The organism is Rickettsia endosymbiont of Thecocarcelia acutangulata (genome assembly GCF_964263195.1).
GTDB classification, from domain to species: Bacteria; Pseudomonadota; Alphaproteobacteria; order Rickettsiales; family Rickettsiaceae; genus Rickettsia; species Rickettsia felis.
This window is the reverse complement of sequence record NZ_OZ181652.1, coordinates 173,014-230,684: the sequence shown is the minus strand read 5'-3', so window position 1 is coordinate 230,684 and position 57,671 is coordinate 173,014. Positions and strand designations below refer to the sequence as shown.

Genomic DNA, 57,671 nt, shown 5'->3' with positions numbered 1-57,671 from the left:
AGTAGTGTAGTCTTCACTTTTATAAATACTATCGACTATTAACCTACTAGAATTAAAACAAACTTTATGCATAAAAAGATTTATATAAGACTTATCTATTTCCACTATATATTTATGTCCTTCTTCATCTTCTACTATTACATCTGCTACGCCAGATTTTAAGATATCATCTTCTTTATTACTGCAACTTTCAAGTAATGCCGTTATCTTAACTGGACTATAACCCGCATCTTTAAGTATTGCCGAGATAAATCCTTCAACTATCTCGTAATCACCTTTATCCTTAAGCAAATATTTTATAGCATAATAAAAACTTATTAGGTTACTCATATTTTTCTGTCTAATTACATATTATTAAATTCCATTTTACGGTAACTCAAAGCTTCAGCAATATGAATTTTCAAGACCTTATCAACATTCTCAAGATCGGCAATCGTGCGTGCTACTCTAAGTATTCGGTTATAAGCACGCATTGATAAACGAAATTTATTTGCCGCTTCATTCAGTAAATCTCTGCCTTCATCTACAGGCATAGCGTAATCTATTAACAACTGCCCGTCTAATCTATTATTTGTTTTAATATTATAGCCCTCATATCTCTTTTCTTGAATCAAACGTACTTTCTCGACTCTTATAGCTATATCTTCAGATTTTTCCTCAGAATTATCTGTAATAAAGTCATAATTATAAATATTAATATTTGATACTTCTATATGCAAATCAAATCTATCCATAATAGGTCCTGAAACTTTCATTTGATAATCGCTAGCACATTTGGGGGCTTTCATACATTCTTTATAAGGTTCACTCAAATAACCGCATTTACAAGGATTCATAGCTGCTATTAACTGAAAATTCGCCGGATATTTTATATGAGCACTTGATCTTGAAATCAATATTTCACCATTTTCAATAGGTTGTCTTAAGTAATCAATAACATTATGTATAACGTTATGTGGGAATTCAGGTAATTCGTCTAAAAATAATACGCCGTTATGGGCAAGCGTAATTTCACCCGGCTTTACTTTTTTTCCCACACCCCCACCGACCATAGCAGCAAGCGAGCAGGAATGATGCGGAGTTCTGAACGGCCTTACTTTTGTAAGCTTACCGTCTGAAAATTTTCCAGCGATACTTGTAATCGTGCTGCATTCTAAAATTTCTTTTGTAGACATTTTAGGTAGTATACTGGGAAGACAGGCAGCAAACCTTGATTTACCGGTTCCGGGAGGACCGAACATTAAAAAGTTATGCCCTCCTGATGCTGCAATTTCTAAAGCTCGTTTAGCAATTTTTTGACCTTTTATATCTTTAAAATCGGGATAATTTATTGGCTCATCTTGCAATTTAGCTTCCGGAGGAGTTAAAACTTGTGAACCTTTAAAATGATTTACTAGTTCAATTAAATTACCTGCAACAAGTATATTATCATTACCCGATCAAGCAACTTCTGAACTATTTTTACTTGAACAAATAAGTCCTTTACCTCTAGCAGAAGCCCCAATCGCTGCAGGTAGAGCTCCGCTTACCGGTAAGATTGAACCGTCTAATGATAACTCTCCTATTATTAAATATTCCGCAATTTCAAGTTCAGGTAAAATATTCATTGCGGTAAGTATCGAATAGGCAATCGCAAGATCGAAATGGCTTCCCTCTTTTACTAAATCTGCCGGAGCTAAATTTATTAAAATTTTTTTAGTAGGTAGTGCAAGCCCTATAGAAGATAACGCTGCTTTAACTCGTTCTTTTGATTCAGCTATAGTTTTATCGGCAAGCCCTACTATAGTAAAAGCAGGGATACCCGGGGATATTTGTATCTGCACATCAACATCAATAATATCAATTCCATTAAACGTTAGACTTGCTATATGAATTATCATGAAATTTTTCTTCAAATGCTATTTTGTGAGATAAGGATTGTTGGAGGCTCAAATCGTCATTGCAAGAAGAATTACATAGTATAGTAATTCGACGAAGCAATCTCAGGAGATTTGATGAGATTGCAGCAAAGCTTCGCTCCTCGCAATGACGAAAAGTAACAACCACAAATCGAAAAAGCATACTATAGAACAAACTTAGTTAGGTCAAGATTAGTTATTATTTTTGATAATTGATTTTCTACGAATTTATCGTCGATAGTTATTTTTTTGCCTTTCATTTCGCTAGCTTCAAAGCTTATATCCTCAAGCAAATTCTCGAGTATAGTATGCAGCCTTCTAGCCCCTATATCTTCGACTTCTAAATTAACGGTGATCGCATAATCCGCTATCTTCTCAATAGCAGAAGCAGCAAATTCAAGATGCACGTCTTCAGTACCTATTAGTGCTGAATATTGCTTTATTAAACTAGTTTCAGGCTCAAGCAATATTTTAATCATATCATCTTTGGTGAGTGAATTTAATTCCACTCTAATCGGTAATCTTCCTTGTAACTCCGGTAATAAATCAGAAGGTTTAGCAATATGGAAAGCACCTGAAGCAATAAATAATATATGATCGGTTTTAACCGGTCCATATTTAGTATTAACCGTTGTTCCTTCTATCAAAGGTAGCAAATCTCTTTGCACTCCCTCTCTACTTATTTCGGCATTTTTTGCTCCGGAACTACTGGTCGAAGCTATTTTATCAATTTCGTCAATAAAAACTATCCCATCATTTTCAGCTAAATTTATAGCTTGCTGAATAATTTTTTCTTGGTCTATTAATTTTTCTGATTCCTCAGGTATAATAATAGCCATAGCATCTTTAACTAGCATTTTTTTTGTTTTAGTCTTACTGCTGCCAAGGGCTCGTCCAATCATATCGCCAAGGTTAAGAACGCCCATAGATGCTCCAGGCATGCCCGGTATTTCAAAACTTCCACCACCGACAGGTGTAGTATCAGCTACGCTAATTTCGATTTCCGTATCATCAAGCTCGCCGTTTAAAATTTTTTCTTTGAACTTTTCTCTAGTCTCACTACTAGAAGTTTTACCTACTAAACTATCTAATATTCTCTCTATCGCTTTTTCACGTGCATTAATATCTACTTCCGTTTTTGCTAAAGTTTTTTCAGTATTAACGGTTATTTCGACTAAATCACGAATTATTGATTCTACATCACGCCCTACATATCCGACTTCGGTAAATTTAGTTGCTTCAATTTTATAGAAAGGAGAATTAGTCAACTTTGCAAGGCGTCGTGCTATTTCCGTTTTCCCGACACCGGTTGAACCAATCATTAAAATATTTTTCGGTACTATTTCATTACGTAAATTACCTTCTACTCTTTTACGACGGCAGCGATTTCTAAGTGCAATAGCAACGGCTTTTTTGGCCTTTTCTTGACCTACGATAAATCTATTAAGTTCATTAACTATTTGAGAAGGGGTAAGCCCCATAGGGTCTTTTTTATAAGTAGTTTTAGTAGCTTTCATACAACTTTTTCCATTATAATATTATGATTAGAAAATACACACAAATCTGCAGCTATATTAATAGATTTTAAAGCAATTTCTTCAGCAGTTAAATTGTTCTCGTAAGACATTAAAGCACGAGCGGCAGATAGTGCAAATAAACCGCCTGATCCTATTGCCGCAACATTATTTTCAGGCTCTACGACATCACCGTTACCGGTTAAAATTAATATATGATTACGATCGGCAACAATCATCATTGCTTCCAAACGTCTCAAATATTTATCGCTACGCCAATCTTTTGCAAGCTCAACTGCACTTCTAAGTAGATTATGCTTATGTTGTTCTATCTTTACTTCAAGTTTTTCAAATAACGCAAGACCATCAGCCGTAGAACCAGCAAAACCTGCAATAATTTTATTATTTGCTATAGTCCGAAGTTTTCGTGCTGTAGATTTCAGTATGGTATTACCATGCGAGACTTGTCCATCTGCTGCTATAATTATTTCTTCGTTCTTTTTTAAACAAAGTATTGTTGTGCCGTGTAAGGCTAAATTATCTGACATATTTATTGATATTAAGTTGTTAATTAGGTACTATATTAGTATTGAATTACTCCTAAATAAAATGAAGAGTTATTCGGCACAGCTTCAAAAAGAGCTAGGAGTTCAAAGTCCTCGGAACGGAAGCCGTTACTTAATATAGTTCGTACCGCAGCTCTTGTAGAACATTGTCACCAATTTTTGAAGTTCTATCTTAGTATATACTCAAATGATTTCAAGAATTGAATTTGTTATCAAATGGTAAACGCACGCAGCTTATACTTAATAAGTGAGTACGTGAATCCATGAAGATAACAAAGAGCAATTCTTGAAATCAGCAGAGTATACTTGACTAATCAGGTTTAATTAATTATTGTCCCTTGAATTTTCAAGGCTTAAACTTAAATAATGAATATATACGCAATATACATTAACTCCACACAAAAAAATAATAATTTTATTGTTATTGAAGAAGGCTTTTCATGGATAGCTGCTCTTTTAAGTATATTTTGGGCATTATACCATAAAATGTGGTTAGTTGTTGCTATTGTCGTAATAGCGAATATAATCGTTACGGCGATTAATATCGAAGAGTTAAAGTTTATATTTAAGATAGCCTTAATATTAAGCTTCGGCTTTTTTGCTTCAGATATTAGAGAAAATTATTTAAAAAGAAATAATTACCGACTAGAAGATATAATAATTGCCAACTCTAGCATTGAAGCTGAATTGAAATTTTTGGAGCGTTCGATTGTCATGCCGTGACTTGATCACGGCATCCAGAAAAGAAATAAAAATACTAATATTATTAGTATTTTTAACTGGACCCCGTGGTCAAGCCACGGGGTGACACAGCGGATTTTACCGATCCATGCGGGAATGACATAAAGTGCGTTTTTCAAGTCACCTTTAACAGGAATAAAATGATGTATAACAAAGAAAATATTTTTGCAAAAATTATAGATAAAAATCTTCCGGCAGAAATAATTTATGAAGACGAACAAATTTTAGCATTTAAAGATATAGCACCTGTACATATTATCGTTATACCTAAAAACGAATATATAGATTATGCCGATTTTATCTCTAAAGCTCAAATAGACGAAATAAAACATTTTTTTGCTAAAATTTCTGATATAGCAAACGAAGCGGGTTTAGATAAAGACGGCTATCGTTTAATAACTAATAAAGGCAAAAAATCAGGACAAACTATTTTTCATTTCCATTTCCATATTATCGGCGGCGAAAAACTCATCGGATTAATAAATAAATGACTAAAAAATACAATATTGCAGTAATCGGAGCTACAGGAAATGTAGGGCGTGAAACTCTAAATATTCTAGCTGAACGTAATTTTCCCGTTAATAAAATTTATGCTATAGCTTCAGATAACTCTATCGGACGAGAAATAAGTTATGGAGAAAAAATACTGAAAATCAGTAATTTAACTAATTTAAATTTTGATGATATAGATATTGCTTTTTTTTGTGCCGGTTCAGAAGTTTCAAAAGAATTTGTACCTAAAGCTACTGCTAGTAGTTGTGTAGTTATCGACAAATCCTCACTTTTTAGAGTTGACAATCAAGTACCGTTAATTGTACCTGAGGTTAATTTATCAACACTTACAGAGTTTAATACTAAAAATATCATAGCTAACCCTAACTGTATAGTAATTCCGCTTGCAGTAGCATTAAAACCGCTAGATAATGAAATAAAGATTAAAAGAGTAGTGATATCTACTTATCAATCAGTATCAGGAGCAGGTAAAGCAGGAATGGACGAACTCTACGACCAAACAAAATCTAAATATGTTTTTGGAGAGAATGATCCTAAGAAATTTCCAAAACAGATTGCATTTAATCTTTTTCCTCATATAGGTGGTTTAAATAAAGACGGCTATACAAGTGAAGAAGCAAAAATTGCTTTTGAACTAAACAAAATTATGGGCAATCACTTTAAAGCTAGTGTTACTTCCGTGCGAGTACCAGTATTTATCGGTCATTCTATATCGGTTAACATAGAATTTAACGACAAAATGGACGCTAACATCGCTGAAGAAATATTACAAGACGCAGATGGAATTGTTACAATTTCTAATAATAATGATCTTGCTTATATCTCGCCCGTTGAAGTGGTAGGCGAAGATGCCGTATATGTCTCCCGCATTAGAAATGACGTAAGTAGAGATAACACGATAAATCTATGGATTACATGTGATAATTTACGTAAAGGAGCAGCTTTAAACAGCGTCCAAATTGCTGAAGAACTAATTAATAATTATTTATAATATAACTAATATGGATAATAACAATAATAATCTAAATAAAAAAAACCCGCTAGTAATAGCATTAGGCGAATGTAGAACAGCTTTTTGGATAGTCTTTTGGTTTGCTTTTGTAATCAACTTACTAATGTTAATTACTCCTCTTTACTCACTACAAGTTCTTGATAGAGTACTTGGAAGCGGTAATCTACAAACATTATTATTTTTATCAATAATAATCGCATATATCTATTTTGTTTACGGATTATTACAAATTGCTCGTTCTTTTACACTTATAAAGGTAGGAGAATGGCTTGATAGAACAGTAGCTCCCGTAATTTTTGCTTCTTCAATTTCTGCAGCCGCAACACGAGCAAATATGGGTTCTAGCCAATTATTACGTGATTTTCAAGCCGTCAAAACATTCCTAACAAGTACCGGAATTAATACTTTATTCGATGCCCCTTGGAGCCTTATCTATATTGCCGTTATTTTCTCAATTCATCCATATATCGGTCTTATTACCGTTTTTGGTGCAGTTATCATAGTTTCAACCGCTTTCTTTAACGCTGCCGCTACTAATAAAACGCTCGGTGAAGCTACCGAATTTTCGATAAAAGGTATGACACAAGCCGATATTGCGAACAGAAATGCTGAAGCAATTGAAGCAATGGGAATGATGAAAAATGTTACAAAAAATTGGCATAAATTTAACATATTAGCACTTGATAAACAATCAGTTGCTAGCTATCGTAACGGTGTTATTTCTAACTTTTCAAGGTTTATCCGTAACATAATGCAAATGGCTATTACCGGAGTCGGGGCTTACATTGTTGTAAAATCTCACAGTGCAGATATGACTCCCGGTAATATGATTATGAGTTCTATCATAGTCGGTAGAGCTCTTGCTCCTTTCGATAATGCTATTGAGTTATGGAAAAGTATGAGCGGTGCTATTAAATCATACAAAAACATTAATAATTTATTTAACACTTATTCTTCTAGAGATGAATCGATGCCAATTCCGAACGTTGATGGTCATCTTACTGTTGAAAATATTTATTATGCTCATCCTATACCGAAACATTTATCCCAACCTCCCGTACCGAAATATATCTTAAAAGGCGTTAGTTTTGCAGTACAGCCGGGCGAAGTTTTAGCAATTATCGGTCCTTCGGCTACAGGAAAATCAACTTTAGCTAAAATCATAGTCGGGGTATGGAAAGAATCATCAGGTTCCGTACGTTTAGATAGTGCTGAAATTTATCGTTGGAATAGAGAAGATTTCGGTAGACATGTTGGCTATCTTCCTCAAGGAATAGAACTTTTTAGCGGTAGTATTAAACAAAATATAGCTAGAATGGAAGAAGATGCCGATCCGCAAAAAGTTATTGAAGCAGCTAAAATAGCCGGAGCTCATGAAATGATATTAAGATTCCCTAACGGTTATGATTCTGATATCGGTCCTGCAGGCTCTAATCTATCAGGTGGTCAAAGACAACGTATTGGGCTTGCTAGAGCTTTTTACAGCAATCCAAAACTCATCATTTTAGATGAGCCTAATGCTAATTTAGATGAGGCAGGTGAAGTTGCCCTTGCAAGTGCCTTAAAACAAGCAAAACTTAAAGGAATAGCAGTTCTTGTAATTTCACATAGACCATCCGTATTATCCGTTGTTGATAAAATTCTAATATTACAGGATGGAGCAGTTGCAGTTTATGGAACGGAAGAAGAGATTCAAAAACACTTTAAAACTTTAAAAAGCGGCACAATTCATATTAATAATTAATAATGTCATATCATCACTGATTGGCATTGCCCGCGTGGCTTCCAAATCGTCATTGCGAGAAGCGAAGCGACGCGGCAATGACGAAAAACACCAATAATAATGATTAAATATTATGCAGGACTTAAAACACAATAAACCTCAAATTACTCCGGAACAATTGAAACAATTATTGTCCTTACGCGAAGATTCATTAAACCTTAAAGGTCAAAGTTCTAAACATAAAGCTTTAATAAATACTACATTAAAGAAAACCTCTCACGTTATAGAGTTCTTATTAGTAAAGCTTGACAGGTTTGTTAATTTTACTACCAAAAAAACAGATAAAGATCGTAATAACGTAGCACAAGCTGCAAGGTCACCTATACTTTTCGGTATTTATGTTATTATCTTTTTAGTATTAATAGGCGGATTATGGGCAGCTCTTGCCCCTCTTGATAGCGGTGCTGTAGCTGTCGGTATCGTAATGCCAAGCACAAATAAAAAAACGATTCAACATAATGAAGGTGGAATAATCAATGCTATTTACGTTAAGCAAGGTGACAAAGTCAAAGAAGGCGATAAGTTAATAGAGCTTGAAGAAACTAGAATAAAAAGCGAACATGAAAATATTCTTGGTCAGTACCGTAATTTTTTAGCAACTGAAAATCGTTTAATTGCCGAACGTGATAATTTAGAACAAATCGAATTCTCTGATTTTCTAATGCAGGATATAAATTTACCGGAAGTAGCTAAAATAATTCATACACAGGAAAATTTATTTAGATCTAGAAAAGAAGTATATAATTCAGAGAAAGATGCATTACATCAAAATATTGCTCAACTTGAGAAAAAAATTGAAGGTTTAGAAGCAAAAAAAGTTGCCGCTTCCAAAACTGCTGAAGTTTATCAAGACCGTTTAAAAGCTTTGAGAACGTTAAAAGAAAAAGGCTTTGTACAAAAAGCAGCCTTATTAGACCAAGAAGCAAAAGTTGCCGCTTCAAAAAGCGATGTTGCAACAACTGAAGCCGAAATAGCAGGGATACGCCATGCTATTACCGAAACTCAAATTAAAATTATAAATCAACAAAATAAATATACTGAACGGACTTTAACAGAGCTTCGTGAAGCTCAAGTACAAACAGCCTCTCTTAAAGAAAAATATAATTCCCTGACGGATTCACTTAATCGTGTAATAATAAGATCACCTGTTGACGGTATAGTTAATAATTTAAAATATCATACAATAGGCGGTGTTATAAGTCACGGACAACCTATTATGGAAATTTCACCAATTAATGATCCATTAATAATAGAAGCAAAGGTATCTCAAAAAAACATTGACTCAGTACATGAGGGACTAGTTGCAAAAATACGTTTCAGTGCATTTAAATCAAGAACGACTCCAACATTTACTGGTAAAGTAGTAAGCATATCGCCCGATATCGTACAAGATGAAAGACAGCATCCGGGACAACAACAAGATAATTATTATGTTGCAAGAGTTGAAATTGATATGGATGAATTTAACAAAGTTGCTAAAGTTAAAAATCTTGAGCTACATCCAGGTATGCAAGCTGAGGTACAAATCGTAACCGGTACTAGAACACTACTTAGATATTTACTTGATCCCGTTACTGATACTGCATTTAAAGCTTTCAGAGAAAAATAGATAATTTGAAAATTTTAGGTTAGATAACTTTACGGAACCTAAATATTTTGTAACAATATTTATTAAAAAATCTTAATCCTTTATTGACTTTTAACCAAAAAAGTATAGATTATTTCTTAATCTAATTATATATATAAGGTTATGTTAGGCTATGAAAAAGAACAAAGAAGTTTAAATAAAGAACAAAAACAAGCTGTCAGATTACTTTCTATAGGTACATTTCTAGAGTATTTTGACCTTATGTTATATGTGCATATGGCGGTGCTTTTAAATAATTTATTTTTTCCGGAATATGATCCTTTCACTTTTTCGCTGCTTACTGCTTTTTCTTTCTGCTCTACCTACTTGTTAAGACCTATAGGAGCATTAATATTCGGATATATAGGAGAGATCATTTTGGACGTAAGATTGTAGTTGTTTTAACTACTCTATTAATGGCTATTACTTGTGTGATTATAGGCAGTATGCCAACATATGCACAGATAGGTATAACAGCCTCTTGGGTTCTTACTATATGTCGTATAATTCAAGGTATGTCGGCAACTGCAGAAGCACGAGGTGCAGAGCTGTATTTAACCGAAAATTCATCTCCTCCTATACAATATCCATTAGTAGCAATTATAACCGTATTTTCTGCCGTAGGCACGACGGTAGCACTAGGTATTGCATCAATTTTTACTAATCAAAATATTTATCAACATGAATCAAATTGGCGTATAGCCTTTTTTGTTGGTGCAACTATTGCTTTTGTAGGTACTATTGCGAGGACTAGTTTAAAAGAAGCAGAGGCATTTTCAAATAAAAAAAATAAATTAAAACTAAGACTTCAAGAAAATAATATTACGCTTGAAGAAATTGACAAAGATATTCTAGATCAAAAAGTTCCAAACGCCACTTCTATTTGGTATTTCTTTATCCAATGTGCTAGACCTCCGTGTTTTTATTTCGTGTATATATATTGTGCTGATATATTAAAAAGAGAATGTGGTTTTACTCCGAATCAAATTATAAATCAAAATTTTTGGGTATCTATAATAGATTTACTCGGTATTATCGGTCTTGCATTTATTAGCTATAAAATCCATCCTTTAAAAATCTTAAAGGTAAAATTATATCTATTTTTTACCTCCCTCATTTTTTTCCTATAATGTTAAATTATAACCCTACTCCTTTATATATTTTTATTTTTCAATGTTTAGCTGCATTATTTGTATTTGATCACGTACCGGCAGCTCCTATATTTTATAAATATTTTCCGGTTTTTAAGAGATTTACATATACTAGTATGCTAAGTGCAATAGCAAAATTATTTACTTATATTATAACGTCATTTGGTTTAGTTTATATTACCAATTATCTAGGATATTGGGGATTATTTTTAATTTTCATTCCGGTAGGTATAACTTTCTTTATGGGAGTAACTTATTTTGAGAGAATGGAAAAGAATCGAAATTTATAATTTATTAAAAGTAGAATTTATATTAAACTTTAAATTATTTTTATAACATTCAGCATATATAAGCTCTGAAACTGAAGGTATTTCAAGTATTTCACTTAACACTAAAAAGCTTTTTAATGTCTCTTTAATTATTTTATGAGCTTTTTCAGGCGATTTTGCTTCTAAAGTTTGTAAATTATGTATTCTATCAAAAAGTTTTATAAGAGCAGTATCGTATCTTTTTTGTTTAATTAATAAAATAAGACTTTTTGCACTACTTATTTTTCCACAAGATTTAATTCTAGTTAGACCTTCTACATGCCTTGCTACTTCTTCATCAAAAATGTTACTAATCATTTCTTCAGTAAGTTCAGTATCTTCAATAGTGTCATGAAGTAATGCAGCTTGTAGCATTCTAAAAGTAAAGAGTTTAGGCACTTCTTTTGCTATAAATTCTGCTACCATAATTGTTACTGCGATTGGATGAGAATAATAAGGATCACCCGATTGACGCATTTGCTCACCATGATATTTACGAGCATAATAAATACCTTTTTTAACTTCTCTAATATCAACAGGTTGTTTTACTTGGGTATTTAAAAATAAAAGCCTTTCGATTAATTTATTTGAATATTTACAGTTTTTAAAATTTTTTTCCCAATATTCTATATCTTTCATAAAATCTCCCAATTACATATATATTATTTTATTGGTTTTTCTTATGATTATTTTTTATATTTTCTTTTTAAAATCCAATATTTAATAATTTTTCTATTTTTAATGCTAAAAAATAACTATATATTAAAAATAGTTTTTTACAAAGATTTATATGTCATCCTTAACTATTACCTATATTTTTCTCATTACAACAATCTTAATATCTTTATTTTGTCGTGATAAAAGACCTGCATATTTAGGCATAGGAATAACGGTTTTAGCTGCTTTATACCAAGGCATAATAAATATTATAGGATTTAGTACACTAATTGTTTTTGCCGCTATTACTTATATCTATTTTAATTTACAACTAAACAAACTATTAAAAACCTTATTATTTATATCTATTGCAGTTTGTTTTACCGCTTTTGCTTTCCATAAAGTTCTTAGGTTTTTTAATATAATCGCTATTAATAAAATACAATTATCGGAATCATCTATACCGTTTACCATGTATCTAAATTTTGATAAGGTAATGCCGGCTTTAATAATTTTCTCTCTAAGCGATTTATATATTTTAGAGAAACAAGAAAGTAGCGACACTATAAAATATACATTACTATCTTTATTACTATGTATAGCAATAATTATGGTTCTATCTTTATAAGCGGTTACGTCTTATTTGAACCTAAAATTCTAAGCATATTACCGATATGGGCAATTAATAATTTCTTTTTAGTATGTATGGCTGAGGAAGTATTCTTTCAAGGGTTTTTACAAAGAACATTCCAAAATCTTTTACCGAACCGGCAAATTTTAGCTGTTATTATAGCATCTTTAATATTTGGGGTCGCACATTTTCAAGGCGGAATAATATATATAGCCTTAAGTACTATATGCGGTTTTTTCTATGGTTATACATATTACAAGACCAATAAAATATTATGCTCTATGATAGTCCATTTTGGTCTAAATCTATGCCATTTATTGTTATTTACTTATCCTGCTCTTAAAACTTTATGAAATAAATGTAATTTTAATAGACAAAGTTATAGAGTTTTTTTATTTATAAATAGTAAACATAATAACTAAGTTTTATGAACAAAGACATCCCTACGGATTTATTACCTTCAGAATATGAGTTAGCAAGCTCTAGTAATGCTGCTTTGACTCTACTTTTAATGGGAGCAACTTTATTATTCTTGATAGGTTATTGCTGCTACTGTTGTTTTGATAATGAGCGAAAAGATATGGGGCTTGAATTAATCGGTGACCACCTCGAACATGATGAATAATATTTTTAAATTATTTCATGGTTCTTAATGTCATTCCTGCGTAGGCAATTATAGTGCTGGATTTTTACTTTATGTCATTCCTGCCTACGCGGGAAAGCATTGTTACGTAGACCGGTAAAACCTACTGTGTCACTACGTGGCTTGCTAACTAGGTCTATAAAAACAATAAAAAATACTAATAATTTTAGTATTTTTAACTGAATCCCGTGATCAAGCCACGGGATGACATAGGTGAAAATGATCCACGCAACAATACCTCCTCGCAATGACGATTTGGTATCCACACAGGCAATACCCAGCCTACAATTTACTTGGATCAAAGCTAAAATTAATCTCTTTCCAATGGTTAAAACGAGCAGGATCAAGATTTTCGATAGGGCTTGCTTGCCATACCGCTCTAATTGCATTATCCGCTAAAGCTTCACAAACACTAGCCGGAATATTAGGACAAATTCTTTCTTTAACCTTTGCCTGTTCAACATTACCTGCTTTATCTAGCGTAATACTAATAATGACTTTTACCTTATTATTACCTCTAACTCCTGCCGGTACATTACTCCAATGTCTCTCAATTTGTCTTTTTATCAAAGATGTTTCACTATCGGAAAGAGGCAGCCCGTCTGTATAAACACCTTTAGCTTCTTTTGCATTATCAACTTTTTTTGATCTTTGATGCTTATTGGATTTTACATTATTTCCTTCCGAAGATTGCTCTAAATTCTTCAGTAAAGAATCAAGCTCATCGGTTTTAGACTCTTTTTTCTTTACCTCTTTAGGTTTCTCTGCCGGTTTCTTTTCCTCTTCTTTAGGCTTTTCTTCCTTTACTTCTTCTTTCTTCTCAGGTAACGCTTCTTTTGCTTCTTCAGGCTTTGGTTCTTCTATAGGTTTTTTCTCTTCTATTTTAGGCTTTTCTTCTATGGTTTTAGCCTCAGGCTCTTTTGCTTTTTCTTCTTTAGGTAAATCTTGTTGCGGTTCTTCTTCTTTGGGCTTACTTTGCTCAGATTTTTTAGCATCCTTGTTTTCTATAGGAGCTTCTTTCTGTTTTGTTTGAGTGATAATATTTGATTTATCGCTAATCGGTAGCATTTCAAAGGTTATAGTTTGCTCTTCCGGTAATTTTTCAAAAAGTGACGGCATACCGAATAGAAAAAAGTACAAAAGAAAAGAGTGTAGAGCAATAGAACAGCTAAGGAAAACCATAAAATTATCCCTATTTTTTTGATCATTACTTTTCATTATTTTTAATATTTGAAATAAGAGCTACACGAGAAAAGCCAGCAGCATGAATTTCGGCAACTATCTCTACCACCTGCCCATAAGAAACATTCCTATCGCCTCTTACAAAAATTCTAGCATCCTTTTTTTCTTTAGTGATATTTGCAAGCTTGTCGGTTAAATATGTTCTCTCTATAGGAGTTTCAAGTAGAAAAATTTCGCCTTTATTATTGATAGTAACAACCAAAGGCTCATCCTGACCTGAGATCGGGCTTGAATTTGTCTCAGGTAAATCCACGTTTACTCCCGAAACAAGCATTGGAGACGTAATCATGAAAATAATTAATAGCACAAGCATCACGTCAACAAGCGGCGTAACGTTAATTTCGCTAACTACAGCTCTTTTACTTTTTCTATTACTTCCAGCAAGCTTTATAGCCATTACATTTTCTCCTGATCAATTGCCTTAGAAAGTATAGAATTTAACTCGCTACTAAAATCTTCAATCTTATTATTTATAAGAGTAATAAGGGAAATAAGATAGTTATAAAAAATTACTGCCGGAATAGCTGCAAACAAGCCTATTGCAGTTGCAAGTAACGCCTCAGCAATTCCGGGAGCTACTAAGGCAAGAGAAGTATTTTTTGAAGTAGCAATCGATTGGAAGCTGTGCATAATTCCCCAAACAGTGCCGAATAAACCTACGAAAGGAGCACTTGACCCAACGGTTGCCAGGAAGCTTAAATTCTTCTCAAGCTTTTCGACTTCCCTATTTTGAGCTAAGTACATTGCACCCGTTATACGCTCTTTATGGTTGTTTTTTAACGCATCGGAAAGCCCTTTAGTACTTAAACTCTTACACTCATCCATAGCCGAGACAAATATCAAAGCTAGCGGATTATTAACCGACCTTTTTATACTTTCATATAATTGTTCTAATACTCCACCAGACCAAAATACATTTTCAAAACTCTTCATTCTTCGCTGAACTTGTGCTAGCTTAAATATTTTATCCAAAATAATAGCCCACGACCAAATGGAAGCAATAAGCAGCATCAACATAACCGATTTACCGATAATGTCGGATGAACTTATTAAAGAAAAAATCGACAAATGATCTTGCGTAACAATTTCTAAGCTATCGCTAATATTATTAATATCCGTACTCATAATTTCCTTGATAAATGATAGACGAAGTTTAATTTGGAAAAAATCAAGGCATTTTGAAGCTTTTAACCGCAGCGTACATTATTTAGTACGTGAGGATTAAAAGTAAAAAATAACGTAGCCAATTTTTCAAATTAAACGAGTATATAAAATAATATATTCATATTTTACTTTTGTCATTAAGTTATGTGAAAAATTTTCGTCATTGAGAGGAAAAACTGTAAGTTTTGATGAAGCAATCTCAGGAGTTTGTTATTATTTCATGAGATTGCCACGACCACTTTGTGGTCTCGCAATGACGATATCTACCTTTGGTTAGCAAATATCTAAACCATTAATTTAATATCTCTTGACTTATCTCAATTTTTCATATAAAGTGCCGCTCTTAAATTTAATCTAGAGTTGCACATGAAATTAACCGAATATTTTAAAAAACTTGAATCTATAGCTTTTGGTCCATGGCTTAATAAATATAAACAATTATTTACCTTAAAAGAATTAAATACTGAGATGTTTGACATAATCATCCAAGCTCAAAAAAATAAAAAACATTATAATAAAGAATTAGTGATATTATCTAATGACGTTATTGAAAGAGAGATAGGAGAGGATATAAAGCAATCAGAAGTTGCTGTTATTTTTTCTTCAGATCATAGAGAAAATTTATATTCTATATTTACTTGGTTAACTAACTTTTAGTTAGAACAATATTCTAGATTTATATTAAATCTTCCCAAAGATTATAAGGATTATAAAGATTATTTTTTTCAAGAAGAACAACAAGGCGGATATTCAAAAATCAAAGCTTTTAATGATGTTCAAGATAAAAAATGGTTAGCAAGGAAATATTTCAATTTATCAAAGCATGAACCGGCAAGTAATTACTTATTGTTTCAAGAAAATACTGTAAAATTACAAAAATATTTAGAATATCCTTATGAATATAATACTGCAATTTATAAATCTGAATTTCTAGGCTCAGATAGCTATTCTAATTATTCTTGTGATAAGATATAAAAATTATATAATAAAATAATAATTTATTAAGGAGGCCAATATGCTAAAATCCGAAAATACACAAAAAATCCGATAAAGCTCCTAAAGTTATACGTGAAGACATTTTTTTTAGACCTTATGGCCTCCCATCTTATTCTATTCGCTATATGGATGACGGCACGACTATATATAGTGAATCTGAATCACTTTATTCTAATGATAAAGTTAAAGTTATAGGTCATGATGCCGGATATTTTCATAAATATTTTGCCGGATTTGGGTTTGAATAGATATTACTTTGTAAGGTAGTTTAGCTCTTCAATGTCATTCCCGCGTAGCTTTGTTGCGTGGATCGAAAAATCCGTTCGGTGTCACTACCGTGGCTTGACCAAGGGGTCCAATTAAAAATACTAAAATTATTAGTATTTTTAATTGGACCCCTTGGTCAAGCCTATAGTACCGGACATTTTTTTAAAAGATCCCGATGTCATCCCCGCGAAAGCGGGGATCCAGACTAAAAATCTTTAATTTTAAAGATTTTTTATTACATAGTTTTTGTAAAGTAAAGCTTTTAAAAAAGCTTTATTTTAGTGGATTCTCGCCGTTGCTGGAATGACATAGAACAAAAATTGTCCGGTACTATAGGTCAAGCCACAGGGTGACAATAAAAAAATCAATACATTTATTTCTAACTAAACATTCGCTATCATTTTAAATTAAAAAATCTATTGTCTTCTTAAACTCCTTTGTTATTATTTTAGAATAGACCTCTTGCATAACGTAGCTAATAAAGAGGAATCCCTCCGGAAACACGGAACGCAGAACCGCAGCGTACATTTAAGTACGTGAGGATGCGAGTCTAGGCTTGACGCACAAATTACCCTTAGAAACAAGTTATGCAAGAAATCTAATAGTTCTTAAGCCCAACTAATGCTAAACTATATTCATGAAAAATACAGAGCCTTCAATTGCTTTTAAGCTTAATATTGCTGAAGTTAATAACACCCCCAATATATTATCACAAACTAGTATAAGAAATTTTAGACAAACTACTCTTGGACTTGATGTAGAAACAATAGATAAAAACTTTTTATGTATACCTACTGTTGATGCCGCTATAGAAGTAATACACTATAATATTGGGACATTTAGATAGCGAAAAAGCTATAAGTAGCATGAAATCTAAAGAACTCAAGCATTCACTAATGCAGCGATTAATATATAATTATTCATATGAAAGCTACAGAAATCATGAATTGTTAAAAAAATATGAAATAAATAAAAATGCCGGCTTTTTTGAATATAAATTAGACAGTGAATACATGGACGGGATACCGGATAAAATCATTCCTATAACACCTGATACGCTAACTAAAATTCAAGTAATGTGTTCTGCTTTTCAATGCAGTATATTAAATAGACACGATGAAACTGCTAAAGAGATATTTAAATATATAATTACAGAAACAAATTTATATTTTAATAACTTTGCAGAAGAAACTGAACAATATATCAAATTTGCAGAATATATACTTCCTGTGCTAAAACTTATTGAACCGGAATCTCAGCTTAAAATTATCCAAGCACTAGTACCGTATATAAAATTCAGCTTGGATTTATCAGGTAAATTCTCTGATTTATTAATAGAGAATAAGAATTTTTGAAGAAGCAAAAGCGTTACTTGAAGAATCTATGTTTTCGTTCAATAATAATATTGAAAATCAGGTTTTAGTCCAGTGGTATTATAGAGCAGGTCGTGCTTATGAGGAAACCGGAAGCTATGATATGTCCACTAAATGTTATGAACAAGCCTTTGGGCTTCTACCCACACATCCGACAGCCCCCTATCATTTATGGGCTAATTATAGAATACAAGGCGAATTTGATAAAGCTAACGATTTAATACAAGATGTGCAGGTAGAATATATAAAACACATTCTAGAAATGTTAACTAATCCATATAAAATTTCTTATGAGAAGTTAGCTTTAATTTAAAAAAATACCTTAGTTCCTTTTTATTTATCAATATATGACGGCTGCGAATACATGGCTTTTTATAACAAAATTTCCAATAAACGAACAATTACAAAAAAACAGCAATCAATATTAACCGACAAACTAAAAGCAATTAGTGATGCCTCACTAACGTTCTCACTCGCTGTATGTAGTAAGCAATTTAAAACGGCTTCTGATATTTTCAATAAAATGCCTGAGCATCAAATAAATTTGTATGAAAAAGCTATCACAAAGGTTCGGAGTTACGTGGCCCCAAATTATATATTGCCTCAAAATAATACTCTGAAGCCCGATGAAAAAGCAGAACTTCTTAATGCTGTTAATACCTCTTTAATAGCAGATAATGAGACTAAATTAACTACTGAAAAGTCTGAAAAGATTTTCCAAAATGTTGAAGATGCTTTACAAAATGATGATGGTAATGAAAGCACTTTAGAAATCGGAATAGTTACCGCCCTATTAAATAATAATCAAACAAAAGTACAAGAATACGCAAATAAATTAAGCTTAGAAAAAAAAGAAGAAATTATTGCAAGCTATTCTCCTGATAAGAAGCAAATAGAAAGTTTAGAACAATTAGCCCATCAATATGATGCAAAAAAAATTCATCAATATTATCAACTAAAAAAGAAACACGAATTTTATTTAGCCATTCAAAAGATTACTCATTTTAATAATAATTCTTGGAATATTAAAGAAGAACAAATTAAAATTGATAATCAGGTAAGAGAAGGCACAGCTATATTACTCGGTAAATATAGAGGATTTGATTGTTACGGTACAATTTCTAAAAAAATCTATAATATTTTTGATGAAAGTAAAATTATGTCTTTTGTTTTTGCTTTAAAGAAAGGTATAACACATCATACACACGGAGTAAATGGCGTTAAACTTATTAAGAACAATGTTTTTGAAGCTAAGTGGGACTGTGATGATAGACTATTTACAAATATATTATATTTTAACAAACAAGGGTTATTATTAAAGTTTGATGAGTATGGTAACCATGCTGAAGTAAAAAAGTTTATTAGCGGTAATCATTTGGAGTTTTATAATGTGGAGTGATTAAATTTTCATCGTCATTGCGAGGAAATTACGTAAGTAATTGTACGTCCGTAATCTCAGGATATTTGACGAGATTGCCACGCAGCCTATGGCTGCTCGCAATGACGATAGGAGGAGCGGCTAAAGTAGCGATGCATGCCGGTCTTGGCGGAGCTTTTGCGGCTGCTAGCAGTAGTGATGTCGGTATAGGGATGTTGGCCGGCGGTATGGCTGAGACTTTAAGCGGTCTTACTTCTTCAGCTAATATAGCTCATGCGTTTTCAGGAACAGGTCCAAGCGGCACGGGTCTTAGCAACTGGATCGACACCGCAGTTGCATTCACCTCTGTGCTTGCCGGCGGCTCAGCACGCGACATCAGTACCGCTACTACTGTTTCTTCGTCAGTGGTGGAGTATAATGCTCAATTACATCAAGAACACCGAGATATAATATCTGCAGCAAATAGAAGCGACTCGGCAGAAGAGAAAGAAAAGCTTGAGAATGCTATGCTTGCGATAAGAGAAAGGCAAGTAGGAGTATTATCGACTGATAAAGATTACGCCGAAATAAATCGTAGAGTAAATCTTGGAAGAGAGGATATTGAGTCACAAGAGCATATCTGGAAAGTAGCGAAAGAATTAGGAAAAGAACAGAGGTTAGAGAGAAGCAGTTATGAGATATTAGAGGATAAAGCAGCAGAATATGATAAAGCCTATTTTAGAATGGAAGGAATAGGTAAACTTGGGGGTGGAACATATACTGCAGTACAAAGTACAATAGCTGGATATGCGATATCAGAAGTAGGCTTCCCTATGATAGGTGTTGGTATAGCTGGAGCCGGAGTGGCTTCTGGATATAATTTAGCAGCTGAGGGAAATAATCAATTATGGTGGGGAAGTACGCCGCATGTACCAACAAGAGGAGCAAGGGTGCTTGGTAGTTTAGATAGAGAGCAACCAACATTTTTTGAAGAGAAAGCACCTAGTTTAGCAATAAACATTAGCCAAGTAATAATGGCAAATATGTTAGGTAGATTCAGGCTATCCCATGAACAAGCAATAACAAAATATGCTGCAAATCTTAGATTAGTAGTGCAAAAAATAGTTCAAGGCGGAAAAGATTTAAGAAAACAAGCTGCGGAAATTAGCGGTTCAATTAAGCATAATGCTATAAATGGGTGGAATACGAGTACAAAATATGTAAGTGATAATGTCGAAAAAGTACAAAAAATTATAAACCTAGGCAAAGCGGCTGCGAAGACGAGTGAGGAAATAAGCGGTAATATTGCTCGTAAATATAAGAAATACGATACCGGTCTTGAGCAGGTACAAAATAAAATCAATGAAGCACAAAACACTATTGACAGTATAATTAATGATTATACAAAATTAAATAAAATTACTAAAAAATCGGTTGCAAACCAAAGTAATGCAATAAAATAGGTTAATGAAAATGCAGCAATGAGTCAAAGAGCCAAAAACTATGAAGATTCAGTGGCAGGAGCACGTAAAGGACAAGCACCTGCATTAGATATTTTACCCAAAGTGGTAAATTAAAAATTGTAAAGTTTGATGGAGTAGATCAATCTGTTCTTATAGACAGAAAATTAGCAATAGCAACAACAGATAAAACTAAAAATCAAGCTATAAGACAATCTCAAGCCTTGAGAGAACATAGCCTTAAAGGTATATGGGAAGCACCGAGTGAAGTTCAAGCTTCAAGAGCAAGAAAATTACTTCAAGAACTAGAAATTACAAACATCAAAGTGAGGGTTATCAATGAGCCAAGTATCAAATAAACATTTAATTAAAATTATAGTAGAAGTGGTGGTATCTTTAGAATTTTGTAGTGATGATATGATAAATCAGGATTATGCAGTTCAAATTATGGAAAGTATAGCCGCTGAATTACAGTTAATGAATAAGAAACAAAAAGAGGAGTTTATAAAAATAGTAGAAGAATTATCTCATAATTATATAAGTGAGAAAAAAGAATTTGTTAAACAATTATGTGAAAATTTAGGACTTATAGAAAATTAATTAAGACGTATAATTGATATACATTTGCCGCAGGAATCAGCAGCGGAGTAGCGGCAGGATTGAGCGACTTTGCCTCGAGTGTAGTAATAGGGTCGGCAAATAACGGCGGTAATCTTGTTAAGGGAATTAAGTCAGCGACAAGTAAGGAAGCATTAAAGTCGCTTGGTAAGAATATGCTAGCAGCCGGTGTTATTTCGCGGGTAATGGATAAGACAAAGTTCGGTGATATTGCAAAGAAAGTAAAGGAAATCGGGGTAGCAGGACGTAACCAAGCGATATTTGAGAGGGTGTTACTATGTACTGGAGTAAATACTGCAATAATGGAGAGCATTCAAAACCAGGAGGTAAAGTAAAATTTTGCTAATAAATATTTAGCTTCTTTCAAAAAGATATTGTAAATTGGTATTGTGGCTGAAAAATATGTTTTCCTCAGTTTGACGTAACCGATATATTTAGTTTATATGTCTAGCAATATAGAGATTTATCAATTCAAATTACGTCATCTATATTTAATGAACAATGCCTAAAACTTAAGATAATTTAATAGCAGAACTTAAATAATCATTACCGTATTTCTCAATATAATCATCATATTTACCTTTAAAATCAACAATATTTTTCCTATGGGAAATAGCAATAATTCTTGTTGCGATGGATTTTGCAAAATCACGATCGTGCGTTACTAATATTACCGTACCCTCAAAATCAATTAAAGCTTTTTTAAGGGCTTCTCTTGACTCTATATCAAGATGTTTGTCGGTTCATCGAGAACTAAAATATTACTTTTTTCTAGCATCATTTTAGCAAGTAATAACCTTGCACCCTCACCGCCGCTTAGGCTTAAAATATTTTTATTTACTTCATCACTACGAAATAATACTTGTCCAAGCGTATTTCTAATAGTATTTTCCGTTTCCTTTTCAGATTGCTTTTTTAGGCAATCAATAATACTAATATTTTCATTAAGTAGCTCATGATGGTCTTGAGCGAAATAAGATATTTGTTATTCATATCCCCACTCATAGCTACCTTGATCTGTTGATATTTTATTCATTAAGATTTTTAACAAAGTAGATTTACCGATACCGTTTGCACCGATAATAATAATTTTTTCTCCTCGTAATACACTAAAGCTCACTTTATTTAATATTTGCTTATTCTCAAAATCTTTAGTTATTTGATCGATTTTTAATACTAATTTTCCTGAATTTCTTAGTTGTTTAAATCTAAATAACGGACTAATTCTTGAAGATTTCTGTATATCCGGTAATTCTATTTTCTCTAGCTGCTTTTCTCTAGAGGCACTTTGCCTTGCTCTTGTTCCGGCTCTAAATTTATCAACCCAAGCCTGCATATTTTCTATTTTCTTTTCTAAGAAATTTCTCTCGCTTAATTTTTGAGCAGCTATTATCTGCTTTTCTTGAACAAAATTATCATAATTTCCTGTATATAGTTTTATCTCTCCATAATCTATGTCTAAAATATCCGTTGCGACATTATTTAAAAAAGCTAAATCATGCGATATAAAAATTAATATTCCTTTAAACGAGTTTTTTAAATAATTCTCAAGCCAATATATTGAAATAATATCTAAGTGATTTGTTGGTTCATCGAGTAGTAAAATATCCGGATTATTAAATAGACTTTGTGCAAGTAAAACACGAAGCTTATAACCTCCTGATAACGCAGAAAGCGGTTCGTAATGATATTTTTCGGCTATTCCAAGACCTACAAGTAAACTAGATGCAAAAATTTCAGCGGTATAACCATCATTATCGTATATTATTTGTTCAAGCTCACCAAGCTTATACCCATCTTCATCGCTACATTCTTGTCTATTTAATATCTCTTCTTTTTCCTGTAAAGCTTTCCATAGCTCCTTATTCCCTGCTATTACCGTATCTATAATTTTAGTATTTTCATAAAGAAATTGATCTTGTTTTAAACAACCTACTTTAGAGTTTTTAGGTATGTTAATATTGCCGAAAGCCGGCTCTTCTTCCTTAGTTAAAACTTTGAAAAAAGTTGTTTTACCTGCTCCGTTAGCACCTACTAAACCATATCTTTTATTATTTTTAATATGCAAATTTACATCGGTAAATAGTATTCTTGCACCATAACTCATGGCTAAATCGTTTATAATAATCATATTTTTAGATGTCGTGGTTAAATGGTGTTATTGCATAGACACCTAATCATCATTGTAAGCGACTGCAGGTCTTGTTACATGACTCGGAAAATACGTAAGATGTCATACCGTGGCTTGACCACGGTATCCAGAAAGACAACTAAAAATATCAATAATATTGATATTTTTAACTGGATCCCGTGAATAAATCACGGGATGACATCTGTTTTGCTGATCCATGCAACAAAATCGCAGTCGTAGTACTCGCGTGACAATCCAAAAAAATAATAAAAAATCTTATTTCTTCAACAACTCAAGAACTTTTGCAAAATCTACTATATATTCTTCTTCTTTTTCTAAATCTTTAAGTTTGAGGCTATTATTTGCTTGTTCTTCGTCACCTATGAAAATAATAAATTTAGCATTTTCATTAAGAACGCGTTGCATTCTTTTAGCTATTTTACCGGTAGGTTCTATGATAGTAATAATATTTTGTAAGCGTAATTTATCTACAATTTCTAAAGCATAACAAATATTATTTTCGCCTATAGGTAATACAAATACCGGCTTAACTTCAGATATATTATATTCCCGCATTAAAGCAATCCGCTCAATACCGGCAGCAAAACCGATAGCCGGTACATCATCGTTATTACCCATGATTTTAGCAAGCCCATCATAACGTCCGCCGGCCAAAATAGTAGATTGGCTCCCTAGCTTTTTCGTAGTAAATTCAAAAGCAGTATGGCAATAATAATCAAGCCCTCTAACCAAACGTGGGTTTATAGTATATTCTACGCCTAAAATATTTAGATACTTTAGTAATTCCTCAAAATATTCTTTAGACTCATCAGTGTAATATTCAGATAAAATCGGAGCTGCAGCTACTATTTTTTGATCAATTTCGCTTTTAGAATCAAGAATCCGCATTGGATTTTTAACCAGCCTTATTTTGCTTTCTTCCGATAATTGATCTTTAAAATCATTTAGATATTCTACCAGTTTTTGCTGATAAATGCTTCTTGATTCGCTGCATCCAAGAGAGTTAAGCTCTAAGATAGTATCCTGCTCTACTTCAAGGGCTTTAAGTATATCTACGGCTAACTTCAAAGTTTCAGCATCGGTAACAGCACCTTTAGCACCTATATATTCATAATTTAATTGGTGGAATTGTCTTTGACGCCCTGCTTGCGGTCTGTCATAACGAAAAACAGGACCGGTAGAGAAAAACTTTAACGGTAACTTATGTTGTAGTCCGTTTGAGATAAAGCTTCTTATAACACCCGCCGTGAACTCAGGTCGTAATGCTACGGAATCATTGCTCTTATCTAAAAAACTGTAGATTTCTTTACTGATTACGTCAGAGCTTTCACCCATCGAGCGGTTAAAAACCTTGGTATACTCAAGTATTGGGGTACTCATTTGCTTATAGCCGTACAATACTCCAACATCCCTTGCTTTGTTAATTATATAGTCGTGGACTTTATAATCATCCGGCAAAAGATCTTTCATTCCTCGGAGTGGTTGCAGCTTTTCAATCATTTGGTTAATTTCGTGGTTTTGTTGTACCTCTCTTATGTCATTCCCGCGGAAGCGGGAATCCAGAAAAAATAGTCTTAATAGTGACAAAATAAACCTAAAAAAACAAGTTTTTTGTCGGTTTTACTGGATTCCCGCTTTCACGGGAATGACATAAAACGATCCATGTAACAATGCCTTCAGTCGCCTAGTTCATGACAACTCGGATATCCTATAATAAACGAAAAGTAAGTAGACGACGCCAATTTTTCAAATTAAACGAGTATACCTAATTTTGCTCTTTTTTCATAAAGAACGATCTTACAATATATAAAACAAATATCGTAATAAACCAATATATTAATGCACGACCCGCCGTTAATAGATTAAATTCACCGTCATATATTTGAATAAATAGTAAATATGCACAAGCAATTAAAATAAATGGTACGATAATAAATACTAAAGGACATTTGAAAGGTCTTTGAGCATCAGGTAATCTTATCCTAAATAATACCACTATTATTGTAACGGTTATATAATCAATTAATGCTCCCATTGAAGTTAATTGAGTTAATAATTCCGTAGAGCAAAATCCTCCAAGGATAGCAGCTAAAGAAGCAAATATTATAATCGTAATATACGGGCTATCATATTTTGGGTGCAATTTTGCAAAACTTTTCGGTAGTAAACCGTCACGTGCAATAGCATAAAAAATACGAGAAGTACCGTAAATATTCATCATCAACACCGTCATCATACCACAAACCGCACCAGTTGCAACAATAGCAGAGCCAATCTTGCTATTATTGATAGTTAAAGCATAAGCAAGCGGTTGATCGTTATTTAACTGATCAAAAGGTGCAATACCGGTCACAAGCCCTGCCATTGTTACATAAACTATAGTAGTTAGAACAAGCGAGCCGATAATACCAATCATTATATCACGCTTTGGATTTTTACATTCCTCAGCTGCAGTTGCAATCGTTCCAAAACCTGTAAAAGCTAGGAATAAAATAGATGCACCTACTAAAACATTACTAAAACCGAAAGGCATAAAATTGCTCCAGTTAGTAGCATTGAAATGAGGAGCAGCAGCGAGTACAAATACAAATATTGCAGCCATTTTTATGAAAACTAAAATTGCATTTAGTCTCTTACTATCTTTAGTACCTAAATATAAAATAAAGCCGATAAATACCGAGATTAAAAATGCCGGTAAATTTATTATACCGCCGTTTGTCGGTACGGTAGTTAATTCTTTCGGTAAATTAACTCCGCCTGCCGCTAATATTCCTTGTACGTAACCCGACCAGCCTGCAGCTACTATTCCTGCAGCAACACCTAGCTCTAATATTATAACGCTACCGATCATCCAAGCAAATACTTCACCAAATGCAACATAGGAGTAAGTATAAATACTTCCGGAAGTTGGAAGCATTGCAGCAAGTTCGGTATAAACAAGTGCTACGAAAATACAGGTAATACCGGCAATTGCATAAGATACCATTACTGCAGGGCCTGAATATTTAGCAGCAATTATACCGGTAACGACGAATACGCCGGTACCAATCATTGCACCAAGACCCAGTAATATTAAATCGAATGCTCCAAGCGTCTTGCTAAGCCCACTTGAGCTACCTATCTCTTTTACTGATTCAAAACTTTTCTTCTTAAAAAAACTCATTAGTTTCTCCTGTTTTAGTGAGCGATATGTCATTCCCGCGTAGGCGGGAATCCAGAAAAATAACCTTAATATAGTACAACCATCACATCTTTAACAAAACAAGCATATAAAAACAAGTTTTTATATGCTTTACTGGATTCCCGCCTACGCGGGAATGACAATAATCTACCTTATATCCCTAGTAATCCATCCGCCGCCGAGTACTCTTTCGCCAGCATAAATAACGCATGCTTGCCCAGGGGCAACGGCTTTTTCTTCGGATAAAAATTTTACTTTCATTTTATCATCGTCGAGTTTGCTTATTTCGGCTAGACGAGGCGGTCTTGTCGAACGAATTTTAACTTCTACTTCTAGCTTTTCATTATCTTTAATCTCATCTGCAAGCCAGTTTATGTCTTTAATTATAAACTCCTGCACATGTAATGCAGACTCCGGTCCTACATATACTATATTGTCCTTAGGATCAATCTTTACTACATATAAAGGCTCGTTATAAGCTATACCAAGACCACGACGTTGCCCTATAGTATAATTAATTATACCGCTATGCTCTCCTAGCTCAAACCCGTTTACATGAATAATTTTGCCGCTTTCGCTTGCTCCCGGACGTATTTTATTTATTACACTCTTATAATTTCCATTAGGTACGAAGCAAATGTCTTGGCTATCGGGTTTATCTGCTACCTCAAGCCCAAATTTACTAGCAAGCCTACGTGTTTCATCCTTAGTAAGCCCTCCAAGAGGAAAACTTAAATATTCCAATTGCTCTTTAGTAGTAGTAAACAAAAAATAACTCTGATCTTTTGCCGGATCAAGTCCCGTATGTAACTCCGCCCCGTGATCACCGTTTATTTTTCGTACGTAATGACCGGTAGCAAGCTTGTCTGCTCCAAGCTCTTTAGCCGTTTTAATTAGATCCCTGAATTTCACCGATTTATTACATTGCACACATGGAAGCGGGGTTTCACCTTGTAAATAGCTATCAACAAAATTATCTATTACCGACTCTTTAAACTTACTCTCATAATCAAGTACGTAATGGGGAATACCTAGCTTATTTGCTACCATTTTAGCATCGTAAATATCCTGACCAGCACAACAAGCATTTTTTTCCCCTACTGCCATACCGTGATCATATAGCTGCAAGGTAATACCTATAACATTATGTCCCTGTTCATGCAACATTGCGGCAACCGCCGAACTATCAACCCCGCCTGACATTGCGACAACTATAGTAGACTGCTTATCCCCTAAATTAATCATACCAACCTTAAACAAACAGTAAATTATACTAAATTTATAATTAAATTACAACACTATCTTTTAATATATTAAAACGCTATAATCTGCGTTGTTTAATAATTATCAATTAGTCATGATCTACTGTCACCCCGTCCGTGGCGGGGCCACGGTATGACACCGAATGCGTTTTTCGATCCACACAACAAGACATGTAGCTTAAAAAATTAAAAATCATATGTTATTTAAAATATTATACAAAACGATTATTACATTAGCTCTAATTTATTTCGTACTGATTATCTTAGAATATGCACGCCAAGGTTTTATTAATGATTCATCATTACAAAAAGTAGATTTATCTATTCAGAATTCTATAAAAGAGCCTATTTATTTAGTTTCTTATGCCGACGGTCCGGAATATGTTTATCGTAATCAAAATGCTACTACTCACTATGCGATTAATAAAGGTATAGATTTCATATTTAACTATAAGAAAAAGCATATAAATCAAGCATTTATAGAAAAAAATCAAGAAATTTTTAATGAACCAGCAGGAGCGGGGTTATGGCTATGGAAACCTTATATTATACTTGAAACAATGAAAAATGCACCGGAAGGAGCTATTATAGTATATTTAGATTCGGCTTTTGTTATTAAAAAGCATATCGGTAATTTAACGAATCTTTTAGGCGATAATGATATCTTACTAGTACATGATCGCGATCGTAAAAACGGTAGTTTTGTTAAAGGCGAAACCTTTGCTTTAATGGATTGCTTGAGCGAAGAATGTAGAAATAACGATCACATTTGGAGTGCCGTTATTGTTGTGCGTAATACCGAGCTTTCTCGTTCTTTTATTGAAAAATGGCTAAAAAATTGTGAAGATATTAGAATTCTTTCAGGCAAAGATTATAATATTCATCCTAATTACGATGAATATAAATGGCATCATTCCGACCAATCGGTACTTAGCCTTATATATCACAAAAATCCACAATCGGTTAAGGTAATAGAATATGATGAAACGACACCTTTCTTATCTTGGTTTCACCGTAAATATTCAAATAGCTCACCGTTAAAGCCATGGTATAGCATATACGGTATAGAACCTATAATTAATTTTAATACTAACGGCAAAGTTCTACCTTCTACCGCTCTTATAAACACTCCACTGATTGTTAGACTTCGTAAATGGGTTATCGAACATCAATGATGAGCTTTGCCTGTGTGGCACTTGAAAAACGCTCCGTTGTCATACCGTGGTCAAGCGAACTAGGTGACAGCTATACTTCAAGAAATGAAGAGTTGGTATACGAAGCTCAATTTGGAAAAGAGCAAGGAGTCTGTAAGCCGAGGACCGCAGCGTATACTTAATACGTGAGGACTGGAGGACTTACAAGACGACGTAGCCAATTTTTCAAATTCAGCGAGTATATAGCTCTCTTACTTTAAAGAAGCTATAAGATAAGGTAAGTACTTTAATGTCTTGCATTTCAGGATCAAGCTCAAAATCTTTATCTATATAAAATGTAACCGGCATTAAGACTTTTTCACCGGCTTTTAATAATTGTTCTTCAAAACAAAAACAATGAATTTTTACGAAATATTTTCCTGCTTTATTTGGAGTAACATTATATACGGAAGTACCTATTATATCGTTATTGCTTAGATTTTTCGTTTCATAGAATACTAGAGTATTCTGCCCCGGAACAATTTGGACTCTTTGTTGCCTTGGAATAAACCGCCAAGGTAAATCTTTATCAACATTAGCATCAAACTCGATAATTATAGGTTTAGTGCCTTTTACCTTAGAATATACACTCACCGTTTCTTTTGCAGTAGTACCGCCATATCCCGTAACTTTACAAAATAAATTATAGATAGGTACGGAAGCAAAACTTAGTAATACCATACTAATTATTAATCCCAACAAGGAAAAGGCTAAATTTTTATTGGATTTTTTAGACATTATTTGATTTTATTTAAAAATACTCTAGAAAAAGTTTATTTTAGATCATATATGTGTTAGTATAAAGAAAAATAGTAAGGTTGGTATGACTAATAATATTAATGCATTAGCAATTTCTAGCGAATCAGGATTTTATAGCTACTTACAGAAAATCAATAAAATTCCTTCACTTACGCAAGAAGAAGAATTTTTATTAGCGAAATCCTATTTAGAAGAAAATGATTTACAAGCTGCACATAAATTAGTAACTAGCCATCTTAAGCTTGTTGCAAAAATTGCAAACGGCTATAGGACTTACGGTCTTCCTATTACCGAATTGGTTTCAGAAGGTAATATAGGTTTAATGCAGGCGGTAAAAAAATTCAATCCCGAACTTGGTTTCCGCCTATCAACATATGCGATGTGGTGGATTAAAGCAGCCATACAAGAATATATATTAAAATCTTGGTCATTAGTAAAGATGGGAACAACGGCTGCACAAAAAAAATTATTTTTTAGCCTTAATAAAATTAAGCATAAAATTACCAATTTATACTCAAGGGCTATTACTGCCGACGATTTCGTACAAATAGCAGATGAGTTAGGCGTTTCGGTTAATGAAGTTTCCGAGATGAATACTAGAATTTCAGGTCCTGATTTATCGTTAAATAACCCTATAAATAGCGACGATGCAGAATCAGGAGAATTAATAGAATTATTACCGGAAACACGCCCTACTCCCGAAACTATAGCTATTAATAAGCAAGACTCTACCGGTAAAAGGAAGTTACTATCAAATGCTATGAAGATTTTAAATGATAGAGAACTTCGTATTTTTACAGAGCGTAAATTAACGGATACTCCTAAAACTCTAGATATTCTAAGCAATGAGTATAATATTTCTAAGGAACGTATTAGACAAATAGAGAATACGGCTTTTGAAAAAATAAAAAAGTTTATCTTAAACCATAGTGGTCAAGTGGCTTAGCATTCTTACTCGTCATTGCAAACGGGTGTTGTTGCGTGGATACCCAAACCGTCATTGCGAGGAGAATTGCGTAGTAATTCGACGAAGCAATCTCAGGAGTATTATTTCATGAGATTGCCACGCTCCTTTTAGTCGCGGTGTTGTTGCATGGCTCGCAATGACAATAATGACAAAAAAATCAATTCAGCACTCCTGACCATTCAGGATCAGAAGCATCCGCCGGTGTTATAATTTCTCTTTCATTATGACCTGTTAGGTCAATTGCAAAAATTTTATTTTTCCCCGGAGCTTTAGCTCTCGACGGCCAACCTTTAGCAAACATAATAACTCGTCCATTAGGCGACCAACAAGGGCTTTCTACTAAATATCCGCTTGTTATTATTCTTTCACTATTCTCATCATCTTGGGGGCATGCTTTCATAATTCCGATATTAAAAGTTTTTCCTTCAGCTCCTCTAGTAATTTTAGTGAATGCTATATAGTCTCCTCTAGGCGACCAACTAGGAGCAGTGTAAGAACCTCCACCGAAACTAATACGTTGAACGTCACTTCCGTCCGAATTCATGATATATAATTGAGGCACACCGTTTCTATCAGAATTATACACAATTTTTTTACCGTCCGGTGAATAGCTAGGAGAGGTATTAATACCGAAGCCATCAGTTAATTTATGAAGCCGTTTAGTAGCAAGGTCAATTTCATAAATATGCGTCGAGCCGTTTTTAGCTATCGACATTACGGCTTTTCTACCGTCCGGTGAAAATCTAGGGGCAAAAGATATACCGGAAAAGTCACCTACTACGCTTTCTTTACCTGTTTTTAAATCCTTTTCATAAACAAGAGCTCTTCTTTTAGTTACGTATGAAACATAAAAAATCTTATCCGCTGAACGAGCAAATCTTGGGGTTAATACTAGTGACTTTCCATTGGTAAGGTATTTATTATTAGCCCCGTCATAATCCATCAAAGCAATTCTTTTTATTTTCGGTAAAGAAGTGCTTTCCGATACATACACTATTTTAGTATCAAAATAACCGGCATCACCGGTAATTTTTTCATAAATTTTATCGGCAATTTTATGTGCTGCTCTTCGCCATAAATTTTCCGGTACTTCAAGAATTTCGCCGGCAAGCTGTTTTTCAAGCAACGTATCCCATAATATAAAGCTAATTTTAAGCTTACCGCTTTCTAGTTTTTTAACTTCACCGTTTACTAAAAGGCTAGCATTAATTTGACGCCATGCAGCAAAAAGCGGTTTATATTCTATTCCTGTCTTCTCTTCTATAAAAGATGCAGAGGAAATAGGACGAAATAACCCCGAAAGCTTTAAATCATTAGAGATAACTTTCACCACATCGTGACCTACTACGTCATCAGCAGAACTATCGGCATTAAACTTATTAACTGCTATAGGCGTAGGATCAGCTCGCCCATGCTCAATATTTATTGTTTCAAGTGCATAACCTTTAAAGCTAAATAATAGTGATAGTATAAAATATATAATATTTCTCACTAAAAATACTCCTTATTTATAATTAACGTCATTGCGAGCGGGCATTGCCCACGTGGATCGGCTTTATCTGTCATTGCGAGGAAATTGCGTAGCAATTGACGAAGCAATCTCAGGAGTATTATTTCATGAGATTGTAACAATGCTTCGCTCCTCGCAATGACGATTTGGTGTCCACACAATGACATCTTGCAAAGTTATCCAAAAATCTTCATTAACTCTTCCCACTCTCTTTTAGTCATACCACTAGTTTCATGGGTAACTTTTTCGCCGTTTATCATTCTTTTAATTACATCCAAGCCTTTACGTGAAATATTTGCTCCCTGCAAACGATATTCCTCAAAAGCTTCGTAAGTAAAAGGAACCCAAGCTTTGACTATCTCAAGCATCTTTTCGGCATAAACTCTAATTTCATATTGTGCGTGAGGGGCGGCACGCAATCTTAAGAAATGAAGCAAATTATGTAAATTAATTTTCCAATACCATTCCGTATAATAATTTAAAGTTAAATTTATACGGGCAAGCTCTCTTGCTATCCCCGTAGTATTCTTATCTATAATATTACCCTCTTCATCGGCATTCATCAGCTCCTTATAATGCCCGTAACACTGCTTAGCATCTTCCTCTAAGATTGCAAGAACCTTTTCAGCCACTTCTTTTGGCAAACTATCACTTTCTCTACATTGTTTATTTACGGCAGATTGGGAAGCAATATTTGCCGGTTCTGGTAAATAAAATTCGTTGCCTAAAATAGAATATCTTGCCGAATATTCGTTAACACTAGCTGTTCTATGCCTAATCCATTGTCTTGCAATAAATATCGGTAGCTTAATGTGAAATTTGATGTCACACATCTCAAAAGGAGTGTTATGATAATGACGAAGCAAGTAGTTTATCAGCCCTTTATCTTGGTTTAGCTGCTTCGTACCCTTACCGTAAGAAACACGAGCCGCTTGTACTATAGCACTATCATCCCCCATATAGTCGATAACTCTAATAAAGCCGTGATCTAACACTTTTATAGGCTCGTATAAGATTTCTTCAAGTGCCGGAACTGTTACTCTTTTTGTGGTGTTGTGCATTCTATCCTCTGTATTCTTTAATTATCATAATAATGATTCCACATTTTTAATACTTTTATTCTTTTATTTTTTTCATCAACTTCATAAAATAATCTATGTTGTATATTAATTCTTCATGAATACATCCCTGAATGTACTCCTAAAAGCTTTTTATATGGAGGTGGAGTTTGAAAAGGATTTTGAGCTATTAACTCTAAAAACTGTAAGCAAATCTCTTTATGATTTGATTTTATAATTTTCTTAAAATCTTTTTTCGCATCATGCGTATAATATAATGTATACACTATAACTAATCTAATTTTGTACTACACTCAGAGTAAGGGGTATTTTTGCCTTTAAGTAAAGACTCACTTAATTTTTTATTTGACGATACTAGTAAAGTTTCTTGTATATCTTCCCAATCTTCTTCAGAAATTAATATAGCATTATTCCTTTTTCCTTTTATTAAAGTTGGTTGATGATATAGCGTAACTTCATCAATTAGCTTATTTATATATTTAGATTCTTCATTTGTAACTAAATGGTTCATATATTTTACCTTTTTATTTCACGACAAATAATTATATAAATTCTTACCGTTTCTTTTTAGCCATAATTTTGCCGGTTGGTATTCAGGATATATATCCTCAACTAACTCCCAAAAATTTTCGCTATGATTCATTTCTTTTAAATGTGCCATTTCATGAGCTACTAAATATTTCAATACTTCAAAGGGAGCAAAAACTACTCGCCAATTAAAAGCAAGATTCCCTTTGCTACAACAGCTTCCCCAGCGAGTAACATTTTCCATTATTCTAATATTGGAATAAGTCAAATTATGTTTTTTAGATATATTCTCTACTATTATTTTTATTTCTGCTAATAATGTCTTTTTAAGAAATACTTCTATACTAAGTTTTTTTAGTACCGTACTGCAATATACTTACTAACGTAGAATCATTTAGTTTTATCTGATTTTTAGACGAATCAATATGTATTATTTCATAAGATTTTCCCAAAATAGAAATCTTATCTTCATCCTTTGGTATCACAGTTACATTACGACGTAATTTTTGCCTAACCCAATATTCTTTACTTAACAGAAAATTATGACCTTTCTCTAGCTTTGCCTTAAGAGGCAATACAAGCTCTGCACCTTTAGGCGTAATTCGTATGGCTATATTTTTAGCTTTACCACTCCTCCTTACTATAACATTTTGAGGTTCACCGTATTTAGTAAGAGTAATAAAATCTTCCATTTAAAATTCTATATATTTACTCGGATCAACCGCTATTTTGTTTTTACGCATCGCAAAATATAACTTATGTTCTACATGTCCGATAACACTATTTTTAGTAATTTTATCACCTTTTTTAAGTAACAAATCGTCTAAACTCGCATATGCTACTTCTAAATCGTCTTTATCTAACTTAACTATTACTAAATTACCGAATTGTTTATTAAAACCTGAATATATTACCGTTCCTGCCTCTATCGATTTAACTTCGCTATATTCTTTAGCGGCAATATCTATCCCCTTACTTTTACCGGCTTTAAACTCGGTAATAATTACCCCGTTTAACGGTTTTACAAAGCTTGACTGCTCTATCTCTTCTTCATCTTCATTCCGAGATATAGGAATCTCATTATCATCATTATCATCATTATCATCTTCTATAATTTTTGCCTTTGGTTCTTCAAGTCTACCGCTAACTTTTTCTGATACGGAATCGTCTTCCATAGTTCTTTGAACTATCAACCCCTCATCGTGTTCTAATTCGGTAGAATTATTATTTGCAGTAACATCTCCTACTTTATACTCAATTGGAGCAGGCAGCTGTTCAACACAAGCAACTAAACAAAAACATATAACAATACTAAGTGCAACAGGATATTTCATATATTTAACAAAACTATTATTTACATTAGAAAACAAATCTTACATAGTATATAATTTTTATCATTATTTTCCATCAAAAAATTAACTATGAAAACTTATAATATTGTCATAGCTAGTGATCACTCAGGTTATGAGCTTAAGTCTGAAATTATCAATTATTTAGAGCAGAAATCTTTAAAGGTTTATGACTGCGGAACGAATAATACACAAACCGTAGATTATCCTGATTATGCTAAGAAAGTAGTAGATATTATTATTGAAAAATCGGCTCCTATCGGTATTTTAATTAGTGATACAGGAATTGGTATGTCTATAGCCGCTAATCGTAGCTCGGAAATAAGAGCTGCTTTGTGTAATGATATATTAACTGCCGAAAATGCTAAAGCTCATAATGATGCTAATATCTTGATACTCGGAGCAAAAACCGTAGATCACAAAATAGTATTTAATATTATAGATAAGTTTTTAACCACTAAATTTGAAGGCGGTAGACATAATGTTAGATTGTTAAAAATAAAATAGACTTCTTGCATAACTTGCTTCTAAGGGTAATTTGTGCGTCGAGCCTAGACTCGAATCCTCACGTATGTCTATATACGTTGCGGTTCGCAGTGAAGTGTCTCCTACAAATTCCTCCTTATTAGAGGTCGTTTGCAAGAAGTCTAATAAAAATATATTGACTTTACTCACATTATCTGACATTATTTCACATAGTACTCATGTAAAAATAGTGAAATGAATCTACAAGATTTTCGTATACATAAAAGACTAAATCTTAATCCTTCAGTAATTGAAGAAATTTATACAAAAATTTCTGAAATTGAAGGAGTAAAAAATAGTTGGTATATTACGGGACAAATCTTACCTCAAACACTAGATCGTCTTACACGTTCAGTAATTATCACTTCAACCGGCTCCTCCAATCGTATTGAAGGTAATAAACTTACTGATGAACAAGTAGAAAATCTATATAAAAATCTAAGTGTTAAAAAATTTAAGACTCGTGATGAGCAAGAAATAGTCGGATATTTAAAGTGTCTTGAATTTATCTTTAATAATTATGAAGAAATTAGTATTACGGAATCATTTATATTAAAGTTACATAGTGATATGTTGGTTCATAGTGAAAAAGACGCAAGACATAAAGGAAATTATAAATTTGGATCAAATCGTGTAGAAGCAAAAGATCATAATGGCAATGTAGTCGGTACGATATTTGATCCAACTCCACCTTATCTAGTAAAAAAAGAAATGCAGGAGTTAATAGATTGGTACAATTGGACGGTTGATAGTAAAACTAAGCACCCTTTAATCATTATTGCTAATTTTATTTTTGAGTATTTAGCAATTCACCCATTTCAGGACGGAAATGGTAGAACAAGCAGATTACTAACTAATTTATTGCTTTTAAAACATGGTTATTTGTTTGTTCAGATTATTTCTCATGAACACATTATTGAAGCAAATAAAATTGATTATTATATGGCACTTAATAAAACTCAAGCTACATGGAAGACAAAATCAGAAGATATTACCGCTTGGTTGATTTTTTTTCTAAATGTGGTTAAATCACAAAGTACTAGAGCATTACAAATAATTAAAAATGACAATATAGAGTATTTATTATCTGCAAAACAATTAATGATGTGGAATTGGATTAATACAAAAGAAATTAACGAATTTAGTCGTAAAGATGCTGTAAATGCACTTGGTTTTCCTGAGAGAACAGTTGAATCTATAATAAAAAAATTATCTAATTTAAAACGTTTAGAGCGTCTTGGACAAGGAAAAGCTACACGTTATAAGCTTATTAAGAGCAAATAGTGTGTAATAGCCTAAACATTGTTAATTCGCTTGCGGCTTTATCAAAAGTAACGGTATAATTACAACCGTTAAATATATTTAGCTTACCTATTAATATATCGGAAAAATCTGTTTTATAATTTTCATATTCTAAAACAGATAACCACAAGACTTGTTGATTCTCAAAACTAAATTCAACTGTACTAAATATTTCCTTTAATACCGAAATTATTTGCCCTTTTGAATATTTATAACCTCTTTCTAGCACCCAAACTAATTCACATATAACTATATTATTTATAAATATTGAATTTTCTTTACCGGAATATTTTTCTATTAATTCTATAGCCTTAATGCTTTGTACCTTATCGTCTCCGGTTAAGTAACAAATGAGAATATTTGTATCAATTCCTATCATAAGAACCTTTAATAATTTCATTCATTTCATCTATAGTTAGAGTATTTTTAGGTTTTGGTAAAATATGTTTCAAGTTTTTAACTGATTTATTTATAGGTATTACCATAAAAGAATTATCTTGCACTATTAGCTCTAACTTACTTCCTGTAGATAAATTTAATTTCTCTCTAATATAACTTGGAATTGTCATTTGCCCTCTATTAGTGAGAGATACAAGTTGTGCTTTCATAATGATCTAATTTAAATATTTTCAGTATAAATTAATAATAGCAGAAATAATTTAATAATGCAGCATTATAATTAATTCTTCCTAAAAAATATATATTTAACTTAATGAGACATTCCTATATATTTTGATAAACCAATATATGGCTTTGCTTAATATGAATCTTCAAGAGTTTAAACAAAAATATAATTATGATGTTGCAACGAAAATGATGCAGCAATATCTAGACATTAAATTTGCTCATTTAGATTGTTTACTACTATTTAGAATGGGTGATTTTTACGAGATGTTCTATGAGGATGCAATCTTAGCCAGCAATGTACTCGGTATTGCCTTAACAAAAAGAGGCAAAAACGGTGAAGAAGCAATTGCGATGTGCGGAGTACCTTATCATGCTCTTGAGAATTATTTAACTAAGTTAATTGAAGAAAATTATAAGGTTGCTATTTGTGACCAGCTTGAAACCCCTGAAGAGGCAAAAAATAGAGGCGGCTATAAAGCGGTAGTTACTAGAGACGTTACACGTATTATAACTCCAGGAACTATAATTGAAGAAAATTTAATTGCTTCAGCCGAACCTAATTATTTAGCAAGTCTCGCAATAACGAAAAATAAAGAAACGTCTAGCCTTTGTTATGTTGATCTTTCTACTTCCGAAATTTTTGTAGTTAATGTACCGGAAGCGGAAATTCTTAATGAGCTGGCTCGTTTAAAGCCTCGTGAAATTTTACTTAGCGAAAATCTAAGATCTTCGAGTCTTGCGGATAGTATTTTCAAACAATTAAATTTTCGTATTACCTATCAGGTTGATAGTTTTTTTGCGATTAATAAATGTGAAAAAATCATTTTAGACTTTTATAAAATGAAAGATATTAAAGGAATCGGTGAGATATCTAGCAGTCAAATTTGTGCTATAGGTAGCATTTTAGAATATTTATCATTAACGCAAAAACAAAATATTCCTCATTTACCAATCCCTAGAATTATCAATTTTCATAGCTATATGACTATTGATTTCGCAACTAGACGCAACCTTGAAATTGTAATAAACTCACAAGGGACCCTGAAAGGAAGTTTACTAAACACTCTCAATCATACGGTTACTAAACAAGGCGGACGTTTACTATATAATTTTCTTTCAAGTCCTTTAACCAACATTGCTAAAATAAATCATCGTTTAAATATTACCGAGTTCTTTTATTCCAACTTAGAAATAGTAAAAAGAATTAGAGAACTTCTAAAAAAAACTAGTGATATAGAACGCTGCCTAACACGTATTACAATGAACAGAAGTTCAGGTCGTGATTTACTTAGTATTAAATATACCTTGGAAGCTGCAACGATTATTAAAGGAGTATTTTTTGACGCTTACGGTTTTAATTTACCTGATTTTATCGAAAAAATTATTAAACCTCTATCAGGTGATGCAGAATTATATAATTTAATAGACGAGAGCATAAGAGAAGATGCACCGAATAATTTAAATGACGGAGGTATAATAAAATATGAATACCATCCGAAAGTAGCCCAATTACATGATTTAATTAATAACGGGAAATTACATATTGAAAAGCTAAAAGATCAATATCGTAAAGAAACGGGCATAGACAGTTTAAAAATATCTCATAATAATGTTATAGGGCTTTTTATCGATATTACCGCTAAAAATGTTAATAAAATCCTTGATCCCAAATTTATTCACCGTCAAACAACGGTTAATAATGTCCGTTACACTACTACTGAACTACAAAAGCTTGAAAGCGAGTTAGTCAACGCTAAAACCTTAGTAATAAGCTTGGAAAAAGAATTATATGCGGATATTTGTAACCAAGTAATCGAAAAAGCTTCCTATTTACGAATGCTTGCAAGCTCCTTAAGCGGACTTGACGTATTTTGTAATTTTGCTTACATCGCTGATGAATATGATTATGTTAAGCCTGAATTTACCGATGATTTAAGCTTTGATATCGTTAAAGGACGGCATCCTGTAGTAGAGAAAGCACTAAAGCGAGAAAGCAAAAGCTTTGTATATAATGATTGTCATTTATCGGAGTTTGAGCGTATTTGGTTAATTACCGGTCCTAATATGGCAGGTAAAAGTACTTTTTTACGTCAAAACGCCATTATTGCAATCATTGCTCAAATAGGTTCGTTTGTGCCTGCTAAAAGTGCCAAAATAGGAGTAGTCGACAAGATATTTAGCCGAATAGGTGCCGCTGATGACTTAATTAAGGGGCAATCAACCTTTATGGCAGAGATGCTTGAAACCTCGGCGATTCTTGCTCAATCTACAAAAAACTCACTAATAATACTTGATGAGGTAGGTAGAGGCACATCCACTTATGACGGTGTATCTATAGCGTGGTCGGTGCTTGAATATATCCATGACAAGCTAAAATGTCGTTGTTTGTTTGCAACGCACTATCATGAACTTACCGCTATGAGTAATTTTCTGCCGGCTTTACAAAATTATACTATTACGATTGAAGAGTTAGGTAAAGATATTCTGTTTTTGCACAATATTATATCAGGTGCTGCCGATAGATCTTACGGTATTCATGTTGCAGCTTTAGCAGGACTCCCTGCCAGCGTTATAAATAGAGCTGAGCAGATTCTACTTAAATTTGAGAAAACTTCTACCGGTAAAGGAAAAAATATCTTATCGACGGAATCAAATAATTTGAGTTTGTTTAATCTTGAGCCTAATAAAACTACTATAAGCAGCAAATTAGATGAACAATTTAGAACTATCGACCCTGATAAACTATCCCCTAAAGAAGCACTTGAATTGATTTATGAGTTAAAGAAGTTAGTTTGATGTGGGTTGTGGCTTCTTCGTCATTGCGAGCTGGTATTGTTATGTATATCAATTTTACCTCTGTCATCCCGTGGTCAAGCCACGGGATCCAGTTAAAAATACTAAAATTATTAGTATTTTTTATTGTTTTTGTGGACCTAGTTAGCAAGCCACGGAGTGACACAGTACAAAAATTGTATATTTGATAAAATAAACATATAAAAAATAAGTTTTTTATATGTTTTACTAGATTCCTGCTTTCGCAGGAATGACATTAGGAATCTCCCTTTCCAACCAATATTTACTACAGGCGAAAAAATTGGGGTTAGCAAAATTTTCTTTACCGTAAGTAATTTCTTGTCCGTTGCAATCTAAAATATTACCGCCGCCGGCTTTAATTAAAGCGTGACCTGCCGCTATGTCCCATTCCATAGTTTGACCGAATTTTGGATATATATCAGCTGCTCCTTCAGCAATTAAGCATAGTTTAATTGAACTACCTATTGCATTTATTTGACCAAATGAATATTTATTTAAAAATTCTTTAGTAGCTTTATTTGTATTATAAAAACCTATTACCGCATTAAGCTCTTCATGTTTAGGTTCATGATTAACAAATATTTCTTTAGAATTCTGTTCGATTTTTAACCGCCCCTGTACATCGGTATAATATAGCTTTGCTGTTTCAGGGTGATATATCAAGCCGATAGTTGGAAGACCGTTTTTAATAAGCCCTATATTTACCGTATATGTATTTTTACCGTTTACATAGCTCCGTGTCCCGTCAATAGGATCGATTAACCAAAAAGTATCACTGCTTAATATAGGTAGCGGCTGCTCTTCACATACTATAGCTATTTTGGGGGTTAAGACTTGTAGAGCTTGATAAATTACTTTACTAATTTCCTTATCAGCATTAGTAACTACTGATCCATCTGATTTAGTATCAGTCAATATTCTTGCCTTTTTTATATCTAGTGCAACCCTACCGGTATTAATAATTAAATCTTTTAAAGCATTAATTAAATCGTTATTCATAATTATTTATTTAACATCTTGCTAGCGGTATCATCTTCTAACCACTGACCGGTATTTAAAAACGTAGATTGCTGCAACTCAGCGATTTGATGATCAGGTGATCCCGGTAACATTTGCCACCCCAAATATTCAATTCCATAATATCCTATATCAACCATGCTTAAATAAGAGTCCATATTTTCTAAATCTTTTTTATTATTTGCAAAAATTACTATTTTTGTAGGTTGTTTTGGTATAATTTTTAAGAATTCTATAAGAGTTTTTACTCTATTTATATTACCGGTAAATATTATACCTAAATAAAAAATAGGGGCTCCAGCATCACTTGGATTAAATCTAAATACATCTTTATCATTAACTTTATTAGTAAAATTAATATTGAGTCCGTAAAGTAATGTATATAACCATCCTTCATAATTTTCAATTAAATTACATGGAGCAGTTATTTCTTGAAGACCTAAAACTGTTGCACCTTGCTGTTTCATCTTATTAATTAAATCTACCCATTTAGATTCAACAAGCATCATTTGACGCTGCACTATCAATTTTGCAATAGTTTTATTAACTGATGCGTTATCCGCTGCAAGACTATATAAATATTTAGTAAAATTTATATAAGAATTATCCCGGTATCGAAATAATTTGGATTTCGGTGTTATAATAGTATTATCTATATTTATAAGTACCAGCGTATCTGCATCTATCTTCGGTAATAAATTTTTCATTGTTACCGAATCTACAGAGTAAGTAGGAATAATTTGACCATAACTTACACACGAAATAACTAAGCAAAGTAAGCTCAATAAAACTTTATTGATTTTTATCATAAGGATTTTTATCTTTTATCTTGTTAGTTTTTAGAGGCGGATTATTTCTTTTTAATTTATTTATTTGAGGTATTAAATCACCAATGGTTTTAGTATAATATGCAGCATCTTTATTTTCCGGAGCATTTTTATTATTATAATGATAACCAATAAATAATATATTAGAACTATAACTATTAAGCTGAAATTCCATTGAGCTTAGCAATTCTACGCTACTACTAATCATTATAAAGCATTTCGGTATAAAATTCATTTGAACAAGGAAATTAAGCATCATTTCCGCTTCCGATATATTATTACTCGTCAATATACCCTTATAAAATACCGGATAAGTATTAGCAAAACTGTCTAAATTATTAAAAATAATATAATTATTGTTTGGAAAACTATTTGAAAAATCAATATTGAAATTTTTCTTTAAATAATCGGCAAACCATATTTCAAATTTAGGAATATTATTAAAATTACCGGTAAAGCCAGCATTTACTGCTATTATAGGAATTTTACTATTACTCATTTCATTTACAAAATTTGGAAAATCAGCTTCTTGTAATTCTTTCTTATAACTATCATTAGTTAAAATCAATTGATTTATATAAATAGCTTTTGGATTTTTATTAATATTAAGCAAAAGAGGAGTTAGGGTACGATAAATATCTTTATCAATTTGTTCAACGATAGGCACTAAAGACTTAAACAAAAATTCATCTAACACCGTTACTACTAATAAATCCTGAGGTAGATAATTTTTATTATAATTTTCTTTAAAATCTTGCTTTATTTTATCTAAGTTATCTACTTCTATAATTTCTGCTTTAACTAGGGAAGTAATAAATAATAATAAGATGAATAAAGATTTTTTGAATATCATCATAATTTTTAAAATTTTATTATTGTATAGGATAGACGAAGTTTAATTTGGAAAAGAGCAAGGAGTCTATAAGGCAAGGAACATAGCGTATATTTAATACGTGAGCACCGCAGAACTTATAAGACAACGTAGCCAATTTTTCAAATTAAACGAGTATATATTAGTGTTACCACATCATAGTGCTAATATCAATCCATATTAAACTATAATATGGTAAATATGTTTGGAAGTTTTTTTAGCTCGCTTGGCGGCGGCGTAGGAAATACATTTGGGGGAGGTATATTTTCAAGCGTAGGAAGATTTGCCGGTAAAATGCTTGGTGAGTATTTAGATCAATTAAATCACGAACCGATAGAATATGACAATATTAAAAATATTAAAGAAAGCTTTAAATATAATACAGCAAATTACGGCGAACCTATACAGCTAATTTTCGGTACTGCAAGAGTTAGCGGAAAAATAATTTGGGCAGACAACATAAAAGAAGTAGCAAATAGTACTCGTCATAAAGAATATTTTCCTTATTTTCATAACTTAAAGTCTGTTACTAATTTCACTGAATATAGCTATTTCTTTTCTTTTGCAGTTAGTATTTGTGAAGGAGAAATTACCGAGATTAATAGAGTATGGGCAGGCGATGAGGTAATAAATTTAGGTAAGTATAATTTTAGATTATATAAAGGATCAGAAACGCAATTACCCGATCCTTTAATTGAAAACTATCTAGGTAGCGGTAAAACTCCTGCTTTTAGATCGCTTAGTTACATAGTATTTGAAGAATTACCTTTAGAAGATTTCGGCAAATATTATTCCAAATTTCTCATTTGAGGTAACTAGAAAACCCAATATTTATCTGCCTAATAATTATGCAAAAGTTGAAAATTTAATCAGGAGCATTAATATGATTCCGGGATCAGGCGAATTTGTTTACGATACGGAAATACAATATAAAACTTTGGGCAGTTCTTACGGTGGCATTATAAGCCATGAAGCTATTAACTCCCATAATCATTATAATATTTCAGATAGCGTATTTAGCCTTAATCAGCTACAAAACACCTGTCCTAACATTAAATGGATAGCACCTGTAGTTTCTTGGTTCGGCGATAGCTTAGATATAAGTCATTGTAGCATAAAACCGGCTATAGAGTTTAATGATCCTCTAACCTCATATTCATGCACTTGGCAAGTTGGTCGTTATAATAGAGCAAATGCTAAAATTATCTCTAAAGATGAGCATGGCAATCCTCATTACGGCGGCACAGTTAATGACGCTAGTTTAGTGCGTTACTTAGCCGAGCTTAAAAGACGTAATTTAAAAATTATGTTTTATCCAATGTTTTTCATGGATTTATCAGGTAAACCGTGGCGTGGACATGTTACAGGTTCTGCAAATGCAGTAAGTAATTTTTTTCATAAAGCGGACGGTTATAATAACTTCATTCTTCACTATGCAAGACTTGTTAAAGATTACGTTGATGCCTTTATAATCGGCTCGGAGCTAATCGGCATAACTTCTATAAAAGATGCGGCAAATAATTTTTCGGCAGTGAATGAACTTATAAACCTTGCTCGTTTAGTAAAAGAAATAGTGGGAAGTAATGTACAAGTTACTTATGCTGCCGATTGGTCGGAATATCATCACACGTACGGCGGGTGGTATAATTTAGATCCGTTATTTGCCTCCCCTTATATCGATTTTGTAGGCATAGATGCTTATTTCCCTTTAACTAATTCTTTAAGCTCTCAGATAACGAAAGAAGAAATTATGAAAGGTTGCCACAGCGGTGAAGGATATGATTATTATTTAGACGGTAACGGTAATAAACAACCTCTATCTGCCGCTTATGCTTGGAAAAACGTAGAGTATTGGTGGGAAAATCATCATTATAACCCTGATGGAAATCGAACAGCTTGGCAGCCGAAAATGAAAAAAATATGGTTTACCGAATTTGGCTTTCCGTCGATAGATAAAGCTCCAAATCAGCCAAACGTGTTCTTTGATCCTAAATGCACTGACGGCGGTAGCCCTAAATATTCCTCATCAGGCACGGATTTCTCAGTGCAACGTACGGCTATTAAAGGATTTGTAGAATATTGGCAAACGCAAGAATATCTAGAAGAAATGTTTTTATGGACTTGGGATGCACGTCCCTACCCTGCATGGCCGCACAGTAATATTTGGAGCGATAATCATTTATGGGAAAAAGGACATTGGGTTAACGGCAAATTCGGATCTTGTAACCTTGCCGAGATAATCCTTGAGCTATCCGCTAGAAGCGGTGTTTACCTACAGAAAATCGATATTTCTACTATTGACGAAGTGGTAGACGGTTTTTTTTGAATAAAGTTTTATCTACCATAGATGTTATTAATTCTCTAAGAATATTTTACTTTTTTGACGTGATAGCAAGCGAATGTGAAAATATTAAATTTCTGAAGCGAGGAGCAGATAATTTAGAGCATCTAAGCAGTGAGAGCTTAATAAAAATTTCAGATAATAGTTATTTAAAGCAAACAGAAATACCTGAAGAAAATATTATTAGCAAGCTTAGTATTAATTTCATCGATAGGTTTAATAATTATACTAATTCCTATTGTTATATAAGTAATGAAACAGGTTCAAATAGTCCTACCCTTAACGTCAAAATCCCTATTATCTTATCGCTACCTGAAATAGAACGAATAGGAGTATTAATTTTAAAAAATGCTTCTATTGAAAGTAAGGTAATTAAATTTTTAATACCGGCAATCTTTCATGGGTTTAAGCCAGGGGATTTCTTAATATTTAATTATAACAAGCTTAAATACCAAATTAGAATAGTAAATATACAACTACTTTCTCTAACTTCTTATGTTACAGGCGTTATAGATAATCTATCTTCTTATTATTTACCTACTGCAAATATTTTATCTGGTTTTGAGAAAACCGTAAATGAACAAGCTAAATGTATTATACTTGATTTACCTTTAAATGTAGCAGAGGGAAATGATCAGCCTTATCTAGCTGTTTATTTACAGAGTAATGTTAATGAAGCCTTATACGTGTCTACAGACGGCAGAGATTATACCAAAATAGCGAATTTAACTAACCGAACTTTTATAGGTAGCGTTGTTAGTTTTGCTTCAGATTCTCTTACTATTAACTGTAAAAATTTTGAAACACTAGTTAATGATGATTGGAATTTGGCGGCTTTTGGTCAGGAAATTATAAAATTCAAAAGATGGGAAAAATGAGATATTGATACTTACAAAATTAGTGAAATGATAAGAGGTGAATTTGCAACGCAAAACTTAGTTCGCTCTCATCTTCAACATGAAAATTTTATTTTACTTAAAAAGAATTTTAATATCATTCCCGTAGCTAAAAAATTAAAAGGCAAAAAAGTATATTTCAAAGTCGGCAACCTATCACCTATAGAAATTGCTTTCCAAAACAAAGCGGGATTATAGATAGAAAATTTTAATTTAATTTTTTAATCTCTCCTTTTGTTAAACCGGTATATTTTAGAATTTTTTCTATAGGTTCTTTATCAGTTAGCATTTTTTTAGCTAAGGTAATTTTTTCTGCCTTTACTATATATTCAACAACTTCCATATCTTTAGCTTTTTGGATTTGTATACCTTTTTCAATGCCTTTTTCTATACCTTCTTGAAACCAGTGATGTGCAATACTTCCCATAATTTCCTCTTCTACTTTAGGATTTAAAAATGTTTTAAGTATATTTTCTAACTCTATTTTATCAGTTTGTTCTATTTTAGTCAAAGAGTAACTCAAAGCACTTTTTATATAATCAATACCGGTATTAGAACTAGCAACTATTGTCAAACAATTAGATATTTCTTGCCATTTATCAAATAAATTAGGTTCATGAATATATTTCATTAGAATCTGTAAAACAGCTAGCCAAGGATTTTCTTTTAATTTCTCATCAGCTATATTTTGTAAATCTATAAGTTGATAATCATTGCTCCAAGTAGCTTTTACTAATTCACTATTTTCAAATAAATCCCATAAATTTAAAGGAGCAGTATATTTTTGATTATCATTAAAAAATACCAACGGATATATAAACGGAAATTTCTTGGAGCTAGGATACAAATTTGAATGTCGCTCAGCTATATTTAACATATATTTAAACAAGCGAAAAGCCATAAAGTGATCGGAGCTACTTTGATGTTCCAGTAGTAGATATAAATAACTTTCGCTGTTATTAATTTTAACAGAAAATAAAACATCCGTGATAGATTCTTTAAGGTTTGGCTCTATAAAACTATCATTTTCCAGTGTTAAGGTAGTAGGGGAAAATAAAGCTTTTATATGCGGAGGTAAATGCATATTAAAAAATTCTCTAACAACAAAAGGATTTGCTAAAGCTTTTTGAAAAAACTTATCATGCTTTATTTTTTCTGACATATATTATTTAAAGTAGTATATTTGCACAATAGCAGAAAAAATTTAACAATCCAAGATTGAAATTTATATTTTTAAAATAACTTAGTGTTATAAAAAAATCGCTTGATATGTATATACAAAGTAATTATACTGTATTAAGACATTTATATCGGTAATAAACAAAAAATCTTATTAATTTTCGCTAAAAATTCTTTTTAATTATCCATTAAAATTATTTTGTTAACAGTGCCATAAATAAGTTCCTTGTCCATAGTTCGCATTAAATAAACTTACAGATTCACCTTAAGCCTTAAAGAGCCTTGATTAGCTATATATTTCTTCGCAAGGGATAAATTATATCTAATACCAAACTCCATCATATTATATTGAACAGAAAGACTCCCGCCTAAATTATAATTTAGTTTTGTAGGTTTAAATTTAACTGTTGTAAGCGGCTCATCTATTCTATCAAGCCGTGCATCGGTATTCGGTAATTTCCCTTTAAAATCGTAACTTACGAAGCCGTGTAATTCCGGTTTTATTCTTACGTCTCTTACAAAGAAATTAGTTACGCCTTTTAATCCAGCTATGCCTTCAAATCTATCATATGATTTTTTTCTAACGGATAAATTTTGGAAAGTAGTACCTGTTTCTTTGTAACTATTATTTTTAAACGTAGCATAACGAGTTCCAATCATCGGGGTTATAGCAGTAAAGTTAGATATTAAATAATTATAACCGCCAAGTAATTCACCACTATAAGAAGTGTTATTAAATTTACCGATTGCAGTTTGATCACCTGTATAAACCTTACGTTTTTCATAATTCTTAACTCTACTTCTACCGTATGAGCCTATAGCCTCAACAAAGAAATTACTTATCTCACAATTATAAAGTCCATAGATAGAATATATATCGCTTATAGCTTTAGTCTTATCACCGACTTTATAATTTTGATGGCGTAATTTACTATCAGCTCTGGTATAAGCAGCTCCAACTATTACACTATCACTTAGAGCATAATCAAAACCTATTATTCCCCCTTGAGATTTAGACTTATATCCGCTTGCCCCATCATTACGGGATTTTTGTGTAGCCTTACCGTAAAAAGTAACGCCCCAGATACCCGTACCGATATTATCCTCATCACCGGCAGCTACTGCCGCTTGATTATTAAGACTTTCACTAGCATTTGGTTTATTTAAACCGTTTAGCTTAAATGCACTTTCATCTTTATTATTTACTTCACCTAGTCTAGCATTAATCCCCGAAGAAACAACGCTGTCCATATTTACCGAAATATCTGTTAATATGTCCTGTATTTCTTCTATATTAAACTCTCCAAGTCCCTCACTCACTTCTCGTATATCCGTTCTTCCGCCTAACCGATTTAAAGTTTCTGAAACATTTTTCAGTAACTTTATTTTGAGCAACAGGAGTAAAATTTCCACCTGCTTATTTTAGTATTACTTCATGTTTGGTATCAGGAGTAATTTTAGTAATATCAGAGCGTGATTTGACTTTAATTACTAAACTATCTAAAGCCGACATATCAACATTAGCCCCGTTACCGACTAATATATGCCCTCCCGATTTCGCAGTCACATCAAAATACGTAATAATCTCAAGAGTACCGTTATATGTAACATTTCCGGTATGCTTTAATTCGTAAGTAGCTAAATCTAAAGCACTATCCGTAAATTGTGAATCAGCATCTATTCCTAAATTATCCAATAATACTATATTTGCTTTATTTGCTACTAAATTAGCTGCTTTAATATTTTTCTCAAGAATAGTAAATTTCTCAGGACCAAACTCTAAACGCTCTACATTTTTGATTTCTTCTTTTAACCAAACATTTTCATCAAATTTTATAGCACCGCCGCCGTCAATTTCAGCATTTACTAAAACCGCATCTTTAAAATGTATAGAAGCAGCAGCATCTGCAAAATTCAGCTTATCTACTTTAATATCAGTTAAATAAGTAAATAACTGAAGCGAACGAGGAAGGAGATCTCTATCTACTAAAACATCCTGTATAATTATATTTTTAGCATTTCTATTATTACCTCGTTCAAAATCTATATTCTTACCTGCATCAATGTTAATCTCTTTAGAATATACATCACCTTTAATAGTACTATTCTTACTAACTTGTACACTTGCTAAACTATTATTTTTACTTCCTAAATTATAAGTAGTACCACCCTCTATATTAAGTTTTACGTTACCTTGCCCGTTATTCTCAGTAGTTACATCCGAATAAAAATTCTTAGTATTTACCGTAACTAAACCGTTTCCTGTTAATTCTATTGCTTTTAATCTGTGATCTTCAGCCCCAATAGCACCGTTACCGGTATCAAAATCCGTTATTGCTAAAGTGTGAAGATTATTTCCTGCTGTAGTAATATTAGTAACTCCACCTGCCGCTTGTAGCGTTAATATCCTTCTTGTCCTGCATTTGAGAAGTTAATAGCTTGGGCTTTTAATTCACCTGTAATAGTAACGTCTTTACCGGCTACTTCTACTATACCTAAACTATTATTATTCCCGATGGTACCGGTTATATTAATAGGGGCTTTGTTGTTTAATTTTAAAGTACCGTCATTCTCATTTTCACCTGCAATATCGGTAGCGATGATATTATCATTAACCTCTATTTCTACACCGTTTGACATTATAATATTGCTACTTTTAACGATACTGCCAAAAATTACCGCACCTGCTTTTACGATAATATCACCGACTGCCGCATTTGAACCAACGGCATTACGAACACTACCGCCATCGGTAAAGATTAAATTTACAGCCTGCCCGCCGGTCTTATTAATATAAGTTGTCGTTAATCTAGAATTAGGACCAAAAGTTAAATTATTATTACCGTTACCTTGAATCTCACCGATAGAGTAATCACCGCCGGCAGTTAATGCTACATTACCGTTACCTGCTTTTAACATTTTTATATTAGTAATTAGCTTAGTAACTTCCCCCGCCCCTTCAAAGTTCAATATACCACTCGTATCACCAGTACTTGTAACTCTACTATCAATTTTTACATTATCAGCAATATTAATTACACCTGCTTTACCTTGGAAATCTATGATATCACTTTCTATATTCCCCGTTGCGGTATATATGGTATCCTTCAAATCTAATATTTGCATTTACTTTATTAAGCGTAATAGCGTGAATATCTAATACTATATTCTTAACATTTATTCCTGCTTGTAAATTTATAGTACCGTTACCGGTGCTGACAAAATCTAATTCTTTTAATCTATGTCCTTCCGTACCAAGTGTATTATCATCATTACCATTATTAGCTATTATTAAATTTTTATCTCCTGTAGTTAACTTTATTATACCGAACTTATCATGCCCCGAATCCAAAGGTCCGGTTAAATTTATAGTATGATCATTAGCATTTGAGCTATTTTTAAGGTCTAATGCCGAATCTTCATGTATAAAAACTTCATACCGCCGGTATTTAACTCGAAATCACCGTTTACGGCGTCTAAAGCATAAGTAGCTGCATATGAAGTTTTATCTATTAGCTGACCTATATTTATTTCAGCAACCTTAGCGGACGTTAAACTTTGATCGGTAAAATATGCTCCTTTTTGAATATTTAACTTATTAATATTATGGATGTCCAAATTATTGGTAATAGTAACGTCCCCCTTAATATTTAATTCAGCTAACTCATTACCTGCCGTACCGAGCATTGCTCCGTTCTTACCGCGTACAACTAAATTATGACCATTACCGTCTAAAATAACGATACCTCCACCACCAGCAATGCCTTTTAAACTATTAGCAAATGTAACAGTTTGATCTACAGGAACAGTTAATATTAATTGTGAATTTGCATTACTAAAATTAATACTGCTATTTGGACTAGTTAGTAGAGCTAAGTTAGCATTATTTACTGCAATTAAAAAACTCTGTCCTGCATTAGCATTTGCTATAGTAAAAGTTTGAGCATAAGCCGCACCTTCTATAGTATCTACACCTTTAAATATTACTTTCTCTAAAGCTGCTCCATTTTCCCCTATATTATCCGTTACACTACCGTTCCGGCTAAAAATTAATATGCCTTTCTCATTAGTCTTCGTTGTTACGCTACCGTGAATTGTTGCATTATCTTCTAGCGTTAAAGCTGAATCATCAGCCATAAGCTTCACCGCTCCAGCATATATATTACCGCCAAGACTGCTCGCTCCAGCTCCAACCTCTACTCTCTCAAGGCTAAGACCATTTGCTCCTATTCCGCCAGTCACACTACTTCCGACTCCAAGCGATAATACTCCTCTTGTATTGTTTTTTGTGGTTACTGATCCGATAACTACAACACCGTCTGCTAATGTTAATTGTGAATTTTGATCAGTTAAAGCAACAGGAGCAAATACATTAGATGAGAACGTAATAGGATTTGCTCCGATATTTACTAATTTTAAACTTTTCCCATTAGTACCAATCGTACCGATTACATTCCCTGCTCCTATCGTCAATGTGCCTGTATCATTTGTAGCCGTTGTTACGCTGCCGCTAATCCCTTTATTTGCCGTCGACTTGCCATCTGCCGCAAACAATACCCCACCGCCTACTCCTAAATCTAAGACCTGATTAAGAGTTACCTGTCCGGTATTATTCATGTTAAATTGCTTTGTAAATATCGTATTATCAATTACGATATTACCTGCTCCCTTAACTTCAAACTCTTTAAGGCGATGGGTATTATCCTGCCCTATCGTATAAGGTCCTCCATTATTTGCTATAGTAAGATTGTTCGTAGTTGCCTCTACTCTTATTATCCCATATTCATCTTCTGCATCTGATGGATTTAAGTTGGAATATAACGTAAACTGTTTATCCGTATTACCGGTATTTATTAAATTTAATTCCGAGCCTGCCCCTTCAAATATTATCTTTGCACCGTTATTTAATAAATCTACATTTCCACTTTTAGCATTAATCGTATATTTTATGTTATCAGCTATTTTTATCTCTCTTATATCTCCGGCACTTGGGTCACTAATTGTACAATCAGCATTCAGAACTATCATACCGTTATTAGGATTTACTATAGCATTAACTGCAGATGGTGCATTTATTACTAATGTACCTCCATCTGCATTCTCATTATTGAAAACTACTCTTCTTGCAACTAAACCGTTCTCAATATTTGCCTTACCTGAAGAATCAACACCTTGAACAAAAACTAAATCATTTACAAGTACATTTCCTCTTAACGTTACTTGTTTTGTATTATCACCGGAAATTTCTATAATATCAGGCTTATTTTCGTCATCCGTACCTATATCTCCCGTAACCTCTCCATCACCTATAAAATACAAGCTACCGGCAACGGAGTCGGTACTGGTCACTGCCCCATCAATCGTAGAACCATTGCCTAAATTAAATACTCCATCATTACCTTTAAAGTTGATATCTCCCGTTATCCCATTGTTTACTACCAGCGTACCATCCGCTCCAAATGCAATATTACCGCCTGCTCCTAAATCTAATCTTTGATTAAGAGTTACCTGTCCGGTACTATTCATGTTAAATCGCTTTGTAAACACCTGATTATCAACTACAACATTACCTGCTCCTTTAACTTCAAATTCTTTAAGAAGATGAGTATTATCTTTCCCTATCGTATATGGTCCTCCATTATTTGCTATGGTAAGATTATTTGTAGTTGCTTCTACTCTTACTATCCCATATTCATCTTCTGCATCTGATGGATTTAAGTTGGAATATAACGTAAATTGCTTATCCGTATTACCGGTATTTATTAAATCTAACTCTGAACTTGCTCCTTTAAACGCTATACTTGTTCCATTATTTAATAAATTCATGTTACTATTAACACTATCAATATTAAAAGTAGTGTTATCGGCGATATTCGTCTTTTGAATAGTAGTAACAGTTGAATCAGTAGCCGTAGTAACTCCGGCATTTACATTTAATGTTCCATTTGCTCCGTTAGTTATTGCCCCTCTAATTGTAGTATTAGTACCATCTATATTTAGGACAGAATTTGCACCTGTAAAATTAAACCTTACTCTCCCTGCACCTGTTCCATCTTGAATCGAATTGGGAGCAGATAAAGTAAGTGATTTATCTCCGGCAATATTAAAATTCATATTTTCGGCACCACTGGCTTTAGTAGGCTGAGTTATTATAACATCGTCATTTACATTTATTGTTTCTGAGGAGGCACTAGTGTTAAAGGTGCTATTTAGAGTTATTGGGGCATTAATATTCAAGTTAATACTATTTGTACTATCCCCGCCACCCATCTGGGTAAATGATACCTGTTGTAATGCACTATAATCATTTACTGGAGGAATATTGCCGACCCCTGCATTACCATTTAAAGTAATATTTATATTAGTAGCATTATTAAATCTTGTAATATTCAAACCCTTTACAACACCGGACATTGAACCAATTGTAAGATTTATAGCTAGATCCGTGCTACCGCTACCGACCGATATTGCAGTTACTTCTTGATCAGCTCGTATAGCACCTATATTGTAAGTACCGCTATTTGATACAGTCATATTACCGGAATTAATCACTTCAATAGTATTACCGTCAACAAATGGTGGATTAAAATTAGTATTCGGATTATTAAGATTAACATCCCCAACCATTTGACTAACAGCTACTGCATATATTTCATTTACCGGTATGGTCAATGACAGACCTAATATTGATGCGGTTGCTAGAAAACTTTTTAATATTCTAGATTTTTTCCTCATAACTCTTAACCTTATAGTTGATTTATTGACTAAAACTTTATATTAAAACCCTTTAATTTATTAATTTTTATATAAAGTAATGATATATTTATTGAATTGATGAGGTGTTTTTACAACATTAGGTTTTTAGTCTATTAACATATTAATCAGGAGGTTAAAATTAGATAAGATATTAGGTTCTGTGAACATTTCTAAAAAAGATTTTTTAAATTATAATTTTCTAAAAAATTATCTATTATCATTTTATCTTTTTCATCTATTTTTGAATTTTCCAAGCTTGTACGGCTATTAGATAATTTATTTAACTGTACTATTAAGTTAACTAGTTTATTTAAGGTTTCAGTAACGTTTTTAGTATCTATTATATTATTTTCATTTTTATGTAATGTAATACGTACTAATTCATCTTCGAGTAGAATAATGAGCCTCGCTATAAGGTCATACAAATTATTTAACGTATCGCTAATATCTTTAGTCATAATCTATCACCGTTTATAATCGGTGGAAGTCCAACAAAAGCTCTTTTTTCATTTAAAGTCATGAAATTAGCATTAGAGATTTTAGCCCATAAATTTTCACGCTTTTCGGTTAATGCAGATATAGAATCACGATCAAAATCAATAATAATATCTTCCTTAAAAAGATATGAAAACCAATTACTCATACTATCCGCAATTTTATCAAGTAAAGGGATTAGCGTTTCTTCCCATAAAGCAAGGCGAGCTTCCTGCATATTGCTATAGGTGTTATCGCCGTTAATACCTAGTAACTGCGGCGGCACTCCAAATGCTAAAGCTATTTATCTTGCCGCAGAGTTTTTAGATTCAATGAAATCCATATCCTTTGGGTTGATACTCATTTCTTGCCAGCCAAGCCCTCCCTCAAGCAGCAAAGGCTTACCGGCATTACTATTACCGCTAAATTTCTCTGATAATTGAGCTTGCAATCTTTCAAACTGTTCATCGCTAAGATAACCGTTACTATCTTTTACTATTAATGCACCGGAAGGTCTCGCCCCGTTTTGTAATAATGAATGATTCCAATAAGAAGATTGTTGATGTAAATCTATAGGAAGCGAAGCAGCTTCTAAACAAGATAACCCGTAATACTGATCTAGAGGATGATAGTTTTTTAGATGCAAGACTCTACTCATCTTAGCTATATGGTCAATCTTATAAATCCTATCACCTTTGCTACTTTTATATCTATAAGCAACTAAATTGTCATGTTCTATAACAAGCTCAGTAGCAAGAGCCGGTAGTAAATAAATTTCTTTAGGATATGAATCCAGAGTTGATAAAATATAACTATTACCGAATAATAATTTGCTTGCGATTAACTCAATAAAAAAATCCGCTCCGGCTTTTTCAGGATTCGGTCTTTTTAGTAAATAATTTACCGGATGGTCTGATATTACTTCTCCAGTTCTACTTTTAAGCACTTTCCACGGCACATGTCCCGCCGATTGAGCAATTAAATTAATACATCTATATACTATAACATTTTCACGATAAGCTTCTATGCTTACCTTAACTCTTTTTAAGTTCCCGTATGCAATGTCGTTTAGTTCAATAAAATTTTGTGATTTGGTAGTACTATTCTTCCAAAATTTTTTCCAATAATTTTTTATCATATATCCTAATATATTTGTTGTTTTCAGGATTATATAATGATTTGGGAGATAGACTAAGAGAGCTTAATAAAATGTTAATATTTGTTAGGTTTTATATATTGAAATAATTAAAATTAATTTTGATCTTTTCTTTACATATAGAAATAATCGTGATATAAGAAGCAGAAAAATTACCACGAAATATGGTATTTTAATATAGATAAGGAGTAAATAATGGATACAAAAAATATATCACTCGTAGCACAAGAAATTTTTTCAACTATCGATGGGAATTTAGAATCAATAATCAGTTTATTTCCTTTACAATATAAAAGGCAATATGATGCTATTAGCTATATAATCAATCATTGTATTTAAGCTATTATGAACTACTATACACTAGGAGAATATAGTAGTATAACTGAAGAGGATAATGAAGAAACTTCTCTAGTAAAAAAACTATTTGATGCTGCTCGTAACTTTTATGAAAAATCCTACCCAAGGCTTGCAAGAGTTAATGGAGATACCTTACCAAAAAGCTAGTGATTTATTAAAAGAAAATATTTTACAGCTGCTTACAAACAGACAAATTAGTTTTATAGATGTAAATTATATAGAAGCTAGTGAATTAGACAGAATGGATAATATTGTATTCGACTCTGATGAAGATAATAATAAGGATTATAATTTGTTAACATGTATGATTGCTTGCGGAGGTGTCTTAACATTACAAAAACTTATTAATGAAAATAAAATAGATAATTTCAAGAAAGAAGAATTAGATTTAGTAGTTGTACTTTTCAAAAAAGACACAGAAATTTTAAGTAAAAATCATGAGATAAAATTAAATAACGAAATAGGGAAATTTTTATTAAAAACTTCAAAACCAACCTATGAGTTAAAGGAACTTATACCTTTTATAAATATACGAGATCTAGGGAATGAAGTTTTTGTCCTAGCAGCCCTACAAAAAGAAATAGATATAATGAAGAAAGTGGACAAAGAAATTATAACCTCTGAATATATATCAGAAGCTCTCACTATTAGTATTTATACTAATAATATAGAAATAATAACCTATTTGCTTTCTTTAGAAAAAACAAACATCAATGCAAAAGTGAAGACGGCGATACTCCTTTACATCAAGCTACCGCTGCTAATAATCCTGAAATAATGGAATTATTACTTAAGCATGAAGTATTGATGTTAATGAAAAAGACTCAAACGGTAATACCCCTTTAGCATTTGCTATATCTATAGTTGACAGCAATCCTAAAATAGTTGAACTATTACTTAAGCATGAAAGTATTAATGTCAATGAAAAAGACGCAAACGGTAATACCCTTTTATATAATGCTATAAATTTAAATAAGCCTGAAATAGTTAAATTACTACTTACACATGAAAGTATTGATGTCAATGAA

General features: G+C 32.6%; 53 protein-coding genes and 13 pseudogenes (2 of these 66 only partly in view). 34 read left to right on the top strand and 32 right to left on the bottom strand.

From position 1 onward, the window contains the following. The 4 genes and pseudogenes from ACE38Q_RS01250 to hslV all read right to left on the bottom strand — a co-directional run. Nucleotides 1-330, bottom strand: partial view of a PD-(D/E)XK nuclease family transposase gene (locus ACE38Q_RS01250; RefSeq protein ID WP_500189777.1) — the start only. Its footprint begins 483 nt before the window's first position; only the first 330 of its 813 coding nucleotides appear in the window; the start codon lies at nucleotides 328-330; the stop codon falls past the left edge of the window. A gap of 14 nt (nucleotides 331-344) precedes the next feature. After that, nucleotides 345-1,880 (bottom strand): annotated as a pseudogene (locus tag ACE38Q_RS01245) (YifB family Mg chelatase-like AAA ATPase). 182 nt (nucleotides 1,881-2,062) lie between these two features. Then, nucleotides 2,063-3,415, bottom strand: coding sequence for an ATP-dependent protease ATPase subunit HslU (hslU, locus tag ACE38Q_RS01240; RefSeq protein ID WP_500189776.1), 1,353 nt, complete (start codon nucleotides 3,413-3,415; stop codon nucleotides 2,063-2,065). After that, entirely contained in the window at nucleotides 3,412-3,960 is a 549-nt protein-coding gene (gene hslV / locus ACE38Q_RS01235) for an ATP-dependent protease subunit HslV (RefSeq protein WP_500189775.1), read from the bottom strand. The genes hslU and hslV overlap by 4 nt, the downstream gene beginning before the upstream one ends. Before the next feature lie 384 nt (nucleotides 3,961-4,344). On the opposite strand from hslV, the gene ACE38Q_RS01230 reads away from it, so the two are divergent. The 6 genes and pseudogenes from ACE38Q_RS01230 to ACE38Q_RS01205 all read left to right on the top strand — a co-directional run bounded on the left by ACE38Q_RS01230 (nucleotide 4,345) and on the right by ACE38Q_RS01205 (nucleotide 11,095). Continuing rightward, entirely contained in the window at nucleotides 4,345-4,701 is a 357-nt protein-coding gene (locus ACE38Q_RS01230) for a DUF2628 domain-containing protein (RefSeq protein ID WP_500189774.1), read from the top strand. A 161-nt stretch (nucleotides 4,702-4,862) separates the two neighbouring features. Continuing rightward, on the top strand, nucleotides 4,863-5,210 hold the full coding sequence (locus tag ACE38Q_RS01225) for an HIT domain-containing protein (protein WP_500191189.1): 348 nt from the start codon (nucleotides 4,863-4,865) through the stop codon (nucleotides 5,208-5,210). Further along, complete coding sequence (gene asd, locus ACE38Q_RS01220; protein WP_500189773.1) at nucleotides 5,207-6,223, top strand: aspartate-semialdehyde dehydrogenase; 1,017 nt, start codon at nucleotides 5,207-5,209, stop codon at nucleotides 6,221-6,223. The genes ACE38Q_RS01225 and asd overlap by 4 nt, the downstream gene beginning before the upstream one ends. Nucleotides 6,224-6,233: 10 nt before the next feature. Then, a complete protein-coding gene (locus ACE38Q_RS01215; protein WP_500189772.1) occupies nucleotides 6,234-7,988 on the top strand; it encodes a type I secretion system permease/ATPase in 1,755 nt (584 codons plus the stop codon). A gap of 112 nt (nucleotides 7,989-8,100) precedes the next feature. Further along, nucleotides 8,101-9,636 (top strand): HlyD family type I secretion periplasmic adaptor subunit, encoded by a 1,536-nt coding sequence (locus tag ACE38Q_RS01210; RefSeq protein WP_500189771.1) that lies wholly within the window; start codon nucleotides 8,101-8,103, stop codon nucleotides 9,634-9,636. 141 nt (nucleotides 9,637-9,777) lie between these two features. Then, nucleotides 9,778-11,095, top strand: a pseudogene (locus ACE38Q_RS01205) (MFS transporter). Here ACE38Q_RS01205 and ACE38Q_RS01200 read toward each other — a convergent pair. Further along, nucleotides 11,046-11,752: pseudogene (locus tag ACE38Q_RS01200) on the bottom strand (HD domain-containing protein). The pseudogenes ACE38Q_RS01205 and ACE38Q_RS01200 overlap by 50 nt on opposite strands. A 151-nt stretch (nucleotides 11,753-11,903) precedes the next feature. On the opposite strand from ACE38Q_RS01200, the gene ACE38Q_RS01195 reads away from it, so the two are divergent. The 3 genes from ACE38Q_RS01195 to ACE38Q_RS01185 all read left to right on the top strand — a co-directional run bounded on the left by ACE38Q_RS01195 (nucleotide 11,904) and on the right by ACE38Q_RS01185 (nucleotide 13,026). Continuing rightward, nucleotides 11,904-12,398: a hypothetical protein gene (locus ACE38Q_RS01195; protein WP_500189770.1), complete on the top strand. Its 495-nt coding sequence runs from the start codon at nucleotides 11,904-11,906 to the stop codon at nucleotides 12,396-12,398. Next, the gene (locus tag ACE38Q_RS01190; protein WP_500189769.1) at nucleotides 12,365-12,754 is read left to right on the top strand and encodes a CPBP family intramembrane glutamic endopeptidase; all 390 of its coding nucleotides are present in this window, start codon (nucleotides 12,365-12,367) and stop codon (nucleotides 12,752-12,754) included. Before ACE38Q_RS01195 ends, ACE38Q_RS01190 begins: the two co-directional genes overlap by 34 nt. Before the next feature lie 74 nt (nucleotides 12,755-12,828). Further along, complete coding sequence (locus ACE38Q_RS01185) at nucleotides 12,829-13,026, top strand: hypothetical protein (protein ID WP_500189768.1); 198 nt, start codon at nucleotides 12,829-12,831, stop codon at nucleotides 13,024-13,026. Nucleotides 13,027-13,100: 74 nt separating this feature from the next. Here ACE38Q_RS01185 and ACE38Q_RS01180 read toward each other — a convergent pair whose 3' ends face one another. From ACE38Q_RS01180 to tolQ, 4 genes are read right to left on the bottom strand one after another with little or no spacing between them, the layout of a single operon-like run. Further along, nucleotides 13,101-13,310 (bottom strand): hypothetical protein, encoded by a 210-nt coding sequence (locus ACE38Q_RS01180; RefSeq protein WP_500189767.1) that lies wholly within the window; start codon nucleotides 13,308-13,310, stop codon nucleotides 13,101-13,103. 16 nt (nucleotides 13,311-13,326) lie between these two features. Further along, nucleotides 13,327-14,262 carry a cell envelope integrity protein TolA gene (tolA, locus tag ACE38Q_RS01175; RefSeq protein WP_500189766.1) on the bottom strand — a complete coding sequence of 312 codons (936 nt, stop codon included), beginning with the start codon at nucleotides 14,260-14,262 and terminating at the stop codon, nucleotides 13,327-13,329. After that, on the bottom strand, nucleotides 14,252-14,683 hold the full coding sequence (tolR, locus tag ACE38Q_RS01170) for a protein TolR (RefSeq protein ID WP_500189765.1): 432 nt from the start codon (nucleotides 14,681-14,683) through the stop codon (nucleotides 14,252-14,254). The genes tolA and tolR overlap by 11 nt, the downstream gene beginning before the upstream one ends. Continuing rightward, on the bottom strand, nucleotides 14,683-15,411 hold the full coding sequence (gene tolQ, locus ACE38Q_RS01165; RefSeq protein ID WP_500189764.1) for a protein TolQ: 729 nt from the start codon (nucleotides 15,409-15,411) through the stop codon (nucleotides 14,683-14,685). Before tolQ ends, tolR begins: the two co-directional genes overlap by 1 nt. A gap of 405 nt (nucleotides 15,412-15,816) precedes the next feature. Between tolQ and ACE38Q_RS01160 the strand changes: the two genes are divergently transcribed. From ACE38Q_RS01160 to ACE38Q_RS01105, 12 genes and pseudogenes are all read left to right on the top strand, one after another. Then, nucleotides 15,817-16,107, top strand: coding sequence for a hypothetical protein (locus tag ACE38Q_RS01160; RefSeq protein ID WP_500189763.1), 291 nt, complete (start codon nucleotides 15,817-15,819; stop codon nucleotides 16,105-16,107). Between the two features lie 189 nt (nucleotides 16,108-16,296). After that, nucleotides 16,297-16,425, top strand: a complete 129-nt coding sequence (locus ACE38Q_RS01155; protein WP_500189762.1) for a hypothetical protein — start codon at nucleotides 16,297-16,299, stop codon at nucleotides 16,423-16,425. A 40-nt stretch (nucleotides 16,426-16,465) separates the two neighbouring features. Next, nucleotides 16,466-16,694, top strand: a pseudogene (locus ACE38Q_RS01150) (hypothetical protein). Between the two features lie 472 nt (nucleotides 16,695-17,166). Next, a pseudogene (locus ACE38Q_RS01145) lies at nucleotides 17,167-17,311 on the top strand (palindromic element RPE1 domain-containing protein); the annotation flags it as partial. 39 nt (nucleotides 17,312-17,350) lie between these two features. Continuing rightward, nucleotides 17,351-17,560 (top strand): hypothetical protein, encoded by a 210-nt coding sequence (locus ACE38Q_RS01140; protein ID WP_500189761.1) that lies wholly within the window; start codon nucleotides 17,351-17,353, stop codon nucleotides 17,558-17,560. 19 nt (nucleotides 17,561-17,579) lie between these two features. Beyond that, nucleotides 17,580-18,068, top strand: coding sequence for a hypothetical protein (locus ACE38Q_RS01135; protein ID WP_500189760.1), 489 nt, complete (start codon nucleotides 17,580-17,582; stop codon nucleotides 18,066-18,068). Between the two features lie 28 nt (nucleotides 18,069-18,096). After that, a complete protein-coding gene (locus tag ACE38Q_RS01130; RefSeq protein ID WP_500189759.1) occupies nucleotides 18,097-18,399 on the top strand; it encodes a hypothetical protein in 303 nt (100 codons plus the stop codon). A 51-nt stretch (nucleotides 18,400-18,450) separates the two neighbouring features. Continuing rightward, on the top strand, nucleotides 18,451-19,485 hold the full coding sequence (locus ACE38Q_RS01125) for a hypothetical protein (RefSeq protein WP_500189758.1): 1,035 nt from the start codon (nucleotides 18,451-18,453) through the stop codon (nucleotides 19,483-19,485). A gap of 101 nt (nucleotides 19,486-19,586) precedes the next feature. Next, on the top strand, nucleotides 19,587-20,906 hold the full coding sequence (locus ACE38Q_RS01120; RefSeq protein ID WP_500189757.1) for a hypothetical protein: 1,320 nt from the start codon (nucleotides 19,587-19,589) through the stop codon (nucleotides 20,904-20,906). Nucleotides 20,907-21,127: 221 nt separating this feature from the next. Next, complete coding sequence (locus ACE38Q_RS01115) at nucleotides 21,128-21,262, top strand: hypothetical protein (RefSeq protein ID WP_500189756.1); 135 nt, start codon at nucleotides 21,128-21,130, stop codon at nucleotides 21,260-21,262. After that, nucleotides 21,243-21,503 carry a hypothetical protein gene (locus ACE38Q_RS01110; RefSeq protein ID WP_500189755.1) on the top strand — a complete coding sequence of 87 codons (261 nt, stop codon included), beginning with the start codon at nucleotides 21,243-21,245 and terminating at the stop codon, nucleotides 21,501-21,503. Before ACE38Q_RS01115 ends, ACE38Q_RS01110 begins: the two co-directional genes overlap by 20 nt. 59 nt (nucleotides 21,504-21,562) lie before the next feature. Continuing rightward, nucleotides 21,563-21,856: a DUF637 domain-containing protein gene (locus ACE38Q_RS01105; RefSeq protein ID WP_500189754.1), complete on the top strand. Its 294-nt coding sequence runs from the start codon at nucleotides 21,563-21,565 to the stop codon at nucleotides 21,854-21,856. A gap of 386 nt (nucleotides 21,857-22,242) precedes the next feature. Here ACE38Q_RS01105 and ACE38Q_RS01100 read toward each other — a convergent pair. The 5 genes and pseudogenes from ACE38Q_RS01100 to mnmA form a co-directional block, all read right to left on the bottom strand. Then, nucleotides 22,243-22,923, bottom strand: a pseudogene (locus ACE38Q_RS01100) (ATP-binding cassette domain-containing protein); the annotation flags it as partial. 237 nt (nucleotides 22,924-23,160) lie between these two features. Further along, nucleotides 23,161-23,652 (bottom strand): annotated as a pseudogene (locus ACE38Q_RS01095) (ATP-binding cassette domain-containing protein); the annotation flags it as partial. Nucleotides 23,653-23,928: 276 nt separating this feature from the next. After that, on the bottom strand, nucleotides 23,929-25,173 hold the full coding sequence (gene hisS / locus ACE38Q_RS01090; protein ID WP_500191185.1) for a histidine--tRNA ligase: 1,245 nt from the start codon (nucleotides 25,171-25,173) through the stop codon (nucleotides 23,929-23,931). Nucleotides 25,174-25,438: 265 nt separating this feature from the next. Further along, a complete protein-coding gene (locus tag ACE38Q_RS01085; protein ID WP_500189753.1) occupies nucleotides 25,439-26,836 on the bottom strand; it encodes an amino acid permease in 1,398 nt (465 codons plus the stop codon). Nucleotides 26,837-27,001: 165 nt separating this feature from the next. After that, entirely contained in the window at nucleotides 27,002-28,099 is a 1,098-nt protein-coding gene (gene mnmA, locus ACE38Q_RS01080) for a tRNA 2-thiouridine(34) synthase MnmA (protein WP_500189752.1), read from the bottom strand. A 214-nt stretch (nucleotides 28,100-28,313) separates the two neighbouring features. Here mnmA and ACE38Q_RS01075 point away from each other — a divergent pair, with 214 nt between their 5' ends. Both ACE38Q_RS01075 and ACE38Q_RS01070 read left to right on the top strand, forming a co-directional pair. After that, nucleotides 28,314-29,291, top strand: a complete 978-nt coding sequence (locus ACE38Q_RS01075; protein WP_500189751.1) for a hypothetical protein — start codon at nucleotides 28,314-28,316, stop codon at nucleotides 29,289-29,291. Further along, on the top strand, nucleotides 29,270-29,452 hold the full coding sequence (locus ACE38Q_RS01070; protein WP_500189750.1) for a hypothetical protein: 183 nt from the start codon (nucleotides 29,270-29,272) through the stop codon (nucleotides 29,450-29,452). The genes ACE38Q_RS01075 and ACE38Q_RS01070 overlap by 22 nt, the downstream gene beginning before the upstream one ends. Nucleotides 29,453-29,501: 49 nt before the next feature. Here ACE38Q_RS01070 and ACE38Q_RS01065 read toward each other — a convergent pair whose 3' ends face one another. Next, nucleotides 29,502-30,047: a cytochrome c oxidase assembly protein gene (locus ACE38Q_RS01065; protein WP_500189749.1), complete on the bottom strand. Its 546-nt coding sequence runs from the start codon at nucleotides 30,045-30,047 to the stop codon at nucleotides 29,502-29,504. A gap of 85 nt (nucleotides 30,048-30,132) precedes the next feature. Here ACE38Q_RS01065 and rpoH point away from each other — a divergent pair, with 85 nt between their 5' ends. Beyond that, on the top strand, nucleotides 30,133-31,014 hold the full coding sequence (rpoH, locus tag ACE38Q_RS01060; protein WP_500189748.1) for an RNA polymerase sigma factor RpoH: 882 nt from the start codon (nucleotides 30,133-30,135) through the stop codon (nucleotides 31,012-31,014). Between the two features lie 178 nt (nucleotides 31,015-31,192). On the opposite strand, the gene tolB is transcribed toward rpoH, so the two are convergent. The 6 genes and pseudogenes from tolB to ACE38Q_RS01030 all read right to left on the bottom strand — a co-directional run bounded on the left by tolB (nucleotide 31,193) and on the right by ACE38Q_RS01030 (nucleotide 35,522). Continuing rightward, nucleotides 31,193-32,527, bottom strand: a complete 1,335-nt coding sequence (gene tolB / locus ACE38Q_RS01055; RefSeq protein ID WP_500189747.1) for a Tol-Pal system beta propeller repeat protein TolB — start codon at nucleotides 32,525-32,527, stop codon at nucleotides 31,193-31,195. A 56-nt stretch (nucleotides 32,528-32,583) separates the two neighbouring features. Then, nucleotides 32,584-32,719 (bottom strand): annotated as a pseudogene (locus tag ACE38Q_RS01050) (polysaccharide polymerase); the annotation flags it as partial. 2 nt (nucleotides 32,720-32,721) lie between these two features. Beyond that, nucleotides 32,722-33,606: an FAD-dependent thymidylate synthase gene (thyX, locus tag ACE38Q_RS01045; protein WP_500189746.1), complete on the bottom strand. Its 885-nt coding sequence runs from the start codon at nucleotides 33,604-33,606 to the stop codon at nucleotides 32,722-32,724. Nucleotides 33,607-33,895: 289 nt separating this feature from the next. After that, nucleotides 33,896-34,135, bottom strand: a complete 240-nt coding sequence (locus ACE38Q_RS01040) for a type II toxin-antitoxin system Phd/YefM family antitoxin (RefSeq protein WP_040257406.1) — start codon at nucleotides 34,133-34,135, stop codon at nucleotides 33,896-33,898. An 18-nt stretch (nucleotides 34,136-34,153) separates the two neighbouring features. After that, a pseudogene (locus ACE38Q_RS01035) lies at nucleotides 34,154-34,844 on the bottom strand (M48 family metallopeptidase). Continuing rightward, nucleotides 34,845-35,522 (bottom strand): murein hydrolase activator EnvC family protein, encoded by a 678-nt coding sequence (locus ACE38Q_RS01030; RefSeq protein ID WP_500189745.1) that lies wholly within the window; start codon nucleotides 35,520-35,522, stop codon nucleotides 34,845-34,847. A gap of 51 nt (nucleotides 35,523-35,573) precedes the next feature. Between ACE38Q_RS01030 and rpiB the strand changes: the two genes are divergently transcribed. After that, the gene (rpiB, locus tag ACE38Q_RS01025) at nucleotides 35,574-36,008 is read left to right on the top strand and encodes a ribose 5-phosphate isomerase B (protein WP_500189744.1); all 435 of its coding nucleotides are present in this window, start codon (nucleotides 35,574-35,576) and stop codon (nucleotides 36,006-36,008) included. Here rpiB and ACE38Q_RS01020 read toward each other — a convergent pair. Next, nucleotides 36,000-36,188, bottom strand: a pseudogene (locus ACE38Q_RS01020) (palindromic element RPE1 domain-containing protein); the annotation flags it as partial. The gene rpiB and the pseudogene ACE38Q_RS01020 overlap by 9 nt on opposite strands. A 33-nt stretch (nucleotides 36,189-36,221) precedes the next feature. Here ACE38Q_RS01020 and ACE38Q_RS01015 point away from each other — a divergent pair. Continuing rightward, nucleotides 36,222-37,310 (top strand): Fic family protein, encoded by a 1,089-nt coding sequence (locus ACE38Q_RS01015; protein WP_500189743.1) that lies wholly within the window; start codon nucleotides 36,222-36,224, stop codon nucleotides 37,308-37,310. Here the strand turns inward: ACE38Q_RS01015 and ACE38Q_RS01010 are convergent. Together ACE38Q_RS01010 and ACE38Q_RS01005 are read right to left on the bottom strand one after the other, a co-directional pair. Next, nucleotides 37,297-37,707, bottom strand: coding sequence for a type II toxin-antitoxin system VapC family toxin (locus ACE38Q_RS01010; RefSeq protein WP_500189742.1), 411 nt, complete (start codon nucleotides 37,705-37,707; stop codon nucleotides 37,297-37,299). The two genes, ACE38Q_RS01015 and ACE38Q_RS01010, sit on opposite strands and share 14 nt — an antisense overlap. Then, on the bottom strand, nucleotides 37,694-37,936 hold the full coding sequence (locus ACE38Q_RS01005; protein ID WP_045812545.1) for an AbrB/MazE/SpoVT family DNA-binding domain-containing protein: 243 nt from the start codon (nucleotides 37,934-37,936) through the stop codon (nucleotides 37,694-37,696). Before ACE38Q_RS01005 ends, ACE38Q_RS01010 begins: the two co-directional genes overlap by 14 nt. Nucleotides 37,937-38,090: 154 nt before the next feature. Between ACE38Q_RS01005 and mutS the strand changes: the two genes are divergently transcribed. Beyond that, nucleotides 38,091-40,751 (top strand): DNA mismatch repair protein MutS, encoded by a 2,661-nt coding sequence (gene mutS / locus ACE38Q_RS01000; RefSeq protein WP_500189741.1) that lies wholly within the window; start codon nucleotides 38,091-38,093, stop codon nucleotides 40,749-40,751. 225 nt (nucleotides 40,752-40,976) lie between these two features. On the opposite strand, the gene ACE38Q_RS00995 is transcribed toward mutS, so the two are convergent. Genes ACE38Q_RS00995 through ACE38Q_RS00985 form a run of 3 tightly spaced genes read right to left on the bottom strand, consistent with a single transcriptional unit; the run spans nucleotide 40,977 to nucleotide 43,463 of the window. Next, a complete protein-coding gene (locus ACE38Q_RS00995; RefSeq protein WP_500189740.1) occupies nucleotides 40,977-41,768 on the bottom strand; it encodes a 3'(2'),5'-bisphosphate nucleotidase CysQ family protein in 792 nt (263 codons plus the stop codon). A gap of 2 nt (nucleotides 41,769-41,770) precedes the next feature. After that, the gene (locus tag ACE38Q_RS00990; RefSeq protein ID WP_500189739.1) at nucleotides 41,771-42,595 is read right to left on the bottom strand and encodes a DUF2608 domain-containing protein; all 825 of its coding nucleotides are present in this window, start codon (nucleotides 42,593-42,595) and stop codon (nucleotides 41,771-41,773) included. Further along, entirely contained in the window at nucleotides 42,579-43,463 is an 885-nt protein-coding gene (locus tag ACE38Q_RS00985; protein ID WP_500191182.1) for a DUF2608 domain-containing protein, read from the bottom strand. Before ACE38Q_RS00985 ends, ACE38Q_RS00990 begins: the two co-directional genes overlap by 17 nt. A gap of 222 nt (nucleotides 43,464-43,685) precedes the next feature. On the opposite strand from ACE38Q_RS00985, the pseudogene ACE38Q_RS00980 reads away from it, so the two are divergent. The 4 genes and pseudogenes from ACE38Q_RS00980 to ACE38Q_RS00965 all read left to right on the top strand — a co-directional run. After that, nucleotides 43,686-43,943, top strand: a pseudogene (locus tag ACE38Q_RS00980) (host specificity protein); the annotation flags it as partial. A 424-nt stretch (nucleotides 43,944-44,367) separates the two neighbouring features. Further along, nucleotides 44,368-45,810 (top strand): baseplate megatron protein TIM-barrel domain-containing protein, encoded by a 1,443-nt coding sequence (locus ACE38Q_RS00975; RefSeq protein WP_500189738.1) that lies wholly within the window; start codon nucleotides 44,368-44,370, stop codon nucleotides 45,808-45,810. Then, nucleotides 45,807-46,703 (top strand): phage tail protein, encoded by an 897-nt coding sequence (locus tag ACE38Q_RS00970; RefSeq protein WP_500189737.1) that lies wholly within the window; start codon nucleotides 45,807-45,809, stop codon nucleotides 46,701-46,703. Before ACE38Q_RS00975 ends, ACE38Q_RS00970 begins: the two co-directional genes overlap by 4 nt. A 27-nt stretch (nucleotides 46,704-46,730) precedes the next feature. After that, complete coding sequence (locus tag ACE38Q_RS00965) at nucleotides 46,731-46,919, top strand: hypothetical protein (RefSeq protein ID WP_500189736.1); 189 nt, start codon at nucleotides 46,731-46,733, stop codon at nucleotides 46,917-46,919. Nucleotides 46,920-46,929: 10 nt separating this feature from the next. Here the strand turns inward: ACE38Q_RS00965 and ACE38Q_RS00960 are convergent, their stop codons facing one another. The 4 genes and pseudogenes from ACE38Q_RS00960 to ACE38Q_RS00945 all read right to left on the bottom strand — a co-directional run bounded on the left by ACE38Q_RS00960 (nucleotide 46,930) and on the right by ACE38Q_RS00945 (nucleotide 56,268). Continuing rightward, nucleotides 46,930-47,883, bottom strand: coding sequence for an Rpn family recombination-promoting nuclease/putative transposase (locus tag ACE38Q_RS00960; protein ID WP_500189735.1), 954 nt, complete (start codon nucleotides 47,881-47,883; stop codon nucleotides 46,930-46,932). 269 nt (nucleotides 47,884-48,152) lie between these two features. Continuing rightward, nucleotides 48,153-53,378, bottom strand: a pseudogene (locus tag ACE38Q_RS00955) (autotransporter domain-containing protein); the annotation flags it as partial. 1,448 nt (nucleotides 53,379-54,826) lie between these two features. Next, a complete protein-coding gene (locus tag ACE38Q_RS00950) occupies nucleotides 54,827-55,114 on the bottom strand; it encodes a hypothetical protein (RefSeq protein WP_500189734.1) in 288 nt (95 codons plus the stop codon). Further along, nucleotides 55,111-56,268 (bottom strand): annotated as a pseudogene (locus tag ACE38Q_RS00945) (phage portal protein). Before ACE38Q_RS00945 ends, ACE38Q_RS00950 begins: the two are co-directional and overlap by 4 nt. A gap of 213 nt (nucleotides 56,269-56,481) precedes the next feature. On the opposite strand from ACE38Q_RS00945, the gene ACE38Q_RS00940 reads away from it, so the two are divergent. Both ACE38Q_RS00940 and ACE38Q_RS00935 read left to right on the top strand, forming a co-directional pair. After that, the gene (locus ACE38Q_RS00940) at nucleotides 56,482-56,625 is read left to right on the top strand and encodes a hypothetical protein (protein ID WP_500189733.1); all 144 of its coding nucleotides are present in this window, start codon (nucleotides 56,482-56,484) and stop codon (nucleotides 56,623-56,625) included. A 6-nt stretch (nucleotides 56,626-56,631) separates the two neighbouring features. Continuing rightward, nucleotides 56,632-56,790, top strand: coding sequence for a hypothetical protein (locus tag ACE38Q_RS00935; protein ID WP_500189732.1), 159 nt, complete (start codon nucleotides 56,632-56,634; stop codon nucleotides 56,788-56,790). A gap of 643 nt (nucleotides 56,791-57,433) precedes the next feature. Here ACE38Q_RS00935 and ACE38Q_RS00930 read toward each other — a convergent pair. Next, nucleotides 57,434-57,667, bottom strand: coding sequence for a hypothetical protein (locus ACE38Q_RS00930; RefSeq protein WP_500189731.1), 234 nt, complete (start codon nucleotides 57,665-57,667; stop codon nucleotides 57,434-57,436). On the opposite strand from ACE38Q_RS00930, the gene ACE38Q_RS00925 reads away from it, so the two are divergent. Next, nucleotides 57,555-57,671: the start of an ankyrin repeat domain-containing protein gene (locus ACE38Q_RS00925; RefSeq protein WP_500191179.1), read on the top strand. 372 nt of this gene lie beyond the right edge of the window; only the first 117 of its 489 coding nucleotides appear in the window; it begins with the start codon at nucleotides 57,555-57,557; its stop codon lies off the right edge, out of view. The genes ACE38Q_RS00930 and ACE38Q_RS00925 overlap by 113 nt on opposite strands.

What these genes read in the sequence shown, in the direction of transcription:
- hslU (WP_500189776.1), bottom strand. Translation starts at nt 3,415, where the DNA reads ATGAAAGCTACTAAAACTACTTATAAAAAAGACCCTATGGGGCTTACC.
- hslV (WP_500189775.1), bottom strand. Translation starts at nt 3,960, where the DNA reads ATGTCAGATAATTTAGCCTTACACGGCACAACAATACTTTGTTTAAAA.
- ACE38Q_RS01230 (WP_500189774.1), top strand. Translation starts at nt 4,345, where the DNA reads ATGAATATATACGCAATATACATTAACTCCACACAAAAAAATAATAAT.
- ACE38Q_RS01225 (WP_500191189.1), top strand. Translation starts at nt 4,863, where the DNA reads ATGTATAACAAAGAAAATATTTTTGCAAAAATTATAGATAAAAATCTT.
- asd (WP_500189773.1), top strand. Translation starts at nt 5,207, where the DNA reads ATGACTAAAAAATACAATATTGCAGTAATCGGAGCTACAGGAAATGTA.
- ACE38Q_RS01215 (WP_500189772.1), top strand. Translation starts at nt 6,234, where the DNA reads ATGGATAATAACAATAATAATCTAAATAAAAAAAACCCGCTAGTAATA.
- ACE38Q_RS01210 (WP_500189771.1), top strand. Translation starts at nt 8,101, where the DNA reads ATGCAGGACTTAAAACACAATAAACCTCAAATTACTCCGGAACAATTG.
- ACE38Q_RS01195 (WP_500189770.1), top strand. Translation starts at nt 11,904, where the DNA reads ATGTCATCCTTAACTATTACCTATATTTTTCTCATTACAACAATCTTA.
- ACE38Q_RS01190 (WP_500189769.1), top strand. Translation starts at nt 12,365, where the DNA reads ATGTATAGCAATAATTATGGTTCTATCTTTATAAGCGGTTACGTCTTA.
- ACE38Q_RS01185 (WP_500189768.1), top strand. Translation starts at nt 12,829, where the DNA reads ATGAACAAAGACATCCCTACGGATTTATTACCTTCAGAATATGAGTTA.
- tolA (WP_500189766.1), bottom strand. Translation starts at nt 14,262, where the DNA reads ATGAAAAGTAATGATCAAAAAAATAGGGATAATTTTATGGTTTTCCTT.
- tolR (WP_500189765.1), bottom strand. Translation starts at nt 14,683, where the DNA reads ATGGCTATAAAGCTTGCTGGAAGTAATAGAAAAAGTAAAAGAGCTGTA.
- tolQ (WP_500189764.1), bottom strand. Translation starts at nt 15,411, where the DNA reads ATGAGTACGGATATTAATAATATTAGCGATAGCTTAGAAATTGTTACG.
- ACE38Q_RS01160 (WP_500189763.1), top strand. Translation starts at nt 15,817, where the DNA reads ATGAAATTAACCGAATATTTTAAAAAACTTGAATCTATAGCTTTTGGT.
- ACE38Q_RS01140 (WP_500189761.1), top strand. Translation starts at nt 17,351, where the DNA reads ATGAAAAATACAGAGCCTTCAATTGCTTTTAAGCTTAATATTGCTGAA.
- ACE38Q_RS01135 (WP_500189760.1), top strand. Translation starts at nt 17,580, where the DNA reads ATGAAATCTAAAGAACTCAAGCATTCACTAATGCAGCGATTAATATAT.
- ACE38Q_RS01130 (WP_500189759.1), top strand. Translation starts at nt 18,097, where the DNA reads ATGTTTTCGTTCAATAATAATATTGAAAATCAGGTTTTAGTCCAGTGG.
- ACE38Q_RS01125 (WP_500189758.1), top strand. Translation starts at nt 18,451, where the DNA reads ATGGCTTTTTATAACAAAATTTCCAATAAACGAACAATTACAAAAAAA.
- ACE38Q_RS01120 (WP_500189757.1), top strand. Translation starts at nt 19,587, where the DNA reads ATGACGATAGGAGGAGCGGCTAAAGTAGCGATGCATGCCGGTCTTGGC.
- ACE38Q_RS01110 (WP_500189755.1), top strand. Translation starts at nt 21,243, where the DNA reads ATGAGCCAAGTATCAAATAAACATTTAATTAAAATTATAGTAGAAGTG.
- hisS (WP_500191185.1), bottom strand. Translation starts at nt 25,173, where the DNA reads ATGATTGAAAAGCTGCAACCACTCCGAGGAATGAAAGATCTTTTGCCG.
- ACE38Q_RS01085 (WP_500189753.1), bottom strand. Translation starts at nt 26,836, where the DNA reads ATGAGTTTTTTTAAGAAGAAAAGTTTTGAATCAGTAAAAGAGATAGGT.
- mnmA (WP_500189752.1), bottom strand. Translation starts at nt 28,099, where the DNA reads ATGATTAATTTAGGGGATAAGCAGTCTACTATAGTTGTCGCAATGTCA.
- ACE38Q_RS01075 (WP_500189751.1), top strand. Translation starts at nt 28,314, where the DNA reads ATGTTATTTAAAATATTATACAAAACGATTATTACATTAGCTCTAATT.
- ACE38Q_RS01070 (WP_500189750.1), top strand. Translation starts at nt 29,270, where the DNA reads ATGGGTTATCGAACATCAATGATGAGCTTTGCCTGTGTGGCACTTGAA.
- ACE38Q_RS01065 (WP_500189749.1), bottom strand. Translation starts at nt 30,047, where the DNA reads ATGTCTAAAAAATCCAATAAAAATTTAGCCTTTTCCTTGTTGGGATTA.
- rpoH (WP_500189748.1), top strand. Translation starts at nt 30,133, where the DNA reads ATGACTAATAATATTAATGCATTAGCAATTTCTAGCGAATCAGGATTT.
- thyX (WP_500189746.1), bottom strand. Translation starts at nt 33,606, where the DNA reads ATGCACAACACCACAAAAAGAGTAACAGTTCCGGCACTTGAAGAAATC.
- ACE38Q_RS01040 (WP_040257406.1), bottom strand. Translation starts at nt 34,135, where the DNA reads ATGAACCATTTAGTTACAAATGAAGAATCTAAATATATAAATAAGCTA.
- rpiB (WP_500189744.1), top strand. Translation starts at nt 35,574, where the DNA reads ATGAAAACTTATAATATTGTCATAGCTAGTGATCACTCAGGTTATGAG.
- ACE38Q_RS01015 (WP_500189743.1), top strand. Translation starts at nt 36,222, where the DNA reads ATGAATCTACAAGATTTTCGTATACATAAAAGACTAAATCTTAATCCT.
- ACE38Q_RS01010 (WP_500189742.1), bottom strand. Translation starts at nt 37,707, where the DNA reads ATGATAGGAATTGATACAAATATTCTCATTTGTTACTTAACCGGAGAC.
- ACE38Q_RS01005 (WP_045812545.1), bottom strand. Translation starts at nt 37,936, where the DNA reads ATGAAAGCACAACTTGTATCTCTCACTAATAGAGGGCAAATGACAATT.
- mutS (WP_500189741.1), top strand. Translation starts at nt 38,091, where the DNA reads ATGAATCTTCAAGAGTTTAAACAAAAATATAATTATGATGTTGCAACG.
- ACE38Q_RS00995 (WP_500189740.1), bottom strand. Translation starts at nt 41,768, where the DNA reads ATGAATAACGATTTAATTAATGCTTTAAAAGATTTAATTATTAATACC.
- ACE38Q_RS00990 (WP_500189739.1), bottom strand. Translation starts at nt 42,595, where the DNA reads ATGATAAAAATCAATAAAGTTTTATTGAGCTTACTTTGCTTAGTTATT.
- ACE38Q_RS00975 (WP_500189738.1), top strand. Translation starts at nt 44,368, where the DNA reads ATGATTCCGGGATCAGGCGAATTTGTTTACGATACGGAAATACAATAT.
- ACE38Q_RS00965 (WP_500189736.1), top strand. Translation starts at nt 46,731, where the DNA reads ATGATAAGAGGTGAATTTGCAACGCAAAACTTAGTTCGCTCTCATCTT.
- ACE38Q_RS00960 (WP_500189735.1), bottom strand. Translation starts at nt 47,883, where the DNA reads ATGTCAGAAAAAATAAAGCATGATAAGTTTTTTCAAAAAGCTTTAGCA.
- ACE38Q_RS00950 (WP_500189734.1), bottom strand. Translation starts at nt 55,114, where the DNA reads ATGACTAAAGATATTAGCGATACGTTAAATAATTTGTATGACCTTATA.
- ACE38Q_RS00940 (WP_500189733.1), top strand. Translation starts at nt 56,482, where the DNA reads ATGGATACAAAAAATATATCACTCGTAGCACAAGAAATTTTTTCAACT.
- ACE38Q_RS00935 (WP_500189732.1), top strand. Translation starts at nt 56,632, where the DNA reads ATGAACTACTATACACTAGGAGAATATAGTAGTATAACTGAAGAGGAT.